Raw genomic sequence first — 57,671 nt, forward strand, 5'->3', positions numbered from 1 at the left:
CCCAACTACTTGCATTCAAAGGGTGAGGTTTTGCTTTTGTACGCAATTCTTTGACCTCTTTTGCCACGGAAACACAGAATAAACGGAAACCAAGCTACCTTTTATTGGTCTGTCATCCTGAGCGGAGTCGAAGGAAATCGGTAAATCTATGGCTAAAAAATATTAATCAGCCTCTTCGTCGATAATCAATCTAATTGAATCATCAGAGAGCATTATTTTGCGTTCTTTATAAAGCGAGCCGATAGTCTTTTTGAAAGCACTTTTGCTAATCTGAAAACGATGGTAAATCTCTTCCGGCGTACTTTTATCACCTAATTCTATAACGCCGCCACTTTTTTTCAATTCAGCTAACATCATCTCTTTTGAATCTAAAATGTGTCCGTAACCGCTCGGCTGTAAAGTCAAATCAATTTTGCCTTCAACGCGTATTTTTTTAATCCAGCCTTTGCGTTGCTCACCAATCTGGATGTTATCAAACACCTCGTTATGGTACAATAAACCAATATTAGTATTGTTTATAATCGCATTGTAGCCTAAATCTGTTTCCTCCGTTATCAATAAGCTTACTTCATCACCTTCTTCAAAATCGAAATCTTCCTCCTCCACAAAATCATATAATTTTGATGATGCTAATAAACGGTCGTTATTTTCATCCAAATAGATGTAAACCACGTATTTATAACCCTTTTGCATTGGTCTTTTTTGCTCTCGCTGTGGAACATAAACATCTTTATCGATGCCTAAATCCATAAAAACACCATCTTCACCATCAGATACTACTTTCAAAAAAGCGAAATCTCCAACTTCGGCATAAGCCTTTTGAGTCGTTCCGGTCAAACGTCCATCTTTTTGAATAAAAACAAAAACATTTAAATTATCGCCAATTTCAGCGTTTTGCGGAACGTATTGGTATGGTAGTAAAACTAATTTATCGCCGTCTGTTAAATTTAATCCGGCCTCCGTTTTACTTAAAATCCTTAATTCGTTGTATTTACCTATTTCAATCATTTTATTTTGGGTTATACCATTTTCTTCAATGGCGCAATTGCAAAGGTAGCAATGTTTATTTGGAATTGATTTTAAAAACTTTTGCCACGGAAGCACGGAAATCGCGGAAAATATAAATAGCAGATTTACAGATTTTATTTTTGTAATTGACCAGTAAATCTGTGGCTATAAATTTTTGAAAAAGCGGAAAAAAGTAAAGCAATGAGATATGAAATAAAATTTCCGTGTAAATCCGTGTTTCCGTGGCAAAACAAAATTACAATGAGTTAAATTCTACTTTATAATTAATCTGTAAGTCTGTAGCTAACAAAACCAAAAACTCAAATTAAAAACAACCTATTCCAATAAATGAATTAAATTTGAATCATATTCAAAAATATGGACAATCCCAAAAAAGCTAAGAAACCGAGTGTTTTTAGTCTGCTGGCAAATTATAAAGGTTTAATTTTTCTGCTTATTTTTTTCGCGTTATTAAGCAACGGTATCAACCTGTTAATTCCAAAAATTATTGCAAACGGGATTGATTCTTATTCGAATAAAACATTTAATTTGGAAACGATACTAACTTACTTTGCACTAGCAATTGTACTGGTTTTCATATTTACATACTTACAAAGTATTGTACAAACTTATGCTTCAGAAAAAGTTGCAAGAGATATTCGAACCAAACTTTCAGACCAAATTTCGAGGCAAAACCATGCTTACGTTCTGCAGGCAAATCCGGCAAGGTTATTAACCAATCTTACTGCCGATGCAGATTCCATTAAAATGTTCGTGTCTCAGGCGATTGTATCTATTGCCTCATCGTTATTTTTAATAGTTGGCGCAAGCATTTTGTTACTGATGATTAATTGGAAACTTGCCCTTTGCGTAATCGTAATTGTACCAATAATTGGCGGAGCATTTTTCTTTGTACTGAGTAAGGTTAAGGTTTTGTTTATAAAAAGTCGCGAGGTTATCGATTGGCTTAACAAAGTAATTAGCGAAAGTATTTTAGGCTCGGCACTTATTCGGTTAATTAATTCGCAACAGTTAGAGTACAATAAGTTCTTAGATGCAAATGCAAAAGCCCGTGATTTAGGCCTTTCAATTTTAAGGCTCTTCGCAGGCTTAATTCCGATAATCGTTTTTACCGCTAACTTATCTGGTCTGAGTATTTTGGTGCTTGGCGGTCATTTTGTAATTACAGATTCAATGACTTTAGGCGAATTTGCCGCTTTTAGCAGTTATTTAACCATGATTATCTTCCCGATTTTAGTTATAGGTTTTATGAGTAACGTTATTGCACAAGCTACGGCATCTTACCAAAGAATTGAAAGCGTTTTGAATGCGTCTCTAATAGAGCATCAAGGTATTTTAACTAAAAAACTTGCAGGCGAAGTTGAGGCTCAAAATATCTCGCTAAATTTCGGACAGAAACCAGTTTTGAAAAACATCTCGTTTAAGGTCGAACCAGGTTCAAAAGTGGCCATTATCGGGCCAACTGCTGCTGGAAAATCTCAACTTCTGCATATTTTAACCGGATTAATTGCACCAAGTAGTGGTGAAGTTTTATTTGATGGCAAAACAATCGACACTTATAATCAACATCATTTTTATAAGCAAGTGGGGTTTGTTTTTCAGGATAGCATCATTTTTAATTTAAGCATTCGTGAGAATATTGCTTTTAGCGATACCGTTACAGATGAATCGTTAATCAAAGCCATTGAAACAGCCGAGCTGAAAGATTTTATTGAAGCCTTGCCGGAAAAGCTAAATACCATCGTTTCTGAACGTGGCAGTAGTTTATCAGGTGGTCAAAAACAGCGGATTATGCTCGCTAGAGCTTTAGCGATTAACCCTAAAATTTTATTGCTGGATGATTTTACCGCAAGGGTTGATGCCAATACCGAAGCTCGTATTTTAGCCAATATCCAAAAGAATTATCCTTCGCTAACACTAATTTCGGTAACACAAAAAATTGCCTCAGTTGCACATTACGATAAAGTTATTTTAATCATGCAGGGCGAAATTATTGCCGAAGGCACACATCGGGATTTGTTGAAAACAAGTCCAGAATACGTACAGATTTTTAATTCACAACAGAGCACCAGCAATTATGAACTACAATCTTAACCAGCTTAGCCAAAAGCAGGAAAAGCAATCTACATATAAAGCTCTAAAGCGCCTTTTGAATTTAATTTCTGCCGAAAAGAAAAATCTTTGGCTGGCTTTAATTATCATTTTAGCTAATTCTGGGTTACTGTTACTTGGGCCATTATTAATAGGACATACCATTGATACATACATCAGAACCAAGCAATTTCACGGCGTTTTAATATTTGCAGGCATACTCTTGGCCATTTATTTGGTGGCGATGATAACTGGTTATTGGCAAACCAAATTAATGGGTGGCGTTGGCCAAAGGATGCTTTACACACTTCGCAATGCGATATTTAATAAGCTGCAAACCTTACCCGTTTCTTTTTTCAACCAGAATAAAGCTGGCGATTTAATTTCGAGGGTAAATAATGATACCGATAAATTAAATCAGTTTTTCTCACAGTCGCTGGTTCAGTTTATTGGCAGCATCGTAACTATGATAGGTGCTGGCATTTTCTTGCTTTCTATTCATATTGAATTGGGAGCTGCTGCATTATTACCCGCAGTTTTAATTGTGGCTTTTACTATGATTTTTTCACCATGGGTGAAGAAAAAAAATGCCATTAACTTGAAAAGTGTTGGTGCCATGAGTGCCGAGATACAGGAAAGTTTAAATAATTTTAAAGTAATTGTAGCCTTCAATAGGAGAGATTACTTTAGAGAGAAATTCAACAAGGCTAACAAAGAAAACTATAAAACCGCAATTGGTGCAGGTTTGGCCAATAATATTTTTGTTCCGGTTTACGGTTTGTTTGCGAGTGCTGCACAACTTATTGTGTTGCTTTTTGGAATCTATTTAATTTCTAAAGGTAATTTTACACTGGGTTTGCTTGTGAGTTATATTGCCTACACAACAAGTTTTTATAATCCGCTTCGCCAATTGGCTGCATTGTGGACAAGTTTTCAGGTGGCTATGGCAAGTTGGGACAGGATTTCGCAAATTCTATTATTGGAGAATGATTTGAAGCAAATTGAAAATAAGGAAGCTTCACAGTCTGATGCTTTAGTAGAATTTAGAAATGTTCACTTCTCTTATGATGACAGTAAAGAAATTCTGCACAACATCAATTTGCGTTTTGATAAAGGTAAAACCTATGCTTTAATTGGTCCTACAGGTGGCGGAAAAACGACAACTGCTTCTCTAATTTCTCGTTTGTACGATGCCACCAAAGGAACAGTTTTGCTAGATGGTAAAGATATCAGAAGCTTTTCTGACGAAGAACGCAGTAAAAAAATAGGTTTTATCCTTCAAGAACCATTTCTGTTTAGTGGAACAGTTAAAGAGAATATCTTGTATGGAAATAGTAAGCTTAGAGATTTGAGTGATGATGAACTAAAACAAATAATCCAAGAAGCTAATTTGAATGAAATTCTTGCAGTTTTTGATGAAGGATTGAATACTGTAATCACATCAGCATCAGATGGAATAAGTTTAGGGCAAAAACAGTTAATTGCTTTTATGAGGGCTGTTTTGCGTAACCCAGAATTGCTAATTTTAGATGAGGCAACTGCAAATATTGATACCATAACCGAACAACTTTTAGGTAATATTTTGAACAAATTATCAAAAGAAACAACTTTGGTTATTATTGCGCACAGGCTCAATACTATTGAAAATGCTAATGAAATCTATTTCGTAAATGACGGCGAAGTGCAAAAAGCGGGCACTTTGAATGATGCGTTAGATATGCTTTTAAATGAGAAAAGGGCTAGTTAAAACTCTAAAATTAATTACAACCGATTATCCGGAATATTGCCAAATAAAACCCAATGAAAAAATATTCTCTGCTACTATGTGTAATTTCCTTTTACACAACTTTATCTTATGCTCAGTCTGCGTCTCCAATTTTTGTTCAAGATAGTTTAAAACTTATTTCATCTCAATTTGAATTCACGGAAGGCGCATCAGTTGATAAGGCAGGCAATATTTTCTTTACCGACCAGCCAAATGATAAGATTTGGAAATATGATACTGATGGAAAGCTCAGTCTCTACATGGATAAAAGTGGTCGTGCAAATGGAACTTACTTTGATCAGCAAGGGAATTTAATTGTATGCGCCGATGAAAATAATCAAATCTGGTCAATTGATAAAAAGAAACAATTAAGGATTCTTTTTACAGATATAGATGGAAAGAATGCGAATGGCCCTAATGATATTTGGTTAGATTTGAAAGGCGGAATTTATTTCACCGACCCTTATTATCAACGCGATTACTGGACAAGAAAAGCGACTGAACTTGATGGAGAAAAGGTTTATTACATCCCAAAGGGAAGAAAAAAAGCAATACTTGTTGCCGATGGTTTTGCCAGACCAAACGGAATTGTTGGAACACCAGATGGAAAGTATTTATACATTGCAGATAGAGTTGCTGATGTTACTTACCGATACGAAATTAGTGATGATGGCTCGCTCAATAATCGGAAATTGATGTTTAAGCAAGGTTCTGACGGAATGACTTTAGATAGCAATGGAAACATCTACATTACGGGTAAAGGTGTTGATGTCTATAATCCATTGGGTGAAAAAATCGGGCACCTGAATGTCCCGGAAAATTGGTGTGGAAACATTTGCTTTGGCGGGAAAAATCGAAATATTTTGTTCATAACGGCATCAAAATCGCTTTACTCAATAGTAACAAAAGCTAAAGGGGTAGAGTAGTTGTTTAAAGGGAATCAGCCTATTGGATTATACAAATCCTCTGGCTAATAATTATTTACGTACTAAGTATAGCTGAATATATCCGGGTTTGCGTAAAGCTAGCCTGGCAATTGCATGGCTAGCTTTATGCGCATGAGTGATTTTTCGGTTAACTGATTTTGACTGTTTTTAATATTTGTATGTCAGCAAGCAATTCTTCTGATGATTTTACGAAATCAATAATGTAAGGCTGTTCATTGTGCCAATCCAAACCAGATTGGCTAGCCCAAATTTCGTTAAATACAAAGCTGTTTTCATCTTCAGTTGACTGAAATAAATCATATTGTAAGCAGGCTTCTTCTTTTCTAGAATGTTGTACCATATTTTGAAGAATAGGCTTTAATCGCTCTGATCTGCCGTCTTTAGATTGCACAATGGCTGTTAAGTATACTTTCATTTTCAATTTTATTATCTATAAATAATTTAACTAAATGTTTATTGTAGTTATCTAAATCCCGGAGGATATATTCATTTTTCATCACATCATGAAAGTGAATACTTTCTAAAGGTTTCATACCCGTAAATGCATTCATTCTGTGAAAGCCAAACATAACCCCCTCATCCACACTGTGCTGGTTAAAAAATTCTCCGGGTAAAGTGAAAGCCTCTTGTGGCGCATTCCAGGAAGTGGTAAGCATGTAATTTTTACCATGAAGCATACCACCAGTTCCATAATTTATTGATGGGTTGGCAGCGGTTCGCCCATCGCTATTGTAAATTCCAGTCTTATGTCCTTCAGTAAAAACAGTATCAATATATTCTTTAAAGCCATGCGGGAGTTGAAACCACCAAATCGGTGTATGGTAAATTACAACATCTGCCCATTTATATTTCTCAACCTCTTCTTTTAAATTGTAAGGTTGATTAATATCTGTTGATTTAACTTGGAAATCAGGATTGCTTTGGAAAAACGATAGTGTTGCTTCTAATAACGATTTATTGAATTGACCACCAGAGTGACCGAAAACTTGCCCTCCGTTTATAACAAATATATTTTTCATCTTTTTATGTTTTCTTTTATTGAGACAAAATTACAGCGCATTATTTCATTAATAAAATAATATAAATTATACATTTGTATCATAATTATAATAGAATTATGATAAACTTAGAATGGTTCAGAACATTTAAGGCTATTTATGAGACCGGTTCGTTAACCGCTGCTGCCGAAAATTTATTTATATCGCAACCCGGAGTCAGCTTACATTTGAGTTCTTTAGAGAGTTATGTTGGCTACAAACTTTTCGATAGGGCATCGAGAAAAATGGTATCTACAGAACGAGGTAAAGTGATGTATAACTATGTTCAAGAGGCATTATGCAAATTGGAGGAAGCAGAAAAACATTTTCATAAATCAACAGAAAAAGACGTTCCCACTATTAGTATTGGAATGTGTTTTGAAACTTTTCAGTTTACGTTAGAATCTTATTTGCCAAGTTTACCATTCAATGTAATCATCAAATTTGGAGATTATCCGCAAATGCTTGCTGATTTGGATAGTGGTATACTTGATTTAATTATTACTCCGCAAAAAGGAGATTACAAAAATCTACTTTACAAGCCCTTTTTCAAAGAGAAACTCGTTGTTGTAGCAGGAACAGAAACAGACACCGGTGCAGTTGATGATTTCTTTAAAACCAATAATCTTTTGGAGATACAAAGCTGGCTGAAGAAGCAAATCTGGTACGGTACAGCTGGAGATATGGAACACTTAAGAAGATTTTGGCATATTAATTTTGGTGCGAGGCCCGATTTTAAACCAAATTACATTGTTCCGAATATATGTTCTATTCTACGCTGTTTAAGCGTTGGAAAAGGAGTAGCCGTAGTTCCTGATTTTCTTTCAAAGAAGGAATTAGAATCTGGTCGTGTTAAAATTCTGTGGGATGGTTATAATCAAATAGAAAATACCTTGTATTTCGGAACACGTAAGAAATCGATTTACGAGGAACAGATAAAAGTCGTGCAGGGAATATTTGAGAAGGAGATGGTTTAAAATACTCAGCCGCAGATTTTTCTGCAGCTGAGTATTAATTTTAACCTAATCTTCTGCCGGTATTAATTACGTTAACACCATTAAAACGAGTAGTTGGACTGCCATGAGATACAGCACTTGCTTGTCCGGGCTGACCCTTTCCATCAGAAAAAGTTCCACCTAAACGGTAATCATTTTTATCGCAACGCTGAACACATGAATTCCAGAATTCTTGTGTATTGGCCTGATAAGCTGCATCTTTAAACATGCCTACGATTTTACCCTCTTTAATTTCGTAAGCCAATTGCGCACTGAACTGGAAGTTGTAACGTTGCTGGTCAATAGAATAAGAATTTCTACCAAACATATAAATGCCTTTCTCTACATTTTTAACCATATCTGCGGCACTCAATGCTGCATTTCCCGGCGCTAATGAAACGTTTGGCATTCTTTGAAACTGGATGCTATCCCAGCTATCAGCATAACAACAGCCTTGAGATTCTTTAAGTCCGAGGATATGCGCCTGGTCTCTAATGGTTTGGTAGTTCACCAAAATACCATCTTTAATAATATCCCAGTTGCCGCATTTAACGCCTTCATCATCGTAACCAACTGCGCCTAATGAACCTGTTTCGGTTTTATCGGCTAGAATATTTACTTCCTTGCTGCCAAAATTGAATTTTTTGGATTCCCATTTATCCAGGGTAAGGAAACTTGTTCCGGCGTAATTGGCTTCATAACCTAAAACTCTATCTAACTCTGTTGGGTGACCAACAGATTCATGAATGGTTAGGAATAGGTGAGAAGGGTCTAAAACCAAATCGTATTTGCCTGGAGGTATTGGCTTGGCTTTTAACTTTTCATCAACATGAACTGCTGCTTCGCGAACATCTTCAAGAATGTCGTAACGTTTTTTGTACATGGTAACAGGGCCGCCTTTTATTTTTTCTTCATCTTTTGGTTTTAAGTATTCAAAACCCATTCCCATTGGTGCACTTAAAGCATTTCTGGTTTCGAATTTACCGCTTGCAGCATCGGTTTTAGTTAAAGTAAAAGTTGGCCAAATGCGGTGTATATCCTGGTCGATGTAAGAACCATCGGTTGAAGCGAAATACTTTTGCTCGTTAATCATAAACAGATTGGAGTTGATGTATTTGGCTCCGCCCTTCATGGCTTCGTTATTAACATTCAAAAGCAAATCAACTTTGTCTTTTATTGGTACTTCAAATGCGTTAATTTCGATTGGGGTTTTCCAGCTAACTTCTCCAAAACCTTTCTGTGCCGCAAGTTGAACAGGTTCTTCCATTAGTTTTGAATTCCCTTTGGCAATTGCAACGGCCGCTTCGGCAGCTTTGGCAATACTTGCATTATCAAGATTGTTGGTTGCGGCGAAACCCCATGCTCCATTAGCAATAACACGCACACCTAAACCATATGATTCTGCATTGGAAATGTTTTCTACGCGGCTTTCGCGAGTGGCTACAACCTGATTTAGGTATCTTCCGATTCTTACATCAGCATAGGTTGCACCCTTACTTTTTGCAGCGTTTAGCGCCACATCGGCCATTTTTTTCTTTAGTGCAACATCAACAGGTGTTAATGCCTCTTCCACAGAAATAATTTTACCAAAGGCAGATAGGTTTGGAAGCATGGTTGTACCAACGCCAACGCCAGTCATGTATAGAAAATCTCTTCTTCTCAATTTTAATTTTTTTTATGGATTGTTGTCATTTGCTAATACGGCCGTCATTGCAGGTAGAGAGCAATCCTAATGCGTTCGTAATAGTCGTCATCTCGACTGAAGCGCAGCGGAATGGAGAGATCTTTAAAGCAATTCTATTGTTTTCAACAGAAAAGATTTCTCGGCTTCGCTCGAAATGACGGTTTTGCTGTTTAATTTATCCAGGATGCTTTTTACGACCCGTCATTGCGAGGCACGAAGCAATCCTAATGCGTTCGTAATAGTCGTCATCTCAACTGAAGCGCAGCGGAACGGAGAGATCTTTTAAATAGCTAAATTATTCTAACAGAAAAGATTTCTCGGCTTCGCTCGAAATGACGGTTTATTGTTTAATTTATCCAGGATGCTTTTTACTATCGTCATTGCGAGGTACGAAGCAATCTCTTTATAACGAATAGATTGCTTCGGCTTGCTTAAACCCAGTCTCGCAATGACGACCAATTTAATATTGTATATTATTGCGAAACTGATTTGCTTTTTAATGACTGGTTAAATACTATTGTTAAATCGCATCAGACAATGATGTGAACGTAAAATCACGGATTTTCATCGGTGGGATTAAACCACTTCCGGTTCTAACCGGTTTGCCTAAAGCCTCAACATTGTTTAGCATAATCACTGGACTTTCATTAAATCTGAAGTTTTTAATCGGAAATTTAATTTCACCATTTTCGATGTAGAAAGTACCGTCACGTGTTAAACCTGTTAATAGTAAGGTTTGTGGATCAACCGAACGGATGTACCAAAATCTGGTAACTAAAATTCCTTTTTCGGTGCTTTTGATTAAATCTTCAAGCGATTGTGTACCACCTTCCATCACAATACTACGACTGAAGGGTAGAGGTTGCGCATTTTTCTGAGCTGCCCAGTATCTTGAATATGAAAGGTTTTTAACCACACCTTTTTCTACCCATTGTGTTCTTTTCAATGGTAAACCATCACCGCTCCAGGTAGAAGATGGAACTTCAGGATTAAGCGGATCAGAATAAATGTTTACGTTTTCAGAAAATAGCTGTTCGCCTAAACGTGTACCGCCTCCTTTTTTACTCATGAAACTTCTACCTTCATCAGCACTGCGGGCATCAAATCCCCTGAACATATTGCCAAGCATATCACTTGCCGCAAGCGGCTCCAGAATTACAGTATATTTTCCTGGTTCAATTGCTTTTGCACCAGCTGAGCCATTGGCTTTACTTGCTGCAATTTTACTAAGGGCAAGCGTGTCCATTTTGGATAAATCATTAAAATCTTGCTCTACATAGCCAGAACCTGTTCCTTGTTTATTTCTAACGGTTACTGAGAAAGAAACGCCTGTGCCTTTATTGTATGCAAATAAACCTTTTGAGTTCATTATAGCGGTAAAGTTGGTCGAGTTTTCTAAAAACCCTGCAGCATCTAAGCCAGCAGCTTTTGAAACACTTAAACTTTTGGCAACCATTTCAGCCCTTGTGTCTGGTGTCATGGCCGCAGTATTTGCATTATAGGTTTTAGATTCTGCAAAAGTTTGGGGACCTAATAATGGCATAAATTCAGGGTTTTCAGGCGCCAGCATTGCGAGCTCTTCAGCACGTTTTACAACCTTTTGTAGAGATGCATCATCAAATTCGTTAATCGTTGCCGAACCTGTTTTTTTACCATAGGTTGAGCTTACACCTAAACTCATGGTGCTGATTTGTCCTGCAGTAGATACCGCATTACGGGCATAACGAATATTTCCGCCGTCAGAACCTCGTAAACTTACTTCGCAGAAATCGGCTTTAGAGAAACCAATTACCTTTTTTAATATCGCCTGGGCTTCTTCTTTACTTAATATGGCCATAATTATATTTTTCTTGCTGTATTAATAACATTAACTCCGTTAAATCTTGTAGTCGAACTTCCGTGAGAAACCGCACTACTTTGGCTTGGTTGTCCTTTGCCATCGTTAAATGAACCACCTAAACGATAATCACTTTCATCGCAGATTGCATTGCAAGAATTCCAGAACTCTTGCGTATTTGCCTGATAAGCCACATCGTTTAACATGCCAACAATTTTTCCCTCTTTAATTTCATAGAAAATTTGCCCGCCAAACTGGAAGTTGTAGCGTTGCTGATCGATTGAGAAACTACCATCACCAATAATATAAATGCCTTTTTCAACATTTTTGATCATATCATCAACTGAAAGTTTTTCTTTACCCGGTTGAAGTGAAACATTCGGCATGCGTTGGAACTGAACATCATCCCAACCTTGAGAATAGCAACAGCCGTTCGATTCAGTTAAACCAATAATGTGCGCCTGATCGCGAATGGCCTGATAACTTACCAGTGTTCCGTCTTTTATCAAATCCCACTTTTTGCATTTAACGCCTTCATCATCGTAACCAACCGCACCTAAAGAGCCAACTTGTGTTTTATCGGCTACAATATTTACTTTTTCGCTACCAAATTTGAATTTTTTCGATTCCCATTTATCAAGCGTCAAGAAGCTTGTACCAGCGTAATTGGCTTCATAACCTAAAACCCTGTCTAATTCTGTTGGGTGGCCAACCGATTCGTGGATGGTTAACCAAAGGTGAGAAGGATCTAAAACCAAATCGTATTTGCCTGGCTCTACAGATTTTGCTTTGATTTTTTCAGAAGCAACTCGAGCCGCTTCTTTAACATCTTCGAGCATATCGTAACGGCCTTTGTAACGGGTTACAATTCCGCTCACTTTATCTTCCGGACGGGCATGCATGTATTCGTAACCTTTACCCATTGGAGAACTTAATGAGTTACGGGTTTTAAATTGCCCCGAAGCTCTATCAATTCTGGTTACGTTAAAATTAGGGTAAATTCTATGTACATCCTGGTCAATGTAAGAACCATCGGTTGATGCAAAATATTTTTGCTCGTTAACGGCAAAAATTACAGAATTTACAAAGTTTGCACCGTTTTGCATGGCGACATCGTTAACGTTTAAAAGTAAATCTACTTTTTCTTTAACCGGCACTTCAAAAGCATTAATTTCGATTGGCGTTTTCCAACTTACTTCGCCAAAACCCTTTTGCGGAGCTAATTGTACAGGTTCTCCCTGAATTTTTGAATTAGCTTTAGCTACGGCAACCGCTTGCTCTGCTGCTTTTGCAATGGCATCTTTAGTTACGTTGTTTGTTGCGGCAAACCCCCAGCATCCGTTTGCAAGTACACGAATACCAACACCGTACGATTCGGTATTTGCTACGCCTTGCACACGCTTCTCTCGGGTGGCAACAAATTGATTTAAATAACGACCTATGCGGATATCGGCATAAGTTGCGCCTTTAGATTTTGCAGCATTAAGTGCAACATCGGCCAGCTCTTTTTTAATCTTTACATCAACACCATCAAGCGCTTGCAGCGGGTCGATAGGTGTTCCAAATGCGGAAAGATTGGGCAACAACAAGGCACCCATACCCATTCCGGATAAGTAGAGGAAATCTTTTCTTTTCAATTGGTTCAGTTTAGGTGATTACGATTACAAGATAGCTATTTATGCTTTTGATAGTTGTTTTTATATATAACATTTTAGTTTCAAACATTAAATATTTTTAAGGATTCTGGATTCAACCCATAAAAATCCGGCACACAATATAAATGATGCAAAAAACCACCACTTTGAAACCTCATTTTGTGTGGTTTGCTCAGAAATGGTATTATTTGTGTCTTGATTTTTAATGTTTTGTAGAAATTCGATAGTTTGTTGAGTTTTTTGGTGATTTCTTAAAGATAGCCAATCCTGTGTTGAATAAATATAAAGTTCTTCAGTTGCCTGGTTAATTTTTAGCGTATTCCAACCTTTAGTTTTTGGCCAATCCGTAACATTCCATTCGAAAGGAAGCTCCATATTTTGAATAGGGGGAAGCTGTAAATTGTTTATTTTTATTGATGGAGTTTTACCGCCTTCAGTTAAATCAATTATAATTTTCGTTTTCTGCTCTACAATCGGAAAATCAGGCAATGTTTTAAAGGCTAAATTTTCTGTCTTTGTTCGGCCTGTTTTCGTTAATAATGCCGACCAGTAAGTGGCATAGTCTAATTCTTTTCCGCTAAGCAACCAGTTGTAACTTGAAGCTAGGGTAGAAGCAGTTAATTTTCCCAAGCCATTTATTTTACTCGCGACTAAAAGTTTTCCATTTGTTTCAGTAATAACGGCTTGATTGTTTTCAGATGGATTAAGAAAAATAGATTGCGCTATCGGTAATTTACTAAGTTTTACACCTTCACGTTTTTCAACAGGAACTAAGCCTTTATCCTTTTGAATTGGCGACTCATACCGAGGAAATCTATCACTCAAAAAAATGCTTGATTTTGAATTAGCTATTCTAATAATTACACCTAAACCATTATTAATTGCGGTTTGAATAGCTGTTTTTTCCCCGACCGAAAGCGCTGAAAGTTCATCTTCATCAATGATTAAAACATCAAACTGTTTTAAAGCTGAGGCGTTAACTGAGTTTAAATTCAGGTTGTTTAAATTTAAAAAATCAGTCGTGTATTTATCCTTACTAATTTTACTTCTATAAGCTAAAGGATAGTGATTGTCGAATAGCCATTTCTTCAGAAATTTGTATTCAAAATCAGGAAACGAGGCGAGGATTAAAACCTTCATCTCAGGTTGCTCGTTTACGGTAAATGGCACTGGCTCGCTAGAAATGGTGTTTTTTCCATTAAATGCAATTAAATTAAATACGGCTTTACCAATTTGTGTAGGTTGGTTTTTAAATGAAAAGCTAGTCTCAGCATTCGGCTTTACTGTTATTGAATCAATGGTTTTGCCTAATCCTTTAAGAAGCAGTTTGATGTCACTTTTTCCTGTATTCTTATAAATTCCCTGAATCAAAAACTTTTCGGTAACCTTTAATTTTGATGGCCAATTTGCCGAAATAATTCCGTTGATTTTGTTCGATGGATGAAATTCTACTTTACAACCTTTGATGTTTTTTAATTCGGTTGAACTTAAACCATAGCCATAAATATTAATTTTATTTACCTCCGGATGCGTTTTTAAAAAATACGCTAAATCGGGGATTTGAATGGTTTTTGTATTTTTTAACTCGGGATAACTATTGCCTGCTAAAGTATATTTATTGCCTGGTATTTTTGAAGCTGTATCAATTTCTATTCCGCCAGTTAATAGGTTAATTTCATTTAAATTCTGCTTCACCAAAGTATGGTATTGTAATGGAATTAAGAGAAAGAAGAAGGAAATAACAGAGAAGATGCTGGCTAAAATCCGCCAGATTAAATGCGATTTATCCTTTCTGCTAATTTCTTTGAACATCAGAAAAATCAGCAATAACGAACAAATTAAAATGGCTGCAAGTTTAAAATCCATATTTATCTGCCCGATTTATTTAGGTTATTGAAATAGTTTTGATAGAGTGCCGATGCAGGTAAAGTTGTTTTCGGCTGCGGCTTCAACGCTTCAGTTTTAATCATTTTCTGAATGGCATTTTGAACGGCATCAATATCTTTTAAATTTACTATACTTGCTGCAGAAACCTTTCTTAAACTGGTTAGGGCTGTTAAAAATGAAGCCGGATTATCTGCCGCTGCACCAATCATGTACTTTTCTGTTTCGCTCAAAAGTAGTTTTTCATCTGATGTGAATTTCTTGCCATTTCTTCTATTCTCTAAAATTGAAAGAGCGGTTTTCAAATAAATGGTTCGTAATTGCTTTTGCTCGAAACTCATTTTTTGAACGGGTTGAAGGATTTTATCCAACTCACCACTTAACCTTTTTTCGGGTTTTAACGAAGCTGTTTTAACCGTGGTTTTGGCTACATAAGCCCTCGATTTTTGCTGCAAATCTTTAAGCAATCTTAAGGCTTTGTATTCGTATGGCAAGGCTTCCTGCGGTTTATAAGTTCGTAAACGTAACTCTGAGTTCCACATTTCGGTTAAAACAGCTTTCAGTTGTGCTTTCATTTCGGGCTCAAAAAATGTGGCATCTTCGGCAATATCATGCTTGTGGGCATATTTATCCATTATGGCGGTTACATCACCGAACTTTTCTTCTCCGCCTTTGTGTTCTTCATGCTCATCGTGGTCTTCATGGTCGCCGCCAATTTCAGTTTCATTTTCTTCGCCTAAAAACTGTCCGTAACGCAAACGCAGTAGTTTCTGGTCAATTCCTAAATTATTGGCCCTGGTTTTAAAGGCTTCTGCCGGAATAGAAGATTGTTCCTTAAGTAGTTTTTCGGTATCGATAATAATTTGCCGCTGACTTCTGAAATATTCTGGAACAAGATTAACACCATTTGTCATTCCCGATAGGCTCATTAATTCAGTTGTATCTACTATCGAAACAAAATACACATCCGAGCGACTTGATTGCCCGTGATTATCCATCGCTTTAATGAAGAAATATAGCTCATCACCAGGTTTCATGCCGAGCGATTTTAAATCGATATTCTTGGTTAAGGATACATTTTTTTGATTGCCAAAACTGGTCTCAAATGATAATTTTTTCTCCGTAAAGCTTACACCCTCGCCTTTGCCGCTGGCCATAGTTGCAGATATAAATGCATCGCTAATGCCGTAATCATCAGATAGGTTAGCCTTTAAAGTGAATTTTTGTGGCTGGCCAATATCTATGGTTGTGTGCTGTTTCGGCTGACTGATTTTTATCGAAACAGGCAAATCGGCGATAATTTCAATTTGATATAAATCAGATTTTTTGCCATCAATTACCACTTGGTAAAAGCCGGATTTATTGATTGTTTTCGAAAAAGTCCAGGTTTTTTTGCTTGCGTCAATTGGCTTTAAACCTATACTTTCTTTATCGTTAAAGATTAAGTTTAGCTGTTTTACGGCAATATTGGTTTCAATTTGCCAGTTTGCATTAGCACCATCTTCAGCCTTTATAGTAAAATTTTTCTGTTTTCTTATTGATTTCTTTGTATAGGATGGAGGCGTAATGGTTAGTGTAAAATCAGAAATCTCTGGTAAAATGTTTTCTTTAATGGTCGGAATAGCATTATCTGTTTCAGATGATTGGGTTAAACTATTTTTTGCAGCAGGAATTTTAGTAATCCCATAACTAACAATTACTGAAATAAGTAATATTCCTGCTGAAGTATAAATTTTACTAAAAAGTTCTTTTGGTTGCACTAACGAAGGTAAAATCGCCTCAATTTTATTTAATTGAAGTTTTTGAAGAAGCGATAATTCTTCAGGATTTTGTAATAGCAAGTCAGCACTCTCTTCAACTTCAGGATATTTGTTGTTTGCAAATCTTGAAACCTCTGTAAAACTTGTTTTCCAAACCGGTTTAAAGATTAATGCAATAATTAATATCAATAAAAATAAAATAGACATTAACCAAATTTGGAAATGAAAGATATTAATACCAATTGCACCAACAACCAATGTAATTGCCAGAGAAATGGCAATAATTTTTATCAGGCGGACGGTTATCCACTTTGTTCTTAAGTTTCGAATCCAATTAAATCCTTCAGTTTTTTGCATAATCTGTGTTATTTCTGAATGATAAAATTCTTTCCACCAGGAAAATTAACAATGCCGCAATCCAAACGTAATTTAGGATTGATTCTTTAACTGCAATTTCGGTATCCTTTTGTTTAAATTCGACATTTTTAGAACTGATTTGACTGGCTTGCAATGTTCTTTGGTCGTTCAGGTTTTCTTCAAAACCAAAAGTTTCGGCTTTATCACTTTGTAAAATAATTGGCATAATAGCTTTTACAAATGTTTCATCCCAAACCAAATCATTCCACTGAGGATTGAACCTGCTGTAAAAGTTCAAAATTGTAAGGTTTTCACTTTGTTCTTTTGATAAGATTGAATTTCCGAAACCATCCACCCATATTTTAGGAAACTTGTTAACTGCGATAATGCATTTTGAAAGTGGAATACTTTTTCCATCAATTTTGATAAAAGAATGCGTTGATTTCGTTTTTCCAACAGCGTATTTGAATAAGGTGCCTTTATCCTTTATCGACGATTTAAAATCGTTTGAAACTGGTTTATCAGAAAGCCAGAAACCAATTTGGTTATTTTTTTCTGCTGAATTAATCACAATTTTCCTTTTAGTGAAATCAGCAATTGCATTTAATGCAGTAATTAGATATTTACTGTCGTTAGCATTTCCTTCATTATGGATAGAAACTGAAATAGGGGCAGGGTTTTGATTCTTTATGTATTCGTAAGTAGTCTGTTTTTTATTTGAATTTGCTTTTAATTTCTTGCCGGCAAAATCCGTAATCCATGTTTTGACAGTATCGGAGCCATTCAAAAACCTCCGTTGGATGTTAAATTTTGTATTTGGCAATTTATCTCCAAAATTATTTTGTTGTAAATTTTGATAAACAAAAATGTTTGTTCCGCTAGGTAAAATGTAGTTAAGTTGATTGAATAAGTTAGTATAATTGAGATTTGATATCGGGTATATTTTGTCCCTATCTGCGGTGTCTTTCAGTGTTAAAGGCGTAAATCCAAAGTTGAAATCGTGTATCTGGTAATTAATTTTAAGAAGAGAATCTATGGGTTTTCTGTTTGCCTGATAAATAGATTTAAAATTGGTTTTATCAAGCAAAATCCATCCACCTTTTTCTTTTGCATTTAGTTTTTTATTAAGATAAGGTTGTGCTAAGCAAAAGCTAATCAGGATAATCAGCAAACAGCGAATTATAAATAATAGCCAATCTGTTACTTTAAAACTTTTTGAACTTTCGCGAGAACTTTCTCCTAAAAGAGAAATGCTCCCGATTTTTAAGGTTTTGCCTTGCTTAATATTCCATAAATGGATAATAAGCGGGATAATTACACCTGCCAGCGCCAGTAAACCGATGGGATAAAAAAACTGCACTAAATTTTTAATTTACTTCTTTGTTTTAAAAAATCTCTCAATGCCTGGTCTAAGGGTTCTTCTGTAGATATTGTTCGGTAGGCAATTTTTCTATCGAGCATTTTTATTCTAATGTCTTCCAGATGTGCATTGAATTTAATTTTATACGCAACCCTTTCTTTTACCTGATCTATTTGTATGGTTTTTCCGGTTTCCAAATCTTCGAATGTGCTGTAACCTTTAAAATCTAAATCAATTTCATTTTTAGCTAACAAATGAAAAACCACAATCTCATGTCGAAGGGTATTCAGGGTTTCCAACAAGTTTAAAATTTCATCATCAGTTTGATACAAATCTGTAACAAAAACTAGCAATTCACGTTTTTGTGTTCCAGAAAAAAGCGCTTTGTAATGAACTGGTTTTGTAAATGTTCCGGTTGGATTGATACTTTCGAGCTGATAAAATAACCGGGCAAGGTGTTGATAATCTTGTTTCGGTGTCATCGAAAAAATGCCCGAATTTTTAAATACGTACAAACCAATGGCATCGCCTTGCAAATTTGCCAAATAGGCTAGCGACGCACCAAGATAACGGGCATATTCAATTTTAGTGAAATCGCCATCACTGTGGTTCATAGATGCACTGGCATCAATTAAAATACGTACCGAAATATTCGTTTCAACTTCCGATTCGCGGATATAATACCTATCCGAACGAGCAAACATTTTCCAATCCAGCGAGCGTAAATCATCGCCAGGCTGGTAGCTTCTATATTGGCTAAACTCCAATCCTGCACCTTTTATGGTGCTTTTATTAATGCCGCTCATAAAACCATCAATTGTCATTTTTGCTGACAAATTCAGGTCTTTAATGGCCATTAATACTTTCGGATTTAAAAGTTTACTCATTAAATATTTGATTTCGGTTTTGAGATGGCTTTAATTAATTCGTCGGTAACGCTATCTGAAGAAACATTTTCGGCCTCGGCCTTAAAATTCATTAAAACGCGATGACGTAAAACCGGATAAGCCATGGTTTGTAAATCTTCGGTAATTACGGCATAACGGCCATAAAATAAAGCCCTCGCTTTTGCGGTTAAAATTAAGGCTTGTCCAGCCCGCGGACCAGCGCCCCAACGCACCCATTCTTTAACAAAAGGTACGGTTGTGGTATCCGGCCTTGTGGCCCGAATCAGCTCACTCACATAAGTAATTAAATCATCACTGATGCTCACTTCGCGGGTTATTGCCTGTAATTCTTTTATTTCTTCAGCCCCAATAATTGGGTTAATGATTACTTTTTTAGCGCCTGTTGTGCTGCTTAAAATTCGAGATTCTTCTGCCGCGGTTGGATAACCAATTTTAATGTATAATAAAAACCTGTCAAGCTGCGCTTCCGGAAGCGGGTAGGTTCCGGCTTGCTCAATTGGGTTTTGGGTTGCAAGTATGAAAAATGGCCTGTCAAGCGGATAGGTTTGTCCACCATAAGTAACCTCAAACTCCTGCATGGCTTCTAAAAGCGCCGATTGGGTTTTAGGAGGGGTTCTGTTTACTTCATCAGCCAACACAATATTCGCAAATAATGGGCCTTTATTAAACTTGAAAAATCTTTTTCCAGTTACATGGTCTTCCTCTAAAATTTCAGTTCCAACAATATCGGTTGGCATTAAATCAGGTGTAAACTGTATCCTTCTGAAAGACAAATCCAATGCTTGAGACATGGTTCTAACCATCAATGTTTTGGCTAACCCCGGTACACCTTCCAATAAGCAATGCCCGCCAGCCATTAGGGCAATGAGCATTTCTTCGATAATTACATCCTGACCAACAATTATTTTTTGTATTTCGCTTTTTAATTGGGAGATTTTGCCAATCAATAATTTTAAGTTAGTTTCTGAACGCTCCAAAACGATTTTTTTTAGTTTGTATGAATATTGAGTGTCAATATAGCGCATTATGATACATATTTTTAATCCTCGCTAAAAGAATATCAAAAAATTTACAAGATTATCTGGTTAAAAACCTGAATTAAGGAAAATTGAAACTAATTTAGGGCGATGCAAAGAACCAAATTCACATTTGCGAGATTAAAATATACTTCCGGCGATTGGGATACCGACCAACGCATGCCTTCAAATATTTTAAATTCATTATTAGAATATACTACGATACCGCTTGAAGAGGAAGAAAAAATTGTAGAGCTAGGTAGCATGGATTTATTCAAATATCCATTTTGCTACATGAGCGGACATAAATTGGTTCAGTTTAATCAGCAAGAAGCCTCAAATTTTAAAGCTTACGTAAAAAATGGTGGTTTTGTTTTTGTTGATGATTGCAACCACGATATTGACGGTTTGTTTGCCCGTTCTTTTGAAACTCAAATGAGCAATTTATTTGGTCCATCAGCATTAAAGAAAATTCCAAATAATCATCCTATTTACAATTCTTTTTTTAAGTTCGAAAAGGGTCCGCCAACTACCTCATTCGAATTAAATGGTTGGGGCGATGATTTAGTGCATGATTATCTGAAGGCCATTACAGTGAATAACCGGATTGGCGTTTTGTATAGCAATAAAGATTACGGTTGCGAATGGGATTACGATTTTAGAAATAAACGTTTTTTAGCCGAGGATAATACTAAATTTGGTGTCAATATTATTTTATACGCAATGGGCGTAAACAGTTAATCAATCTAAATCAAATATATTGTGAAATCTACCCTAACCAGATTATTTTTATTGGCAATAACCTTTATTGCATTTTCGGCGACTGCTTCTGCGGCTAAGCAGTCTTATTATCAGATTAAAATCTATCATTTAAAAACAAAGGCACAAGAAGCTGTAATTGATACCTATCTAAAAGAGGCTTTTATTCCCGCTTCTCATAGAGCAGGGGTAAAAGATATCGGCGTTTTTAAACCTGTTGCTCAGGATACTGCAGAGCGGTTGATTTATGTATTTACTCCAATTAAAAAGCTCTCTGATTTGGATAAGATTAATGAACTTATAGCAAAGGATAAGCAATACATTCAAGCTGGAAATGGTTATTTAAATGCGACTTACGATGATGCTCCATATACCAGAGTCGAATCGATTATTTTAAAAGCTTTTTCGGCTATGCCTGAATATGCTTTGCCTAAATTAAATTCGGCAAAAAGCGAACGTATTTATGAATTAAGAAGTTACGAGGCTGCAACTGAAAGCCTTTCGCTAAATAAAATTGGAATGTTTAATGATGCGGAAGTTGATATTTTTACAAAGCTAAATTTTAATGCAGTATTTTATGGTCAGGTAATTTCGGGTAGTAAAATGCCGAATTTGATGTATTTAACTACGTTTAATAATAAGGCAGATAGAGATAATCATTGGTCAGCTTTCGGACCAGAATATAAGAAGATTAGTGGCTTACCTCAGTACCAGCACAATGTTTCTAAAAATGTAACCCTGTTTTTGTATCCTGCCGATTATTCAGATTTTTAAATCATTAAATTCTACTCTGAAAAGTTTTAATACGCTAACTTTCAAAACATTATCTATGTTGATTAGTTAATTATCTAAATAACTAAAAGATATGGGAAAGCGAATTTGCGTTTTAGAAGATAACGAAGATATCAGGGATATCATTGGATATATACTTAATGAAGAGGAATATGAGGTTAAATACTTCTCTAATATAGCCGATTTTAAAAACGGTGCTAATAAATTTGATGCTAATTTATATTTGCTGGATGTGATGCTGCCAGATGGTAATGGTATCGATTTATGTTGTGAACTTAAGGCGGATAAAAAAACACAAAATATGCCTATTGTGATGATGTCGGCTAATTATTCACCAGCAGAAATGAAAAATAAATGCATGGCTGATGATTTTATTCCGAAACCCTTTGATATAGATGATTTTGTGCATCGCCTGGATGCCCAAATCCATTAATGTTTAGTAATCATCATTAAACAAACCAATATTATTCTTATATTTGTTGTCCTGTTTTGCAGCAGACATCTGTAAAACGAAAAAGGGGCCGTTCTTGGATTTGACAGGGTGGCGAAGGTTATGTTAGCATGCAGTGCGTTGTACGGAGAGCACTTTAAAGAGAACGTTCAAAACAATAATTGGCGAAAATAACTACGCCTTAGCTGCCTAATTTAGAATTAGCATAGCTTTTGTTCCTCTAACTGCTGCATTGTTAGGTTAGAATCTGGAGCATCGAAATAACAGCGCTGGCCTTAAGAAGGTATGGCTTAAGGTGAGATAAAGTATCTAAGGATTTAAACAAGGTCGGTTTTCAGCCCGTTTATTTCTCGAAAATTAATTGAAAAATAAGCATGTAGAAGGTATAAGTTATCTCACAACTGGACAAGGGTTCGACTCCCTTCGGCTCCACAAAAATAAACCCTCGTAGTTATCTGCGAGGGTTTTGTTTTTTGAAGCTTTTATTTGTAACCTGATGTAAATATTCTGCTGTTCATTTTTTTAATGATTGATAAAAGCTCATTTGAATTATATAGCTTTATAGACTAATGGTTTGAATTAATTTCGACCCAATTGATTGGCAAAAACCACATCAACTTTGTTTTAAATTAAGACAGATTTTCATGAGCTATCATCATCCCATTGATATTATTCCGGAAAACGACCAAGAGCGTTTAAAAGCGCTTGAAAGATACAGGATATTTAATACGCCTGATGAACCAGGTTTTAAACAGATTTGTAACCTCGCTGCAAAAATATTTAATGTGCCCATTGTGCATATCTCTTTTTTAGGCAAAAATGAAGAATTTGTAAAAGAAGATGTTGGAATTGGTAGAGAAATAAAACTAGTACCCAGAGGAATTAGTTTGTGTGCTCTGGCAATTTTAGACAGCAAATTAACTGTTATCGAAGATGCATCTCTTGATCCCAGGCTGAAAGGTCATCCATATGTTGATGGTGAATTTCATTTAAGATTTTACGCTGGTGCACCCATTATCAGTCCGGATAAGTATGTTATTGGCACCATGTGTTTGGTTGATAGAAAACCAGGTAAACTTTCGATGTACGAACAAAATATTTTACAAGGTTTGGCAAATGTAGTAATGGAGCAAATTGAACTTCGCCTAAGCAACCTCGAACAGCGTGAACGTATTGAAGAAATTAATATAAAGCTTCGCCATAACGAAGATTACCTAAAAGGCATTATCGATACAATGGCTGAAGGTGTTGCAATTGTTGATGTAAACGGAAAGCCTGTATATACTAATCCGATGGCACAGAAAATCTTTGGCGTTTCTGAAACTGCAATGCGGGAACGAGCTTACAATGATAATAAATGGGTTAATGTTAAATTGGATGGTTCTATACTTCCAAGCAGCGAACACCCTACAATGATGATGCTTAAAAACAAACAGGCGATTTATGATCAGGAAATTGGTGTAAAAAGATCTGATGGCGAGATATTTTACATCACCATAAATGCAGCACCACTGTTTGACTTTAAGGGTAAGCTGAGTGGAGGCGTATGCACTTTTACAGATGCAACATCACGTAGAAGGATTCTTAAGGAAAAAGATGATTTCATCAGCATTGCAAGTCATGAATTAAAAACGCCACTTACAACCTTACAAGCCACTATACAGGTACTTAATAAACTAAAAAATTCTCTTGATTCTCCAATAGTTCCAGCCCTTATCAGCCATGCGGATAAAAGTTTATTGAAGTTAAATCGATTGGTAGATGATCTGCTAAACATCAGTAGGATAGACTCTGGAATGTTAATGCTGCAAAAAACGAGATTCTTACTTAGTGATTTAATAAGTGATTGCGCTACACACATTAGTCTTGAAGGAAACTATGAGATTCTTATTAGCGGTGATGTTTCCGTAGAAGTTGAAGCAGATTGGGAACGTATTGAGCAAGTGGTTATTAACATGGTTAATAACGCAATTAAATATGCTCCAGATTCTAAAATTATTAACGTGGAAATAAAAAAGTTAGATGCTTCTGTTCGTGTTGTGGTTAAGGATGAAGGGCCGGGAATTGAACCTGAAACATTACCCCACATATTTGATAAATATTACCGCGCCGACCACAACAGTTTAAAGTTTTCGGGATTGGGACTTGGCCTTTACATCAGTGCAGACATTATACGCAAGCACAACGGTGAGATAGGCGCAGAAAGTGCAACAGGGAAAGGTAGCGAATTTTGGTTCACGCTACCTATTTAAAAATAACTAAGTTGGTTGCTTCAAAAGCCCTGTTATTATATCTATAAGTGCATAAACATCAAAAGGTTTTGCAATAAAGCTATCCGCTCCGGAGCTTTCCTTCCTTTTTGCCAAATCAATGTGGGCACTCATTAAAATAACCGGAATATCGCCTGTTTCAGCACCTTGTTTGAGCGATTCACAAACTGCCATGCCATTCCCATCAGGCAACATAATATCCAGAAGATATAGGTCTGGTAAAGTTTTTTCCTGATTAAAATCAGCTACGGTAGAAAATCCGGTAACTTCAAAGCCTTCGCTTTCGAGAATAAGTTTTGTAACTTCTAAAATTGCATCATCATCTTCTAATACAAATATTTTACTGTTCATAGGGAGAGATATTAATTAATGTTTGCTTTGTTTTTTAGATTTTTAGCGTGAAATGATATTTTATACTGATACTAAGATAAGAAATATAGCTAAGCGAACATTTACGCTGATTGATAAAACTTTCGCTTTTGTTAACTTAATCGTTTTATTTAAAGGTAGATGGAATGTTTTTATCAAAAATGATACTTATTTGTAACTCAATTGTGGAAAAAGCTAAAACATTTCATCATCTTGGTATATTTATACTAACAACCTAATCCATAAAAGAAGAATCATGACAAAAAACATTTTATACCTTGCATTTGCAGCAATTCCATTTGTTTTCGCCTGTAATCAATCAGGGCAAAAGGCAGAAACCGTTAAGGCCGATCCTGTTGTTAGCGAAACTTGTTATCTATCTGGATTTGAGAAGGATAGTGCAAGTTTGAATTTAAAAACTTTAGAATCAGGTAAAGTAACCGGAACGCTTTCAGTTATTTATGGCGAGAAGCCAAAAAATGAAGGTGTTATAAATGGAAAATTCAGCGGAGATACTTTGCTTGTCGATTATAAATTCAATACAGGAGGCGATACAACCCGTGCTTTTACAAATCCATTAGCATTTCTAAAGAAAGATGGTAAGTTGATTATGGGAGTAGGGCAGATTGAAACAACTTTAGGCCGCTCATATTTTGTAAAAGGGAAACCGATTAATTACGAAGCTGGTAAGTTTACTTTTGAGGAAAAGCCTTGTAAATAATAACACATTTAGAAAGTCGTCATTTCGAGCGCAGTCGAGAAATCTTTGAAGCTCGTAATTCAGATGGAAATACTCTTCCAATAAATAATCATTAGTCCATGGTCTGTGTCCTCACAGACCATTTCTATTACAATTGAATTTATTTTAAAATAAATTACTACAATTTCTATAGACTTTATATATTTGTATAATTAATAAGAATTATCACGAGCTAATATTTTATGTCATGATTTTAAGTAAAGTAGAAAAAGCGAACATTGAACCAAAAATTACACTAATAGGCGCTGGTCCTGGCGACCCGGATTTATTTAGTTTGAAAGGTGTAAAAGCATTAAAAACTGCAGATGTTGTTTTGTACGATGCAAATGTGAACGAAGCTTTACTATGTTATGCGCCAGAAGGTATTCCAAAGGTTTATGTTGGCAAACGTAGTGATGACGAAGATTTTTCGCAGGATGCAGTAAATAAGTTGATTATTGATTACGCTTTAAACTACGGCCATGTTGTTCGTTTAAAAAGCGGCGACCCGTTTTTCTTTGCTAAAGGTTACGAAGAAATTGATGCTGCAGAATCTTACAGCATTCCAACTGAAATTATTCCTGGTATTTCAAGTGCTACAGGTGCGCCAAGTTTGCAAAAAATCCCAATGATTTATAAAGATTTAAGCGAAAGCTTTTGGGCGGTAACCGGAACAAATTCAAAAGGAGAAATTTCAGAAGATTTATATATAGCTGCAAAAACTAAAGCGACAATTGTTGTTTTGAATGGAATTGCAAAAGTGAAAGAAATTGCTGCTATTTTTCAGGCAGAAAATAAAAATTTACTGCCTGTTGCAGTCATTCAAAATGGCTCTACGCCACAGGAAAAAATTGCTGTAGGCATCGTAGATACAATTGCAGAAGTTGTTGAAGACAAAAAAATAGCTGCACCAGCATTGTTGGTTTTTGGAGACGTAGTTTCTCTGCATCCACAATTTCAACCCATTAGAGATTTCTACGAAATTATTGCTGAAGAATATTAGTAAATAACCTAAACCAATTATTTATTTTGTTGTTAAAGTCGCCGGCATTGCCCGCGACTTTTTTTATGGTTCTTCAGTAAACCTAAAGTTCTTTTTCATCGATTCGATGTGGTGTACATTCACCTCGTCTTTTAGCTGCTCAAAATCGAAATCTTGGTTTGTTCCGGCATCCATCAGGTTTAAATAAACCCTCGGTTTCAATCCTTCAAAAAACTCAATAAAATTAGAGCTCCAGATTAATTGGCAATTTGTTTTAACCTTTGGGATAATAGAAGTTATGCCATCTTTAAACTTAATGTATCTGATAAACATCGATTCTAAATTTCCCTGCGGAAAAATAATCAGAATATTTCCTGGCTCATTCAAAATATCCACTGCATAATCTAAACTTTCTTTTGCCCTTATACTTTTGGGAGCGATGGAAAAACAACCGATATATTTCAGCCATTTATTCATTTCCATTTGTTTTTCCAAAACCATTATTTTCATGCTTTTTAAGTGTTGTTTTTTGTCGATGGCGTTTACAACGATAAAACAAGCCAATAATCCATCCCAAAAGCTGAAATGATTACACATCAAAAGGTAGGAGTGGTTCGGTTTAATTTCAATCTCATCCAGAACTATTTTTTTGAATTTTCTCCTGATAAACCACGAAAGTACTTTACCACCAAATCTTAAAACCGAATCTGGAAGTGTTTTGTCCTTAATCATAGTAATCTTTTAGTTAATTCATCAACAAAAGCTTGGTTAAGCATTTCGTGATTTTCGTTTAAAACTATCAATTGTGCATTTGGTAAATCTTTACAAAACTGTTGCGCAATTGAGGGTGGATACATTTTATCTCTACTACCCGATATAAATAAAGCTTTTATTGGGTTCGATTTTAAAATCTGCAATAATTGATTTTTATCGGTATCTAAAAACCTTAAATAGGTAAAACAAGCATATAAACTTAACCTTAATTCTGCTGTATTGATTTCTTTAAGCAGAATATTATATCCAACATCATCAACAAAATTAAAGCGTTTGCTGAATTTTAAAAGGTTAATTAATGCCTTTTCAGATAATACTAATTTTTCTAAAATCTTGTTTCCAATTTTATTTTTAGAGAAAAACTCAACCAGTTTACCGGGTTTAAGTGCTGCAGGCGCAATGATTATAAGGTTTTCTATTCGCTCATAAAGAATTTCTGTAAGCGCAACAGCATAATGCGTACCCATTGAATAACCAATTACCGAAAATTTCTCTATTTGCAGGCTGTCACAAAAATTGGATATAAATTTTGCCAGCGTTTCTTTACTTATTCCTTGTTTGATAGATGCTAAATCTGCGTTTTTTAACTTAGTTTCTTTATGGAAAAATAAATCAAAACCGTAAAAAGTATACGCATTTCCCAGCTTTTCTTCAAGCATTTTAAACTGCTTGCCGTGCATCCCATATCCGTGAAAACAAAGCATTGTTTTTCTGCCTTCGCCAAACTTGTAATAGTTTAAATGGGCTAGTTGATGGTCGAACTGGTGCTGCGTTATCATAATTTAATATTGATGATTGCAACCGCCCACACATAATCTCCATCATGGCTAATACTTAAGCTGATACTTGGTTGATTCGACCATTTTAAAAGATGAACACTCGGTTTACCCGCAATTTTATTTCTGATGATTTCGATGGTATTAAAAGGTAAAGCTGCAGCATCATTTTGCTTCACCGCTTTATAAACTGCCTCTTTTGCCGCCCAGGTTGATGCATATCTGAGCAAAGCATTATCGAATTGACTGCAATAATCTATTTCATTTTGAGTGTAAATCTTTTGCTTAAAAAGTTCCGAAAATGTTGCTTTGAAATCGGGTAGAAAAACAATATCATTTCCAACGTAAAATTGCTGGTTAGTTTCAATTTCAATATTTCCGATATTATTCTTCATCAACAGAAACACCCATAATATTGAAGCCACCATCCACATAATGAATATTTCCGGTCACTTTTTTTGATAAATCAGAGAAATAATATAGGGCAGCATCGCCAACATCATTTGAAGTAATGTTACCAAGTGGTGCAGTAATTTTGCCCATCTTGCGCAATTTTCTAACGCCATTTATTCCTCCTGCTGATGTTGTCATAACCAATCCGGCAGAAATTGCATTTACCCTGATTTGCTTATCACGTAAAACATTGGCCAGGTAAATCATAATATTTTCAAGCGCAGCTTTATTAATGCCCATACCTGCATAACCCGGGAAAACCCTTTGCGATGCATTATAGGTAAGTGTCAATACAGATGCGTTTTTTGCCAGAAATGGTTCAGCAACACGACAAATTCTAAGTAACGAATAGGCACTGATGTTAAACGCATCCATTAATTCATCAAACGGAATATCTAAATAACTTGGTGCGGGTTCGTTGCTATTTGGTAAACTGTAGCACATAACCTGCTGACTACCATAGGCTACGCCATGTAATATGTAATGGATTTCACCGAATTTTTCAGCGATTTTTTTAGTAAATGCAGAAACCTGTGCTTCCTCGCGAACATCAACAAACATAGATAAAGAATTATCCATGCCAGCTTTTTCCATTAAGTAAAGCACCTCATCTTTTGTATCGTCTACATAACTTAATGCAACTTTACAGCCCGATTGGTGCAATTTTAAAGCGATGCTCCAGGCAATCGAACTTTCGTTACGAACACCATAAATCAAGGCAACTTTATTTTCGTTGTTTAGCATTTAGTTGTCTTTTGAAATCATTATGGCACTGTTTGTACCTCCAAAACCATAATTGAGGCAGGTAACCGTGTTTATTTCCTTTTTAAAACTCTGCTGCGGAATTAAATCTCTGAAGGCGGCTAATGGCTGTTTTGGTCCATTCCAGTTTTCGGCAAGCTGGAAACCTTCAGGATTTTGATTTAGTTCTTCAGAATTTAAGCAAGGTAGTACAGTTTGGTTTTCTAACATCAACACAGAAGCAATAAACTCTACTGCACCGGCAGCGCCAAGCATATGCCCGAATTGTGATTTTGGAGCCGAAATGTGATAACCGCTTTCTCCCAAAGCATCTACAACACTTAAAAGTTCAATTGCATCTCCGGCAGGGGTAGAGGTTCCATGAACTTTTACAACATCAGGTCGTTTTTCGGTATTTTTTAATAATCCTTTCCATAAACGTTGCTGACCAGAAAATGAAGGTGCAAACATATCGCCATCGCCATCAGAATTGTTGAAATACTCATCAATTACAGCTAAAATTTTTGCACCACGAGCTTTTGCTAAATCGTAATCTTCTAAAGCGACTACACCACCACCAAATGCACAAACAAAACCATTTCGGTTAATGTCAAATGGTCTGGAGCTTTTATCAGGACTAAAACCTTTACTTAAAACCTGCATGGAATCGAATCCTAAAAAGGTTTCTATCGATGTACCTTCTACACCACCCGCAATCACTCTGTCTTGCAGACCAAATCTTATCAATCGGTAAGCGTATCCAATATTGCCCAACCCTGTAGCGCAGGCCGAGCCGATGGATTCGCAAACACCTTTATTTTTTATTAAACAAGAAACATTTGCCGCATCGCGATAAACCATCGCTCTATCTACATTGTGTGAGCCGGCTAACCTCGATTTCTTTTTAAGCTCGAAGAAATTATGCCAGGCCGAACGTAAAATTTCATGTCCGCCACCACCTGAGCCAATAACCACACCAGTTTCTTCTGATTGCGTTTCGGCATCTGTCCAGCCTGCCATTTGTATAGCATCAAGCGAGCTAAGCATTGCCCAAATACTGCCAATATCGGCTGTCGCTAAATTATTAGCAGAGATTCTGTTAAGCTTATCAATATAAGTTTCCGGATAGTTTTCCATTATGGAAGATGAAACGATTTCAAGATTCATTTCCGCTTCTGTTACAAAACCTGCAACTGTAGAACGAATATTTTTGCCGTGAGCAGTGGCTTTATCCCACTCCCTGATTAAACTTTTATTGGCAAACAGTTTATCTCTAAAATCATTTAAATCGGTACAAGTTGGAAAAACTCCAGCCATACCAACCACCGCAACTCTTCTCAAGGCGTTTTGCATTAGGCTTTTTCCTGAGTGGCAATAATTAAATTCACAATATCTTTCACTTTCGAACCTAAATCATCAATATCATCATCTTCAAATTCGATGTCGAATTTCTGTTCAACCTTCGCCGCAATGTTTATCATTTCGGTTGATGGTGTGTTTAAATCTGCAATAAAATCAGTTTCTTCTGTTAAATCTTTTAGTTTTTCGGGGTCAATTGTTCTAACCGTTTTTAAAATTTCAACTAAATCAGCAATTATCTCTTGTCTATTCATTTTTAATTTCTTGATTAATTTTTTCTCGTTTTATTGCTCTGCCCGTTACATCAAATAATTCGGCAACAAGTTTAAAGTCGTCACTAAGTTCGTATTTTAATAATTTATCTTCATTAAAATCAGTAAAATATTCGTCTAAATTTAGGTTTTTAGTTACCAGCTTATAAATCCTTCCATCGCAAACCATTTGCCTGAATTTGTTAAATTTAATGATACCTAAACTGATAAAGGTTTCGCCTTCTTCTATATAATGATGAAAATTAACATTGCCTATGCTGATAAATACGGGTAAGAACTTATTTTTCACAGCTTCAAAATTGTCGTTTTGCTTTTTATATTCTAAAAATCCTGCGCAAGATACAATTGATGCTTGCGCAAAGGCTTCTATTTGATCTACACCTCTAAACAAGCCAAAATGATCTTTAACATCGTGTTCGTTTGGCGTATAACTTGCAACAATCCCAATAGTTGGTTCATGCCAATGATATTTGTTTAAAAGCTGTTTGCTCGGCCCGTGAAGCAGCACATTTTCTGGCGATACGCCAATTAAATTTTCCATTATAAAATTCCGCCGTTAATTTGAATATTTGAACCGTTGATGTATGAAGCCTCATCAGATATTAAAAATGAAACTGTAGAAGCAATTTCTTCGGTTTTGCCAAAACGACCAGATGGAAGCATTTTTAAATAATTTGCCTTTTCAGCATCCGGAATTTTATCTGTCATGTCTGATTCAATAAAGCCTGGAGAAACACTTAGTACGCGAATGTTATGTGCTGGGTTTAATACTCCAATTTCTTTTGCTATCGATTTAGAAAATGCAATTAAACCCGCTTTAGTGGCCGCATAAACGGATTGAAAAGCATTTCCACTTTCGCCAACGCAAGAACTGATGTTGATAATTACCCCAAATTTGTTTAAGCTAAAAATCTTCATTGCAGTTTTACAAATCAATATTGGCGTTTTCAAATTCACTTGCAACATTTTGTCAATTTCATTTTCCGGTTGGAAAATTAAAGATTTATCGAAAGTAACACCAGCGTTATTGATAACTGCATATAAATCTTTGCCGTGGAGCTTTTTTAGTGTTTTGCAGAAATTGTTTACCTCATCAGGATTTGAAAAATCAGCACAGAGTAGGGTGCTGTTAGGTAAGGTTTCAGTAAAACTCTGCTCGGTTGTGGCATGTAAGATTAATTCATAATTGCTGCTCAATTTTTTTGCTATTGCCAGGCCAATTCCTCTGCTTGCTCCGGTTATTAAAACCTTACGTTTTTCCATATGTATACCTTTTCCGCTCGAAAATATAAAAAATAGATGAATGATTAATTGATACAATTATTTGAGCCATTTTTAATTGCTAAATTTTCATATTAAAAACTTTTCTTTATTTCTAAATAAGAAAACAATTACTAACTTAACGGAGTTATCTACACCAAATATTTGATGGAAATTATACACATAAGTGCCGAGTGTTACCCTGCTGCTAAAGTTGGCGGTTTAGCAGATGTTGTTGGGGCTTTACCGAAATACCAAAATAAAATAGGCCACATTGCCAAGGTGGTTGTGCCTGCTTACGATACAAAATTTATCCGCGAAAGCGAGTTTGAAGTGGCTTATGATGCATGGTCTAACTATGGCAACCACCATTTTCAATATAGAGTTTTAAGAGAGAAAACCAACAAGCTTGGTTTCGATTTATATATTGTTCATATACAAGGTTTAACGGATAGGCCAAACGTTTACGGTTACCATGATGATACCGAACGTTTCGTTGCATTCCAGATTGCCACTTTAGATTGGATTGCGCAGTGGGAGCATCGTCCGGATGTAATTCATTGTCACGATCACCATACGGGTTTAATTCCTTTCATGGTTGCCAATTGCTTGAAATATCAAAGCATAAGCAAAGTCCCTACCGTTTTAACCATTCATAACGCACAATATCAGGGTCAGTTTGGCTGGAATAAATTGTATTATTTACCTGCTTTCGATTTATGGAAAGGCGGTTTGTTAGGTTGGGATGATGCCATAAATCCTTTAGCATCAGCGATAAAATGCGCATGGAGAGTGACAACGGTTTCACCAAGTTATCTTGATGAAATGATGGGTAATGCCCGTGGATTGGAAAGTCTATTAAGGCAGGAACGTTGGAAATCGTCAGGGATTTTAAATGGAATTGATAGTGAAGTCTGGAATCCGGAAACCGACCCGATGTTAGGCAAAAGTTACAATTTAAAAACAGTTGAAGCTGGAAAAGCGGCAAACAAAAAGGCACTCTGCGATGTTTTTCAATTAGATTCTTCTAAACCACTTTTCACTTTTATAGGCAGATTGGTTGATGAAAAAGGAGCTGATTTGCTACCAGATATCTTTTATACAGCTTTACAGCAGCATGGTGATAATATCAATGTGTTGGTTTTAGGTTCAGGCGATAATTGGGTTGAAGGCAGATTAAATCAACTTAAAGATATTTTTGGAGGAAAATACAACGCTTATATTGGTTACAATGAACAGGTTTCGCATGAGATTTATGCGGGCGCAGATTTCCTGCTGATGCCCTCGAGAGTTGAACCATGTGGTTTGAACCAACTTTACGCATTGAGGTACGGAACTGTACCAATTGTACGCCGGGTTGGCGGCTTAAGAGATACCGTTACAGATATCGGTGATGGTGGTTTCGGCCTGTGTCATGATCAAACCAGCATATGGGATGTTACCCATGCCATTAATCGTGCGGTAGATTTATACAACGATAAAAAAGCTTTTAAAGCTGTTAGAAAAACAATGATGAAAATTGACCATTCCTGGGATAGGGCAGCAACGAATTACATAGATTTATACCAATTACTAAAATAAGCTTAAACATGACTGACAAAGTTTTAGGCGTTATCCTTGGCGGTGGCCAGGGCTCTAGATTATCGCCACTCACACAAACACGTTCAAAACCAGCAGTTCCAATTGCAGGTAAGTATCGGTTGGTAGACATCCCAATTTCTAATTGCCTAAATTCTGGCATCCACCGTATGTTTGTGTTGACACAGTTTAATTCGGCATCCCTAAATAAACACATTAAAAACACGTATCACTTTAGCCATTTCAGTACGGCTTTTGTTGATATTTTAGCGGCAGAGCAAACGGTTCAAAACGCAGGCTGGTTCCAGGGAACGGCCGATGCCGTGCGCCAATGTATGCACCACATCGTTTCTCACGAATTTGATTACATCTTAATTCTATCTGGCGACCAATTGTACCAAATGGATTTTAAAGATATGATTGAAAAACACATCGAAGCCAATGCAGAAATTACCATTGCAACTATCCCGGTTACAGCAAAAGATGCAACTGATTTCGGTATTTTGAAAGCCGATGAAGAGAACATGATTACTTCTTTCATCGAAAAGCCTAAAACTGGTTTAGAGGATTGGGTTTCAGATACTGGTGCAGAAATGCAAAGCGAAGGCCGTAATTTTTTAGCCTCAATGGGTATTTATGTTTTCAACAGAGAGTATTTAATTAATATTTTAAATGAAAACGAAGAGGAGAAAGATTTTGGTAAAGAAATTTTGCCAAGAGCAATTACCGAAAGTCGTGTTCTAAGTTTTCAATACGAAGGTTACTGGACAGATATTGGTAATATTTCATCATTCTTTGAAGCCAATTTAGGTTTAACAGATGAGATTCCGAAGTTCAATATGTTTGATAGTAACCATACTATTTTTACCAGAGCAAGGATGTTACCGCCGTCGAAAATATCGGGCACAACACTAGAAAAGGCAATTATTGCCGAAGGTTGTATTGTACAGGCAAGTAGGGTAGAACATGCGGTTTTGGGTATTCGTGCACGTATTGGTAAGCACACCGTAGTAACAAATGCTTACATTATGGGTAGCGATCGTTACCAAACCCTCGAGGAAATTCAATCGGAAACCAGTAAAGGAAATTCTTTAATCGGAATCGGCGATAGATGTTACATCAATAATGCCATTATCGATAAAAATTGCAGAATCGGAAACGATGTGAAGATTAATGGCGGTCCGCATTTAGAAGATGGCGACCATGAACTTTACGCTGTTAAAGATGGTATCGTTGTCATTAAAAAAGGTGCTGTTTTACCAAGTGGAACGGTAATTTAAGATAATCATTATCATTAACTGGCCAGTTTCGATTTTTCGGAACTGGCTTTTTTGTTTTATCGTCACCCTGAATTCATTTCAGGGTCTCAATCAGGAGATGCTGAAATAAATTCAGCATGACGAATATCACTTTAATAGGATTTGATGTGAGCATTCCTCATTTCATTGCCGATTGCAGTCCTGCTTTCCGTTGCAATTTTTTTACTTCTGTCATTCCGAGGCACGAGGAATCTCTTTCATCGGTTGCAGATGCTTCGTGCCTCAGCATGACAGAATATTCAAGGTTGCTGCGAATAAAAAATATTTCCACTTCAATCAGGCTTAATAACAATGTTTGTTTTAATAGAAAACGGTCAAATCTACCTCACCAATTAACCTTTTTTACATTCCCGCCAACATTTTAAAGCCAGGCTTGTTAATTCATAAACACATTAATTTGCTTATGGCTGAACAACACCTCTATCAAACCGGAATAATTGGAAACTGTGCCTTTATGGCACACATACACAAAAACACAGATGTATCTTGGCTTTGCTGGCCGCGTTTCGATAGCCCCTTCGTTTTCGGAAGTTTATTAGATAAGAAAAAAGGTGGTGAATTCTCGATTTTACCGCAGGGTGATTTTACTTCACACCAATATTATATTGAAAATACAAATGTTTTAAGAACTGAAATTACTGCTGAAGACGGAACTTATCGCATCACGGATTTTGCCCCACGTTTCCATCTTTACGAAAGATATTTTAAACCCCTAATGTTCATTCGAAAAATTGAACCATTGGAAGGTAATCCAAGAATCACTATAAAATGCGAACCCGTTTGCGATTATGGTAAAGGTAAAATGAGGGCTAGTCGTGGGAGTAATCACATCGATTATTTGGGCTGCGATGAAAATATCAGGTTAAGCACGAACGTTTCTACAACATATATTATTGATGAAAAAGCGTTCGTTTTAAACGATACAAAATACTTGATCATGACCTATGGTCAGAATTTAGAAGCTCCGATAGTGAGTACAGCTGAAAATTTTCTTCGTGAAACGATTAGTTACTGGCGTTTATGGATTAAGCATTCCTCAATAGCCGGTTTTTATCAACCTTTTGTAATTCGCTCGGCTCTGGTTTTAAAAATTCATCAGTATGAAGATACAGGCGCAATAATTGCCGCGAGTACAACCAGTTTGCCCGAATCTCCAGGCAGTACCAGAAATTGGGATTACCGTTATTGCTGGCTGCGGGATTCTCACTATGTGCTTACATCCTTAAATCACATTGGTCACTTTGAAGAAATGGAGAAGTATTTTAATTACCTATCCGATATTTCCCAGGCTGAAGATACTCGTTATCAGCCCTTATATGGCATAGCAGGCGAACGCGATATCGTAGAAACCACTTTAGACCATCTAGAAGGTTACAAGGGTGAGCAACCAATAAGAATTGGTAATCAAGCTTATGAACATGTACAAAACGATATTTATGGACAGGTTTTAACTTCAATGTTACCACTTTATACTGACCACCGTTTTGTGTTTTCAGAGCGTAGCGATTCTGTGCGGTGGATTGAAGGTGTTTTATCTAAAATCGAAAGAACAATAGATGAAAAAGATGCCGGAATTTGGGAATTCAGGAATATTGCAAATATGCATTGTTACAGTAATTTATTTCAATGGGCTGGCGCACATGCGGCACTTAAAATGGCTAAAACCATTGGTAACACAGATTTCGAAAAAAGGGCTCAGGTTTTAATTGATAAAGCTTCGGCACATATAGAGGCATGTTACGACCCTGAAAGAAAGGTTTACACAAACGCGGTTGGTAGTAATCACCTTGATGCCAGTACACTGCAACTGATTATGATGGGGTATTTAGACCCGGCATCGCAGAAGGCAAAAGACCATTTAATTGCGTTGGAAAATGAACTTAAGACGGAAGATGGATTGTTTTACCGCTATTTACATGCCGATGATTTCGGAAAACCCAAAACAACTTTCTTAATTTGTGCTTTTTGGTACGTAGAAGCTTTAGCTTGTGTTGGCCGAACAGATGAAGCGATAACTGAGTTTGAGAACATCATCAAATACTGTAATCATTTAATGCTTTTTAGCGAGGATGTTGATGCTAAAACCGGCAGTCAGTGGGGGAATTTTCCGCAGGCTTATAGTCATGTAGGTTTAATGAATGCAGCTTATCGCATTGCGATTAAATTGGATAGACCAGTGTTTTTGTAGGTTTCTCCCGCAGATTAAGATGATTGATGCAGATTAGAATGCGGGGACATTTTTGAAGATACAATACACCTTCGCTAACTTAAAATAAAAAGTCCGTTCATTTGAATATTTCAAACAGAACGGACTTTTTTTATTAATGAATTAGTTTTCAGCTTTTGCCTTTCAGCAAAAATTAAAACTCAGCGTTTTTCGGGAAACGAGGGAAGGCAATTACATCACGGATGTTTGTCATTCCGGTTACGAACAATACCAGACGCTCAAAACCTAAACCAAATCCAGCATGTGGCGCAGAACCAAAACGGCGGGTATCCAAATACCACCACAGCTCTTCTTGTGAAATGTTTAATGCATCCATACGCTTGGTTAAACGGTCTAAACGCTCTTCACGTTGCGATCCACCAATCATTTCACCAATGCCTGGGAATAAAATATCCATAGCCGCAACAGTTTGTCTGCCTTCAGCATCTGGTTCGTTTTGGCGCATGTAAAATGATTTAATATCTGCCGGATAATCGGTTAAAATAACGGGTTTTTTAAAGTGTTTTTCTACTAAGTAACGTTCGTGCTCGCTTTGTAAATCTGCACCCCATTCATCAATTAAATATTTAAATTGCTTTTTCTGATTTGGTTTTGAAGATTTTAAAATCTTAATGGCTTCTGTGTAAGTTAAGCGCTCAAAATCGTTGGCTAAACAGAAATCTAACTTTTCTAATAAAGTAAATTCACTGCGTTCGCTTTGCGGTTTTTGTTTGTCTTCTTCAGCTAAACGAGTATTTAAAAACTCAAGTTCTTCCTTGCAGTTGTCTAAAGCATATTTAATAACATACTTCATCATATCCTCTGCAAGCTGCATATTGTCTTCTAAATCGGCAAAAGCAACTTCAGGTTCAATCATCCAAAACTCAGCCAGATGGCGGGTTGTATTTGAATTTTCAGCTCTGAATGTTGGTCCGAAAGTGTAAATCTGTCCGAAAGCCATCGCTGCCAATTCACCTTCCAGCTGTCCGGAAACAGTTAAATTAGTCGCTCTGCCAAAGAAATCCTGAGAAAAATCTACTTTACCATCTTCAGTACGAGGTGTGTTATCGAAATCAAGTGCCGTTACTTTAAACATTTCTCCTGCACCTTCTGCATCACTTGCCGTAATTACAGGCGTATGCATATAAACAAAACCACGCTCATTATAAAACTGGTGAATGGCAAATGCCAGGGCATGGCGAACTTTAAAAACTGCGTTAAATGTGTTAGTACGGAAACGCAAGTGTGCAATTTCACGTAAAAATTCTAAACTGTGCTTTTTTGGTTGCAAAGGGAATTTTTCAGGGTCGCTATCGCCTAAAATTTTTACTGATGTAGCTTTAATCTCTACCGACTGACCTTTACCTAAAGATTCTACCAATTTACCGGTAGCAGAAATTGCAGCACCAGTGGTTATTCTTTTCAACAGCTCCTCAGGTAAATTATTAAAATCTACAACTACCTGGATATTGCTCATGCAACTTCCATCATTTAAAGCGATAAACTGATTATTACGGAAAGTTCTAACCCACCCCATAACCGTTACTTCTGTGCCAAATGCAGTCGATTTTAATAAATCTTTAATTTGCTGTCTCTTAATCATATTGATATTTATAAAAGCGGCAAATTTAGAGAAAAAAAATGAGGTAATTGTTGAATTGGTTAATTGTTTGAGTTGTTAAATTGGTTAATGGTTTGAATTGTTAAATTGGCAACTATTTGATACTTGAGCTGACAACTGTAAACTGATAACTATTGTTGCTGCTGCTGTTGAATAGCTTCCATGTATTGTTGGTAGCTATTTTGCTTTCTTGCCGTTGTAATGGTTCCCGATGGTTTGCTGTAATTAATTTCGGTTGGTTTAAAATAGGTTTCATTGTCATTCAAATCTTCGTCGTTATAGCCTACTGATACATTCACCTCCATAATATGTTCAAAATCGCCTTTGTAAACGCCTTTAACTGGAGAGCAATCTGTAAAATTTCTACCTACAGCTAAACGAACATGGTTTTCGTTGGCAATACAATTGTTTGTTGGGTCTAAACCAAGCCAGCCGTACTCAGGCAAATAAGCTTCGGCCCAAGCGTGTGTTGCACCCTCGCCACGCATGCCATCGCGGTTTGGGCAAATATAACCACTTACATATCTTGATGGAATGCCGGTTAAACGGAGCATGGCCGTTAAAACGTGTGCAAAATCCTGACAAACACCTGCTTTTAGTTTTAAAATTTCATCTATTGTAGTATCTACTGCTGTTACGCCCTTAATGTATTCGAAATTGTTAAATACATGTGCACAATATTTGATTGCCGTTTGATAGGGTGTGTCTTCTTCTTGCTTTATTGCTAAAGCTGTTTCTTTGAGAATAGAAATTCCATCAAAAATCTCTTGTCGAAGATAGTCGATATAAGGAACTTCATATTTTATAGCATCAAGACTATTCCATTGTTCACTGCTAAACATATCATCTTGCGGTAGCGGCTTCGCAAATGTTTCAACACTTACCTTTGAAAAGATTTTAAGCTGCGTATGTGGTTCGTTCTGGGTGAATGTGCCAACCTCATTTCCATAGTAATCAATAAAAATTTCAATCTCCGGACTGCCGGATATGTTTAAATCATGTTTTATAACTTTTTGAAAATCATCTTTTATCGGGAAAAGAATAACCTGGTTTGCGCTATCCCGAACAGGCGTTTCATATTTATAATTAGTGATGTGTTTGATTTTAAAAATTGGCATTTTAATTTGTATTACGATTTTAAACTTATTTTACCAGGATGATAAGTGATTTATGAATTTGCGAAATAATATTCATTTAGCATATTTCCAATGCCGAAAAGTTCTGAACGTATTTCTATTAGGTAATTATGTAAACTTTCCTCTTCCATGCTACTTACCGAGCTGTAGGTGATCATACTTTTTAGCCTGCCAATTTTAAACGACAGACTATTGTAATGCTCGATGTTGCTTTCGCTCTTTAATCTGTTAAAATAACGTTCTATATTATTCATCGAATAGAGTGCAGAGCGAGGGAAATCGTTATTGAGCATCACCAGTTCTATGATATTTTTGGCGTCGAAACCTTGACGGTAGGTTTTTAGGTATAACTCGTAACCACCTAATGAAAGCAGTAAATGTTTCCAATAGGCAATGTCGGTAAGTAAATCAGGGTTTGTGCTTATAGAGCTGAACTTTATATCCAGAATATCTACAGATTGTATGCTGCGTTCGAGGTGTTTACCAATCTTCATAAAACTACGGCTTTCACCGCGTTCCATTGTACTGTCAGCAGTACCATGATATAGCATTACCTGTTTAATAAGCATGTCAAGTGCGGTAATAGGATCGTCTTTTTGTACATACCACAACAGTTTTTCATCTTTTACCGTGTGGTAATATTCATTCAAACATTGCCATAAATCTTTAGGAATATGTTCTTGAACACTTCTTGCATTTTCGCGAGCAAGCGTAATAATGTTTAATATCGAGTTTGGATTCTCACGATTTAACAATAAATATTCAATAACTGCCCGGCTGTCGTGTTGTATGTTCAATAATTCATTTTCATCATCAGCAGAAAAAATTCTGATAATCGGTTTCCAGGTAAATTCCTGAATGGTATCCTGAGATGAAGCGTAATTTATTTTTAACATGCGTAACATACCATCGCTACGCTCAATGTACCTGCTTAACCAGTATAAGCTTGATGCAACTCTACTTAACATATTAGTATTCTAAGAGGTTAAAACCCATGTATCTTTACTACCGCCACCTTGCGAACTATTCACGACTAAGGAGCCTTCTTTCAGGGCGACCCTGGTTAGTCCGCCTGGAACGATAGAAATCCCATCTGGTCCATTCAGTGCAAATGGTCGTAAATCAATTCTGCGTGGAGCTAGTTTCCCATTAATAAAACATGGTGCTGAAGAAAGGCTTATGGTAGGCTGAGCAATAAAATTTCGTGGGTCTTTTAATACTTCTACCTTATATTCTTCTGTTTCCTGCTCACTGGCTTCATGCCCCATCAGCATACCATAACCACCGCTTCCATTAGTTTTCTTAATTACCATTTTATTGATGTTTTCGAAAACATATTTTAGTTCGTCAGGGTTGCTTAGCTGGTAAGTCGGAACATTTTTTAAGATAGGTTCTTCATTCAAGTAGTATTTTATCATATCCGGAACGTAAGTATAGACCGCCTTATCATCGGCAACGCCATTTCCAACGGCATTTACAATAGCCACATTACCCTTTCTGTAAGCGCCCATTAAACCAGCAACACCCAAAACGCTATTTGGATTAAATACTAAGGGGTCAATATAATCATCATCAACCCTACGGTAAATTACGTCAACCTGTTGTAAGCCTGTGGTGGTTTTCATAAAAACTTTCTGGTTTTTAACCACTAAATCCCTGCCTTCTACCAGTTCTACACCCATTAAGCGGGCTAATGTTGTATGTTCGTAGTATGCTGAATTGTACATTCCGGGGCTTAATAAAACGATAGTTGGATTTGAAACTGCCCGCGGCGACAAGGCCATTAAGTTTTTATATAAAATTGCAGGGTATTCGGTTACGCTTCTTACGCCGCATTGCGGAATTAAATCAGGGAAAAGTCTTTTAGTGATTTCTCGGTTTTCGAGCATATAACTTACGCCTGATGGCGTTCTAAGGTTATCTTCCAAAACATAAAATGTTCCATCGTGGTCGCGGATTAAATCAATGCCGGCGATATGTATATAAATATCATGCAGCACATTAACATTGTACATTTCTCTTAAAAAGTGAGGGCAGGAGTAGATAACGTTAATCGGCACAATCTTATCCTTTAAAATAAATTGATTGCTGTAAACATCTTTAAGAAAAAGGTTGAGCGCCTTCAAACGTTGCTTGATGCCTTTTTCAATAAAGAGCCATTCGCTTGAGGTAATGATACGTGGAATGATATCGAAAGGAAAAATCTTTTCTATGCCTTCGCCACTATCATAAACAGTAAAGGTAATGCCTTGACTCATGAAGAGTTTTTTGGCAAGCTCTTCCTTTTTGTTTAAGTTCTCCAGCGATTCCTTTGAAAAGTTTTTAATGAAATTTGTGTAGTGATTTCGAAAATTATCACCATCAAGAAACATTTCATCATAAATTTTTGGATGATTTGAATAGTTTTGTGTAAAATTTTCTATCATTTGCCTTTAATTTTCTATTAAAGTATGATTTTGAATGATTAAAATGAATGTTTTGGCAATAAAAATTAAATATTTATTATTTTTTTTTGTAAAATTTAAATTATTTGTGCTGAATTGTAGTGCTTTATGGATTTTTAAGTCATTTATTTTGAAATAAATTACATTTTTACTTGTGAATATCTAAAAAGTTTGTACTTTTGTAATGCTCGTTAATTATTATTATATATTTGGTTTAAAAAAAGCGCTGGTAACGGCGCTTTTTTTATAAAAACAACAGAGAATTATTCATAATCAACATAAACCAAACAACCTAAACTAAAAGAAGCTTCCGTAGAAATACAGGAAGCTTTCTTTTTATATACCGAATGTTGTTTCTTATTCACGGTATGGAAGGGTTTATTGTTCTTCCCTCTGTTATTGTCCTCCTGAGCGTAGTCGAAGGATAAGCATCCTTTAAACATGCCATCAACTGTACTCTTGGCGATATAGGATAGGTGTAAACAAAAAAAGCCACCCGAGGGTAGCTTTTTTATTTGTTTTGTTAGTTGTTCAATTCTTAATCTTCAGAATACGTAATTTTATTAACGTGCTTGTCAATTTCCCATCTTCCTGTACCTTCTTCGCCAATCACTTCAAATAATTCTAGCGCACGACGAGCTTTGTATTCTTCTTCACGTTGTTCTTTCAAGAACCAGTTTAAAAATTCCATAGTTACAAAATCTTGCTCTTTATGGCATTTTGCAGCTAAATTTTTAAAACTTTGTGTAATTGAAATCTCAGCTTCCAAAGCATCTTCAAATACTTCTCTGAAACCAGCGAAATCAGTTTTGATTCCTGAAACTTCTGGAGAAATTGCATTACCGCCCATGTCTAAAACATATTTAAATAGTTTTAATTGGTGTACTCTTTCTTCTTCAGATTGTTTTAAGAAATAATCTGCTGAAAAGTCGAATCCATTTTGGTCACACCAAGACGACATTGCTAAATATAATGATGAAGAGTGAGCTTCTTTTTTTATCTGCTGATTTAAAAGTGTTTCGATATCCTGAGATATTAAACATTTAATACGCATTAAATCTTTCATAATTTCTGTGCTTTAATAACAATACAAATGTACCATCAATTTGTTTACTTGTATAAATTATTTGCTATATGAAATTAGTCTAAATTGCTGATAATAAGTTATTTATAATGAGTTTAAATAATGACAAAAAGAGGATGTAAGGTGGTGAATGGAAGACGGATGATGTGCGTAATAACGCCAAACGGATACTCGTTGTAAGTTAAGGAGATAGCATGAGGTTTATGCTTGAAATAGAAGATAATTTCATTTAATTTGCCTAACAAACTAAATAACCAATCACCTAAATAACCAAAAAACTAATTAATAAACCAAACGGTAAAGGCAATCGCTAATCAGGTGATTTAGCTTAAACATGGTGAAAGTTCCCTGCAATAAATCTTTTAATGCAATAATTTCTAAGGCGCTTAAAAGGTAAATATGCTCGCAACCATTAAAAGTAACAAGCTCGAAATCCGCTTTCTTAGTGTTTAGTAAAAGTGATTCAATATCAATATCTTCAACTACTTTCTTTAATTTTTGAAGAGATAAGCAATTATAACGAGCAAACTTTCCGCCAAAATCAACATAAAAACAGTTCAATTTATCTGATTGATAAACAGAACCCTGATTATTTGAGAATACGTTAACCAGTTCGTTGATATCAATACACGCTTTTTCCATTGATACAAAAGTTGCTATTATTTAGATTAAATACAAATAAAATCAGAAATAAATTGTCAAGAGAAAGTATTTATCGTTTTATGGGAGATTGATTGCTGTTTTGTTAGATTGTTGAATTGTTTAAACTGATAAATTGCTGTTTGGTTATATTGTTAAATTGTTTGAATCGTTTAAACTGGTAAACTGTTAGGTTGCTAATTGAATATATTGTGATTTGGAAATTTGAATTTTGCTGATTGAACATTGAGGTTTGGAAATTTCCTATTGGATATTGCTGATTGCTATTTGAATATTGAATATTGAAAATTGAATATTGAGATTTGAGAATTTTTACTTGAAAATTGAGCATTCACCACTTAAATTTCACTCAACTTAAATGTTTCTTTAACCCGAATTCCTTTTTCTGTTCTCTGTAAGGTGCAGCATTCATTTAAGGGGTCGTGTTCTAAAAATAGGATGTAATCATTATTTACAGCTTCCTCTAAAAAGGCTTGTTTCTCTGTTAAGGTTTTTAACGGAAACATATCATAAGCCATTACATAGGGCAGGGGTAAATGGCCAACCGACGGAAGTAAATCAGCCATGTAAACAATTGTTCTGCCTTTGTAATTAATTTTTGGAAGCATCATGGCATCCGTATGGCCATATGCAAAACTGATGTTAATATTCGGTTGGAATGCTATATTTTCCTGCTCCTGTAAAAATTTCAGCTGGCCACTTTCGTGTATTGGTAGTATGTTTTCCTTCAAAAAAGACGCTTTCTCACGCTGATTTGGCTCAACAGCCCATTGCCAATGCTTTTCGTTGCTCCAATAATTCGCATTTTTAAAAGCAGGACTAAGCTTTTCTCCCTCACGCACAATTGCTCCGCCAACATGGTCGAAATGTAGGTGTGTTAAAAATACATCGGTAATATCTGCACTGCTGAAACCTAAAGAAGACAAAGATTTTTCCATCGAATCATCACCATGCAGGTAATAGTGACTGAAAAACTTTTCATCTTGCTTATTGCCGATGCCTGTATCAATTAAAGTAAGCTTATTATCGTTTTCAATTAAAAGGCAGCGCATCGCCCAGGTGCAAAGGTTGTTTGCATCGGCCGGATTGGTTTTTTGCCAAATTGCCTTCGGCACAACACCAAACATCGCGCCACCATCTAATTTAAAAAAACCGGTTTCTATCGTATGTAATTTCATCGCTGTAAAAAATATGAACGCTAAATTTAAAATGTTTTAGGCGATGAGCAAAATTGTTTTACTATGATGATTTATCTGGGGTTACCATTTTTAAGCCCACAATTGATAGAATCAGTAAGCCAATGAAGAAAATTCTCCAGAAATTGGCATCTTCCTTAAAGTAAAAAATTCCGACTAATACCGTTCCAACAGCGCCAATGCCCGACCATATTGCGTAAGCTGTTCCTAATGGTATTTGCTCGATGGCTTTTGTAAGAAAAACAAAACTGATAATTACGCAAACCACAAAACCTGCAGCCCATTTCCAATTTGTAAAACCTTCTGATAATTTTAATGATGTGGTAAATCCAACCTCGAAAAGTCCGGCAATGACTAGTAAAATCCAATGCATAACGTGCTCCTTATTTTTTAATGAAAATTTTGTTAGTTAATTATCGAACAGCCGGCAGCGCTAAATGTTTTAGGAATAGGGTAGAAAGCCCATCAATGCCATTAAATTAAACTTATTCGTGTCAGTCTGAGCTTGTCGAAGACAGCTAATAATCAAAATCAATTTTCTTTCCACAAGCAAAAGATTTCAATTGTAAAGGTGTATTAATGATTTGGAAATGAAGGGTTCGGTTTCAATGGCGGTGTTTCGTCCCGCCAAACACTTTATTTCGCTACGCTTCATGCTCGTTTATGTCGGGTTTAGGTACAAAGTTTATGCTTTGAAAGCCATGCTCGTCATCTCGACTGAAGCGCAGCGAAATGGAGAGAACTTTGAACAATCCCTCACATATTTAAAATTTAAGGCACGGAGCACTTGTTGGTTCTCTACTGCAGTCGAAATGTTGTATTATCGATAATCATAATTTCTGCCATTAACAAAACACTTGAAAAATAGCCCCTACAAAGCGGAAAGCCCGGAATGCAGCGCAGCGAAATGAGGACTTGAAGCGGTGGCGGGAGTGTTGTAAACCAAGAGCCACAGGTTTTGCGCTTCATATTATGCTCAGCTTTTTTAGAATGGAATTTTTCTTTCCTCCTCAGAAACTATACAAGAAAAGCCCCGAAATTTTCGAGGCTTTTGAAATATTTGTTGAATATGAATTACAAGTGTATCACTTCTCCGTAAGCATCAGCGGCAGCTTCCATAATGGCTTCGCTCATGGTTGGGTGAGGGTGAACAGACTTAATCATTTCGTGTCCGGTAGTTTCTAATTTACGGGCAACCACAATTTCAGCAATCATTTCTGTAACGTTTGCGCCAATCATATGTGCACCTAATAATTCTCCGTATTTAGCGTCAAAAATTAATTTGATAAAACCATCTTTTGCGCCAGCTGCACTTGCTTTGCCTGATGCTGAGAATGGGAATTTACCGATTTTTAATTCGTAACCAGCCGCTTTAGCAGCTTTCTCAGTATAACCAACTGATGCAATTTCTGGTGTACAGTAGGTACAACCTGGTATGTTATTATAATCTAACGGTTCTGCATGTTGACCAGCAATTTTCTCTACACAGATAATACCTTCTGCAGATGCAACGTGTGCTAACGCTTGTCCGCCAACTACATCACCAATTGCATAATAACCTTTTACTGATGTATTGTAAAACTCATCAGTAACGATTTTACCTTTTTCGGTTTTAATGCCGGTTTCTTCTAAACCAATGTTTTCGATGTTGGCAACAATACCAGCCGCAGAAAGTACGATATCCGCTTCAATGGTTTGCATACCAGAAGCTGTTTTTACTGAAACTTTGCAACCTGAACCACTTGTATCCACAGATTCTACAGATGCAGAGGTCATCACATCAATGCCTACTTTTTTCAAGCTGCGTAATAATTGTTTTGATACATCTTCATCTTCAACCGGAACTACGTTTTCCATAAACTCAACAATAGTAACCTTAGTACCCATTGTTGCATAGAAATAAGCAAATTCAACGCCAATAGCACCAGAACCTACAACTACCATGCTTTTAGGTAATTCAGGAAGTACCATTGCCTGGCGGTAACCAATGATTTTTTTACCGTCTTGTTTTAAATTAGGTAACTCTCTAGAACGAGCACCTGTTGCAATGATGATATTTTTAGCTGTTAATTCTTTTTGAGAACCATCAGCACCTTTAACTTCTAATTTATTGCCTGGCTTAACTTTACCAGTACCCATGATTACGTCAATCTTATTCTTTTTCATTAAGAATTGAACGCCTTTGCTCATGCCATCGGCCACACCACGGCTACGTTTTACAACAGCAGCAAAATCAGCAGTCGCTTCAGCAGTAGTGATTCCATAATCTGCAGCATGATTAATATATTCGAAAACCTGTGCGCTTTTTAAAAGTGCTTTTGTAGGGATACAGCCCCAGTTTAAACAAATACCACCTAAAGATTCACGCTCAACAATTGCAACTTTCATTCCTAATTGTGAAGCTCTGATTGCAGCTACGTAGCCACCTGGGCCGCTGCCTAAAACAATAACGTCGTAATTCATCTATTAGCTTTTTTATTTTTTATCTGTAAGATGTAGCCGGTCAATATTATGCCTTTTATTTATCAGTACCTTAATTATTGATGGCTCTTATCTTTTTTAAAGAGATTTGATTTTCGTTATACTGTGTTTTAAGGTAATCTTCTAAGGAAGAAGTCTCTGTCGGGGACAGATTAATCTCGTACAATTATTAACAACCATACATTACCGATAAGGTTGTTTAAACCTTATTATTTGCCAAAACTAAAAAAATGTTTCTTAATAAACGACAATTGAAAAATTCGTTACAATAAGTTTATAATGGCCTAGCAAAGGCAATTTACTGGCAAGCTATTCGTTGGCAGAAACCGGGTTTAATCAAGTTGCTGATAAAGTGCAGGTTAAATATTAAAAAAAGATGTTAATTGTTGAAAAGTTTTGGGATAATTAATAATAATTTAACATTGGATGTTAAAATGTGTTAAAAATTAATATTTACATTTGCGGCATAAAATCTTTTGTGATTTATTATTCAACAAAAAACAAATTTAAAAAACAAAGTATGAACAAATCTTTACTTTTAAGATTAGTACTCGTTGTTGTGGCTTTTGTGGGTATTACTTTTGGTGCAAGCGCACAGGTAACTACATCGTCAATGACAGGAACAATTAAGGACAACCAGGGCGCTCTGCCTGGTGCTAGTGTAAAAGCTACGCATACGCCTACAGGAACAGTTTACAGTGTATCAACAAATAACGACGGTCGTTTCACGATTGGCGGTATGCGTGTTGGTGGACCGTACACTATCGAAATTAGTTTTGTTGGTTACAACCCTGCAAAACAAACTGAGGTTTATTTGAAATTAGGAGAACCTTATGTAGTTAATACTACTATGGTGGATAACAGCTCTACTTTATCTGAGGTTAAAATTGTTGGTACTGGTACCAGTTCAATTTTAAATTCAAATAAAAACGGAACTTCAACTGTTATTAACAAGGCGCAAATTCAAAGCTTACCAACCATTACACGTAGTGTAAACGATTTAACCCGTTTAACGCCACAGGCTAACGGTACTTCAATTGGTGGTGGTAACTACCGTTCGAACAACTTTACAGTTGATGGTGCTAACTTTAATAACCAGTTTGGTATTGGAGGTAACATCCCGGCTGGTGGTTCTCCAATCTCAATCGATGCCTTAGAGCAAATCTCTATTAACGTAACGCCTTATGATGCTCGTCAGACTGGTTTTACAGGTGGTTCGGTAAGTGCGGTTACTCGTTCTGGTACGAATACTTTTTCTGGTAATGCTTTCTACACGATGCGTGGCGAAGAAAATCAAGGTAAAAGAATTGGTGAAACTTACCGTATCCCAACATTACAAAAATTAGATGAGAAAAATTTTGGTTTTAGTTTAGGTGGACCAATCATTAAAGATAAATTATTCTTCTTTGTTAACTACGAAAAGAAGCACACTATTGCACCAGGTACAACAAAAATTGCTGCTACTCCAACACAACCTTTTGGAAGTGTCAGTACTGTAGCTAAACCAACAGCAGATTTCTTGAACTCAGTTTCTTCTTATTTGAGAAATACATATGGTTATGAAACAGGGCCATACCAAGGCTATTCGAACGTAAGTGATAATGAAAAAATGTTTGCTCGTTTAGACTGGAACATTAATAAAAATCATCGCTTTAGCATTCGTTATAATCAGGTAGAAAGTCAATCTCCATCAAATTTAAGTACATCTACAACTGGTTCTGGAATTACATTTGGAAGTGCTGCTAACAGAGCATCTAATAATGCATTATCATTCTTCAATAGTAATTACTATCAAGCAGCCAATCTTTATTCAGGTGTTGCAGAGTTAACTTCGAACTTTGGTAGTAAAGTTACCAATGTTGCTCGCGCCACTTATTCTCACCAAAATGACCCAAGAACGTCTGATAGCTCGCCATTTCCATTAGTTGATATTTTAGATGCTGGAAACGTTGCAACTACTTTCGGTTACGAGCCGTTCACTTATGGAAATTTAAGAGATGTTAAAGGTTATACTTATAGTGATGATTTAAGTTTAGCTTTAGGTAAACACAACTTAACTGTCGGTGTTCAGGCTGAATTTAGTACTACAAAAAATGGTTTCCAACGCTTTGGAACTGGATATTATGTATTCAATTCATGGAATGATTTCATTACTAATCAGAAACCAGCTAACTACGCTATAACATATCCATTGACAGCAGACGGTTCTCAAGCTTATCCTAGCTTTAAGTTCAATCAGTATTCAGCTTATTTACAGGATGAATTCACAGTTAGTGATCGTTTAAAATTAACTGCTGGTTTACGTGTTGAACAGGCTTCTTATCCTGATGTTTCTGAGATTAGAACACACCCATTGGTTGCTGGTTTAACCTTTGCAAACGGACAAAAAGTAAATACTGGTGCTTTACCAGAAAATAGAATTTCTTACTCACCACGTTTCGGATTTAATTGGAATGTATTTGGTGATCGTTCATTCCAGGTTCGTGGTGGAACAGGTATCTTCACAGGCCGTATTCCATTCGTTTGGATTGTTTCTCAGTCGGGTGATGCTGGTTTATTACAATATACTCAAACTTATTCAGGTCAGGCCAATACGCCTTTCTTTAATCCAAGCATTGCGCCTAACTTGTTAAGTGCTGCTCCAGCTGCAGGTTCGTCAATTCCAAGTAGTATCAGTGTGATGTCTCAAAACTTGAAATTCCCTCAAACGTGGAAATCTAGTTTAGCTTTTGATATAAAATTACCTTGGGGTATTGTTGGAACTTTAGAAGGAATATACGGTAGAGACCTTAATGTTGCAGTTGCGCAAAATATTAACTTAGTAAATCCAACTAATTTAAATATTAGTGGTTATGGTGATACTCGTCCTATCTTCCCTTCAGGAAATGCTTTATCAAATACATCTGCGGGTGCATTTGGTAGACAAATTGTTTCGTTAACAAGTGCTGGTGCGGTTGCAACAACTGCTGCATCTACAAGTTCATCAGGCTTTAACGTTATTCAGATGACAAATGCTAAAGGTGGATATAACTGGTTAGCAACTGCTCAGTTAACTAAGCAGTTTAACAGTGGTTTATCAGCTATGGTTGCGTACACAAGAACAGATCAACGTAATTATGGTGATGGTGGTGGTGATCAATTATTAAACCTTTGGTCAATTCCAGCAACATCAGCTAATCCAAATACGCCAACTTTAAGTTATTCTCAGAATTTAAATCCAGATCGTATTATCGCAAACATTTCTTACAGAAAAGCATACTTCGGTAACTTGGCTACATCATTCTCATTATTCTATGAAGGCAGTCAGCAAGGAAGATTCTCATATGTGTATAGTACAGATTTCAACAGAGATGGTATATCAGGAAATGATTTAATCTATGTACCAAACGCAGGTGAATTCTCTGCTGCTTCATTTGTCGCTATTCCAGCAGGTACAAATGGTTATGCTAGAGCATATAGTGCACAAGAACAAGCAGATATTTTTGAAAATTATATTTCGCAAGATAACTACTTAAGCAAACATAGAGGTCAGTTTGCAGAGCGTAACGGTGCAACTTCACCTTGGAGAAATCAATTTGATTTCAGATTAACTCAGGAAGTTTTCAAAGATTTTGGTAAATCTAAAAACTCTTTCCAATTTACTGTAGATATCTTTAACGTAGGTAACTTATTAAACCGTAACTGGGGTAATGTAAACTTTGTTAATAATACTAATATATTAGTTCCTCAAAATGTTGCGGCTCTTGGTAATGCTACCACAAAACCAACATTTAGAGTTAATGCTAATGGCGGCGATATCGTAAGAGAAACGTTTGGTACTTCTCAGACTATTTCTTCTACTTATTACATGCAGTTTGGTGTACGTTATAACTTTAACTAATACCTAATTTAGTATAAATGAAAAGTCCCGATGCAAATCGGGACTTTTTTTGTTTATAGGCTATTTTGATATTGCGATCAGTTTGTTTTTGTTCTTATTAAAGTTGAACATACGAATTAGTACTATTACTGTGCTTTATCCATACTTGACCCCTACTTAAGCTATGCTTTATCTATTGATGGAATTAACTGTTCTTTAGCTATTTTAGCTATTCTTGATGTTAGCAAAGCGCATCAAGAATTCAGAATGAGTTAGGATTTCAAATCCTATTTATTACAAATCGAAATTACTATCAGAAGATATCGAAGGACTGGTAGGTTTTAAATTGCATAAAAAAAGCCTTGCAGATTCAATATCTGCAAGGCTTTTGTATTTTGATTTTAATTATAAACAAACGTTCCTTTTTCGCTTTCGATCGTAACCTGCTTTTTATCGCTCTTCTCAACGCGACCAATAATTTGTGCATCAATATTAAAGCTTTTTGAGATTGCGATGATATCATTGGCAATTTCCTGAGGTACATAAAGTTCCATTCTATGGCCCATATTAAATACCTTATACATTTCTTTCCAGTCGGTACCAGATTCTTCCTGAATCAATTTAAATAATGGCGGTACGGGGAATAAATTATCTTTAATTACATGTACATCATCATTAACGAAGTGAAGCACCTTAGTTTGTGCGCCACCGCTGCAATGTACGATGCCATTTATTTTACTTCTATGTTGTTCTAAAATTTTCTTGATAACAGGCGCATAAGTACGGGTAGGCGATAGCACCAGTTTTCCGGCGGTAATTTTGCCAAAGCCATCAACTTCAATTTCATCTGTTAACTTTTGGTTTCCGGAAAAAACCAAATCAAAAGGAACTGCAGGGTCAAAACTTTCTGGGTAGCTGTTAGCGATAGATTTATCAAAAACATCGTGACGGGCAGATGTTAATCCGTTTGAACCCATACCGCCATTGTATTCTGTTTCAAAAGTGGCTTGTCCGTATGAAGCCAAACCCACTACAACATCACCAGGTTTAATATTATCATTACTGATGATATCTGCTCGCTTTAAGCGGCAAGTTACGGTAGAATCAACGATTATGGTTCTAACCAAGTCACCTACATCGGCAGTTTCGCCGCCTGTAGAATATATTGAAATGCCTTGTTCGCGTAAATCGGCTAAAATTTCTTCCGTACCATTTATGATTTCGGCTAAAACCTCACCTGGAATAAGGTTTTTATTACGGCCAATAGTTGAAGATAATAAAATGTTATCGGTTGCGCCAACGCAGATTAAATCATCAATATTCATGATAATGGCATCCTGAGCAATACCTTTCCAAACCGATAAATCATTGGTTTCTTTCCAATACACATAAGCGAGTGATGATTTCGTACCCGCACCATCAGCATGCATGATATTACAGTATTCCTCGTCGGCTCCTAAAATATCAGGAATGATTTTGCAAAAAGCTTTCGGGAAAATTCCTTTATCAATGTTTTTGATGGCATTATGCACATCTTCTTTAGAGGCAGAAACACCTCTTTGATTGTACCTGTTATCACTCATGTTGGGTGCAAAGATAGGGTTTTAAGCTGAAAGACTAAAGCTGAAAGGTCAAAGGTTTTTGGAAAGTAGGGAGTTAGGAGTCCGCAGTCAGAAGACGGAAGTCATAAGTTTTGGAATGAATGGAGCTTGAAGGAAAGAGTAAGGAGCAATGAATAAAGAACAGGGTAGATTAGTCTAAGAAATTGAGGAGGTTTATTAAGTAAACCTTTATCTTAAAACCTTAAATCCAATTAGGCAGCAGGGAGTTTGGAGCAAGGAGCAAAGAGTTGGAGTAAGGAGCAAAGAGTAAAGAACAAGGTAAATTAGTTTAAAACAATTAATGAAATTTATTTTTTGTACTCCTGAATCTTAAAATCCTTAAATCCAAAAAATCCTGTTCAAAAAAAGAGGGCGTAAAGTTTTACCTTACGCCCTATACCTTACGCCTTACAGCTTAAGATTTATTTCATGAACAATAATTCTCTGAATTTTGGTAAAGGCCAAACGCTGTCGTCAACAATTTGCTCCAATTTATCTGCATGATAACGGATGGTATCGAAGTAAGATTTTACTTTCTCATCGTAAGCAATTGCTTTCTCACGAGTGTCTTCGATTTTGTTTGTTACTTTACGTTCTTCTAACATCGCATCGATATTCGTTTTAACGATATCTAAGTGCTCAGATAGTTTTTTAACAATTTCTAGTGATGATTTGCTATCTACACCAAGTTCTTTTAATCCCTTAACGTTTGCGATTAATGAATTTTGGTAAGCAATAGCCGCAGGGATAATTGCTGTATTTGCAACTTCACCCATTACACGGGCTTCAATCTGAAGTTTTTTGTAGAAGTTTTCTAACATGATTTCATGGCGTGCATGAATTTCACGTTTGCTGTAAATTCCAGTTGTTTCAAATAAACCAGCAGATTTTTCAGTTAAATAAGCATCTAGAGCTTTTGGTGTAGTTTTAATGTTCGATAAACCGCGTGTTGCCGCTTCATCTTCCCACTCCTGGCTATAACCATTACCTTCAAAACGAATCGCTTTAGATTCTTTGATGTATTTTTTGATTACCGTTAATAAAGCGATGTCTTTTTTATCACCTTTCTTGATTAATTTATCAACTTCAGCTTTAAACTTAACCAATTGCTCTGCCATGATAGCATTTAAGATGGTCATTGGCGCTGAAGAGTTTGCTGATGAACCAACTGCTCTTAACTCAAATTTATTACCTGTAAATGCGAATGGAGAAGTACGGTTACGGTCGGTATTATCTAATAAAATTTGTGGAATTTTAGGGATACCTAACCAAAGTGCGTTATCTTCTTTAATTTTTTTGCTGATGCGTGAGTGCTCAATTTCATCTAATACATCGTTCAATTGAGAACCTAAGAAGATTGAAATAATTGCAGGTGGCGCTTCGTTAGCACCTAAACGGTGGTCGTTGCTTACCGATGCAATACTTGCACGTAATAAATCTGCATGTTCGCTAACAGCTTTAATTGTGTTTACAAAGAAAGCCAGGAACATTAAGTTGTTTTTAGGCGTTTTACCTGGCGCTAATAAATTTTTACCAGTATCGGTAATTAAGCTCCAGTTGTTGTGTTTACCAGAACCGTTAATGCCAGCGTATGGTTTTTCGTGCAATAAAACACGGAAATGGTGACGACGAGCAACTTTTTCCATCAAATCCATCAATAATTGATTGTGATCGATAGCTAAGTTGATTTCTTCGTAAATAGGCGCACACTCAAACTGAGAAGGTGCAACCTCGTTATGACGGGTTTTTAAAGGAATACCTAACTTTAAAGCCTCGTTTTCGAAATCTACCATGTAAGTGAAAACACGCTCAGGAATAGAACCGAAATAGTGATCTTCTAATTGCTGACCTTTAGCAGACATGTGTCCGAATAAAGCACGGCCAGTTAATAATAAATCCGGACGAGCATTAAACAAAGATTCATCAACCAGGAAATATTCTTGTTCGATACCTAACGATGCATTTACTTTAGTAATGCTTTTATCGAAATATTGGCAAACATCAACAGCAGCTTTATCTAATGCAGCTAATGCTTTTAATAATGGTGCTTTATAATCTAATGCTTCGCCAGTGTAAGAAACAAATACAGTTGGAATACAAAGTGTTTTACCAGCTTTGCTTTCCATAATGAATGCCGGAGAAGATGGGTCCCAAGCTGTGTAACCACGAGCTTCGAAAGTATTACGAATACCGCCGTTAGGGAAAGAAGATGCATCTGGTTCTTGTTGAACTAATGCACTACCCGCAAATTTCTCGATAGCACCTTCGCCACTTGGCTCAAAAAATGAATCGTGCTTTTCAGCTGTAGTGCCTGTTAAAGGCTGGAACCAGTGTGTATAGTGAGTTGCACCAGCACTCATTGCCCAAGCTTTCATAGCTGTAGCAATCTGGTTTGCGTCCTCTGTATTGATTAATTCACCTTGGTTGATAGATGAAATTAATTTTTCATACACGTCTTTAGATAAGAAATCTCTCATTTTTTTCTTATCAAATACATTAGCGCCAAAAAAGTCAGAAATTTTTGTTGATGGTGATTTAACTTCTGGTGAAATTCTGTTTTGAGCCTCTTTTAATGCGATGGTTCTTAAGCTTTTCATTAATTTGTTATGTTTTTTGTCAAAAATAGTATATTTTATTAATTTTTATGAAACAATTGTAAGAAATATATGAATTTTACCGAAAATGAAATATAAAAATGATTTTGTGATTGAAAATTTCATTTTTTGCAAATAATATAGATTTTTTAAAGTTTTATGGAATTGATGAATTTCTTACATCATGCTACTAAAACTCAAAAACTATGTTCAACTCATCATTTAACATTTACAAAACCGAGTGGCTCGATCTTGTATTTTCTGGAAGAAACAAAAATTATGGCGCTTATGCATTAAGGGCACAATCGTCATCAATTCTAACTAAATCTCTATTCGCAGCTGGAGGTGTATTTATACTGCTAAGTGTGTCACCGCTAATTTATAATAAGCTAAAACCTGCTGAGGTAGTAGAAACTGGTACTGTGGTGAATTTACCTGATGATAAGATTTTTAAAATCGAGCAACCAAAGCCCGAGAAAAAGGAGGAACTGAAAAAAGAAGAACCTGCAAAAGTGAAAAGCATTAATATGCCATCAAAAATTGAGGTGGTGAACGATGCAATTGCAAAACCAGCACCTACAATAGATGATACCAAGGATGCAGTAATTAGCAACATTACTCAGGATGGCGATATTAATCCAAATATTGTTTTGCCTGCTAAAGTTGATGAAGGGAATGGTAATGGAAATAAAGCAGAGGGTGAGACTCCAGATGGTAATGCAATCACAGATGTTTCAGGCGTTGATGAATATCCTGAATTTGAAGGTGGGATGAAAGCCTGGGCAAAATACATTCAGCGTAATTTAAGATATCCGTATCAGGCACAAGAAGCTGGAACACAAGGAAAAGTATTCATCAGTTTCGTAGTCGAGAAAGATGGTTCGATAAGCAATGTTAATTTAATCAGGGGTATTGGATTCGGTTGTGATGAAGAGGCTTTAAAAGTTATCAAAAAATCACCAGCATGGAAACCTGGTAAAAATAGGGGGAATGCCGTTCGTGTTCGCTACAATTTGCCAATAACCTTCACGATAAATAATTAAATTGCTACCTATGAAAACGACCATAATCATATTACTAAGCTTCTTTTTTACAAACCATTTAAAAGCAGCCGATATTTTAACATCCGATACAAGCAAAAGCAACAGCATTAAACTTGCTCAAGCTGACATCAAAAAAGGAAATGTAAAGTTTTTAATTATGAGTGGTTTTGCATCAAAGCATTATGAAGGGGATAAGCCCTTCGAAAAGAAGTATAAGATTAAATATTATCAGTTTGGATGTGTATTGCCTTCAAATATAAGTATAGCTGATTATAACAAAGTGGTCGCTAATTATATGGATGGTAAATATGGCAAAGCCTGGCGCAAAGAAGTGAGGAAGGATGTGGTGATGGAAGATGTTTGATGGAAGATGGGGAGATAAATAAAAAGGCTTGAGTATTAACTCAAGCCTTTTTATGTAGTAATTATTTATGAAGTATGCTTATTATAAGATGAAGAAGAGGCTTTAAAAAATAAAAGGTAATGAATTCCTTTTCCGCCCCATATTTCCCATCATACATTTTCCA

General features: G+C 36.2%; 47 protein-coding genes and 1 other RNA gene. 17 read left to right on the forward strand and 31 right to left on the reverse strand.

Annotation, left to right across the window (positions count from 1 at the left end; all coding sequences use genetic code 11):
- Positions 1 to 162: 162 nt before the first annotated feature.
- Positions 163 to 1,008 (reverse strand): S1 RNA-binding domain-containing protein, encoded by an 846-nt coding sequence (locus tag R2Q16_RS09405; protein ID WP_316736643.1) that lies wholly within the window; start codon positions 1,006 to 1,008, stop codon positions 163 to 165.
- A 378-nt stretch (positions 1,009 to 1,386) separates the two neighbouring features.
- On the opposite strand from R2Q16_RS09405, the gene R2Q16_RS09410 reads away from it, so the two are divergent.
- The 3 genes from R2Q16_RS09410 to R2Q16_RS09420 are packed head-to-tail and all read left to right on the forward strand — an operon-like array spanning position 1,387 to position 5,811.
- Positions 1,387 to 3,123, forward strand: coding sequence for an ABC transporter ATP-binding protein (locus R2Q16_RS09410; protein WP_316736644.1), 1,737 nt, complete (start codon positions 1,387 to 1,389; stop codon positions 3,121 to 3,123).
- Positions 3,107 to 4,867 carry an ABC transporter ATP-binding protein gene (locus R2Q16_RS09415; RefSeq protein WP_316736645.1) on the forward strand — a complete coding sequence of 587 codons (1,761 nt, stop codon included), beginning with the start codon at positions 3,107 to 3,109 and terminating at the stop codon, positions 4,865 to 4,867. Before R2Q16_RS09410 ends, R2Q16_RS09415 begins: the two co-directional genes overlap by 17 nt.
- A 53-nt stretch (positions 4,868 to 4,920) precedes the next feature.
- A complete protein-coding gene (locus R2Q16_RS09420; protein ID WP_316736646.1) occupies positions 4,921 to 5,811 on the forward strand; it encodes an SMP-30/gluconolactonase/LRE family protein in 891 nt (296 codons plus the stop codon).
- A gap of 148 nt (positions 5,812 to 5,959) precedes the next feature.
- Here R2Q16_RS09420 and R2Q16_RS09425 read toward each other — a convergent pair whose 3' ends face one another.
- A complete protein-coding gene (locus R2Q16_RS09425; RefSeq protein WP_316736647.1) occupies positions 5,960 to 6,247 on the reverse strand; it encodes a putative quinol monooxygenase in 288 nt (95 codons plus the stop codon).
- Positions 6,213 to 6,851 carry an NAD(P)H-dependent oxidoreductase gene (locus R2Q16_RS09430; protein ID WP_316736648.1) on the reverse strand — a complete coding sequence of 213 codons (639 nt, stop codon included), beginning with the start codon at positions 6,849 to 6,851 and terminating at the stop codon, positions 6,213 to 6,215. The genes R2Q16_RS09425 and R2Q16_RS09430 overlap by 35 nt, the downstream gene beginning before the upstream one ends.
- Positions 6,852 to 6,949: 98 nt before the next feature.
- On the opposite strand from R2Q16_RS09430, the gene R2Q16_RS09435 reads away from it, so the two are divergent.
- On the forward strand, positions 6,950 to 7,846 hold the full coding sequence (locus R2Q16_RS09435) for a LysR family transcriptional regulator (RefSeq protein WP_316736649.1): 897 nt from the start codon (positions 6,950 to 6,952) through the stop codon (positions 7,844 to 7,846).
- A 40-nt stretch (positions 7,847 to 7,886) separates the two neighbouring features.
- Here the strand turns inward: R2Q16_RS09435 and R2Q16_RS09440 are convergent, their stop codons facing one another.
- The 8 genes from R2Q16_RS09440 to R2Q16_RS09475 all read right to left on the reverse strand — a co-directional run bounded on the left by R2Q16_RS09440 (position 7,887) and on the right by R2Q16_RS09475 (position 20,334).
- Positions 7,887 to 9,527, reverse strand: a complete 1,641-nt coding sequence (locus R2Q16_RS09440; RefSeq protein WP_316736650.1) for a TldD/PmbA family protein — start codon at positions 9,525 to 9,527, stop codon at positions 7,887 to 7,889.
- A gap of 541 nt (positions 9,528 to 10,068) precedes the next feature.
- A complete protein-coding gene (locus R2Q16_RS09445; RefSeq protein WP_316736651.1) occupies positions 10,069 to 11,385 on the reverse strand; it encodes a TldD/PmbA family protein in 1,317 nt (438 codons plus the stop codon).
- 2 nt (positions 11,386 to 11,387) lie between these two features.
- Entirely contained in the window at positions 11,388 to 13,022 is a 1,635-nt protein-coding gene (locus R2Q16_RS09450; protein WP_316736652.1) for a TldD/PmbA family protein, read from the reverse strand.
- Between the two features lie 87 nt (positions 13,023 to 13,109).
- Positions 13,110 to 14,906, reverse strand: coding sequence for a hypothetical protein (locus tag R2Q16_RS09455; protein WP_316736653.1), 1,797 nt, complete (start codon positions 14,904 to 14,906; stop codon positions 13,110 to 13,112).
- A gap of 2 nt (positions 14,907 to 14,908) precedes the next feature.
- Entirely contained in the window at positions 14,909 to 17,041 is a 2,133-nt protein-coding gene (locus R2Q16_RS09460) for a DUF4175 family protein (protein WP_316736654.1), read from the reverse strand.
- Entirely contained in the window at positions 17,028 to 18,401 is a 1,374-nt protein-coding gene (locus tag R2Q16_RS09465; RefSeq protein ID WP_316736655.1) for a BatA domain-containing protein, read from the reverse strand. The genes R2Q16_RS09460 and R2Q16_RS09465 overlap by 14 nt, the downstream gene beginning before the upstream one ends.
- Positions 18,401 to 19,288 (reverse strand): DUF58 domain-containing protein, encoded by an 888-nt coding sequence (locus R2Q16_RS09470; RefSeq protein WP_316736656.1) that lies wholly within the window; start codon positions 19,286 to 19,288, stop codon positions 18,401 to 18,403. Before R2Q16_RS09470 ends, R2Q16_RS09465 begins: the two co-directional genes overlap by 1 nt.
- Positions 19,288 to 20,334, reverse strand: a complete 1,047-nt coding sequence (locus R2Q16_RS09475) for a MoxR family ATPase (protein ID WP_316736657.1) — start codon at positions 20,332 to 20,334, stop codon at positions 19,288 to 19,290. The genes R2Q16_RS09470 and R2Q16_RS09475 overlap by 1 nt, the downstream gene beginning before the upstream one ends.
- Positions 20,335 to 20,436: 102 nt before the next feature.
- On the opposite strand from R2Q16_RS09475, the gene R2Q16_RS09480 reads away from it, so the two are divergent.
- The 5 genes from R2Q16_RS09480 to R2Q16_RS09500 all read left to right on the forward strand — a co-directional run bounded on the left by R2Q16_RS09480 (position 20,437) and on the right by R2Q16_RS09500 (position 24,579).
- Entirely contained in the window at positions 20,437 to 21,066 is a 630-nt protein-coding gene (locus tag R2Q16_RS09480) for a DUF4159 domain-containing protein (protein ID WP_316736658.1), read from the forward strand.
- Between the two features lie 21 nt (positions 21,067 to 21,087).
- Positions 21,088 to 21,858: an NIPSNAP family protein gene (locus R2Q16_RS09485; RefSeq protein WP_316736659.1), complete on the forward strand. Its 771-nt coding sequence runs from the start codon at positions 21,088 to 21,090 to the stop codon at positions 21,856 to 21,858.
- A gap of 91 nt (positions 21,859 to 21,949) precedes the next feature.
- Positions 21,950 to 22,309, forward strand: coding sequence for a response regulator transcription factor (locus R2Q16_RS09490; RefSeq protein WP_316736660.1), 360 nt, complete (start codon positions 21,950 to 21,952; stop codon positions 22,307 to 22,309).
- An 84-nt stretch (positions 22,310 to 22,393) separates the two neighbouring features.
- Positions 22,394 to 22,762: a transfer-messenger RNA gene (gene ssrA / locus R2Q16_RS09495) on the forward strand.
- A 209-nt stretch (positions 22,763 to 22,971) separates the two neighbouring features.
- A complete protein-coding gene (locus R2Q16_RS09500; RefSeq protein ID WP_316736662.1) occupies positions 22,972 to 24,579 on the forward strand; it encodes an ATP-binding protein in 1,608 nt (535 codons plus the stop codon).
- Positions 24,580 to 24,585: 6 nt separating this feature from the next.
- On the opposite strand, the gene R2Q16_RS09505 is transcribed toward R2Q16_RS09500, so the two are convergent.
- The gene (locus tag R2Q16_RS09505; protein ID WP_316736663.1) at positions 24,586 to 24,948 is read right to left on the reverse strand and encodes a response regulator transcription factor; all 363 of its coding nucleotides are present in this window, start codon (positions 24,946 to 24,948) and stop codon (positions 24,586 to 24,588) included.
- Positions 24,949 to 25,222: 274 nt separating this feature from the next.
- Here R2Q16_RS09505 and R2Q16_RS09510 point away from each other — a divergent pair, with 274 nt between their 5' ends.
- On the forward strand, positions 25,223 to 25,687 hold the full coding sequence (locus R2Q16_RS09510; RefSeq protein WP_316736664.1) for a hypothetical protein: 465 nt from the start codon (positions 25,223 to 25,225) through the stop codon (positions 25,685 to 25,687).
- Positions 25,688 to 25,913: 226 nt separating this feature from the next.
- Entirely contained in the window at positions 25,914 to 26,708 is a 795-nt protein-coding gene (cobA, locus tag R2Q16_RS09515) for a uroporphyrinogen-III C-methyltransferase (RefSeq protein WP_316736665.1), read from the forward strand.
- 63 nt (positions 26,709 to 26,771) lie between these two features.
- Here cobA and R2Q16_RS09520 read toward each other — a convergent pair whose 3' ends face one another.
- From R2Q16_RS09520 to R2Q16_RS09555, 8 genes are read right to left on the reverse strand one after another with little or no spacing between them, the layout of a single operon-like run.
- On the reverse strand, positions 26,772 to 27,419 hold the full coding sequence (locus R2Q16_RS09520; RefSeq protein WP_316736666.1) for a 1-acyl-sn-glycerol-3-phosphate acyltransferase: 648 nt from the start codon (positions 27,417 to 27,419) through the stop codon (positions 26,772 to 26,774).
- Positions 27,416 to 28,240, reverse strand: a complete 825-nt coding sequence (locus tag R2Q16_RS09525) for an alpha/beta hydrolase (RefSeq protein ID WP_316736667.1) — start codon at positions 28,238 to 28,240, stop codon at positions 27,416 to 27,418. Before R2Q16_RS09525 ends, R2Q16_RS09520 begins: the two co-directional genes overlap by 4 nt.
- Positions 28,237 to 28,632, reverse strand: a complete 396-nt coding sequence (locus R2Q16_RS09530) for a holo-ACP synthase (RefSeq protein ID WP_316736668.1) — start codon at positions 28,630 to 28,632, stop codon at positions 28,237 to 28,239. Before R2Q16_RS09530 ends, R2Q16_RS09525 begins: the two co-directional genes overlap by 4 nt.
- Positions 28,622 to 29,434 (reverse strand): enoyl-ACP reductase, encoded by an 813-nt coding sequence (locus tag R2Q16_RS09535; protein ID WP_316736669.1) that lies wholly within the window; start codon positions 29,432 to 29,434, stop codon positions 28,622 to 28,624. The genes R2Q16_RS09530 and R2Q16_RS09535 overlap by 11 nt, the downstream gene beginning before the upstream one ends.
- Positions 29,435 to 30,784 carry a beta-ketoacyl-[acyl-carrier-protein] synthase family protein gene (locus R2Q16_RS09540; protein WP_316736670.1) on the reverse strand — a complete coding sequence of 450 codons (1,350 nt, stop codon included), beginning with the start codon at positions 30,782 to 30,784 and terminating at the stop codon, positions 29,435 to 29,437.
- Positions 30,784 to 31,044, reverse strand: coding sequence for an acyl carrier protein (locus R2Q16_RS09545; RefSeq protein ID WP_316736672.1), 261 nt, complete (start codon positions 31,042 to 31,044; stop codon positions 30,784 to 30,786). The genes R2Q16_RS09540 and R2Q16_RS09545 overlap by 1 nt, the downstream gene beginning before the upstream one ends.
- Positions 31,037 to 31,603: a hypothetical protein gene (locus tag R2Q16_RS09550; RefSeq protein ID WP_316736674.1), complete on the reverse strand. Its 567-nt coding sequence runs from the start codon at positions 31,601 to 31,603 to the stop codon at positions 31,037 to 31,039. Before R2Q16_RS09550 ends, R2Q16_RS09545 begins: the two co-directional genes overlap by 8 nt.
- Positions 31,603 to 32,325, reverse strand: a complete 723-nt coding sequence (locus R2Q16_RS09555) for an SDR family oxidoreductase (protein ID WP_316736675.1) — start codon at positions 32,323 to 32,325, stop codon at positions 31,603 to 31,605. The genes R2Q16_RS09550 and R2Q16_RS09555 overlap by 1 nt, the downstream gene beginning before the upstream one ends.
- 165 nt (positions 32,326 to 32,490) lie before the next feature.
- On the opposite strand from R2Q16_RS09555, the gene R2Q16_RS09560 reads away from it, so the two are divergent.
- The 3 genes from R2Q16_RS09560 (at position 32,491) to R2Q16_RS09570 (ending at position 37,407) form a co-directional block, all read left to right on the forward strand.
- On the forward strand, positions 32,491 to 33,903 hold the full coding sequence (locus R2Q16_RS09560) for a glycogen synthase (RefSeq protein ID WP_316736676.1): 1,413 nt from the start codon (positions 32,491 to 32,493) through the stop codon (positions 33,901 to 33,903).
- Positions 33,904 to 33,911: 8 nt separating this feature from the next.
- Positions 33,912 to 35,180 (forward strand): glucose-1-phosphate adenylyltransferase, encoded by a 1,269-nt coding sequence (locus R2Q16_RS09565; protein ID WP_316736677.1) that lies wholly within the window; start codon positions 33,912 to 33,914, stop codon positions 35,178 to 35,180.
- Between the two features lie 442 nt (positions 35,181 to 35,622).
- Positions 35,623 to 37,407 carry a glycoside hydrolase family 15 protein gene (locus tag R2Q16_RS09570; RefSeq protein ID WP_316736678.1) on the forward strand — a complete coding sequence of 595 codons (1,785 nt, stop codon included), beginning with the start codon at positions 35,623 to 35,625 and terminating at the stop codon, positions 37,405 to 37,407.
- 172 nt (positions 37,408 to 37,579) lie between these two features.
- Here R2Q16_RS09570 and asnS read toward each other — a convergent pair whose 3' ends face one another.
- The 9 genes from asnS to lpdA all read right to left on the reverse strand — a co-directional run bounded on the left by asnS (position 37,580) and on the right by lpdA (position 48,029).
- On the reverse strand, positions 37,580 to 39,028 hold the full coding sequence (gene asnS / locus R2Q16_RS09575; protein WP_316736679.1) for an asparagine--tRNA ligase: 1,449 nt from the start codon (positions 39,026 to 39,028) through the stop codon (positions 37,580 to 37,582).
- A gap of 149 nt (positions 39,029 to 39,177) precedes the next feature.
- Positions 39,178 to 40,164: a transglutaminase family protein gene (locus R2Q16_RS09580; protein ID WP_316736680.1), complete on the reverse strand. Its 987-nt coding sequence runs from the start codon at positions 40,162 to 40,164 to the stop codon at positions 39,178 to 39,180.
- 50 nt (positions 40,165 to 40,214) lie between these two features.
- Positions 40,215 to 41,150, reverse strand: a complete 936-nt coding sequence (locus R2Q16_RS09585; protein ID WP_316736681.1) for an alpha-E domain-containing protein — start codon at positions 41,148 to 41,150, stop codon at positions 40,215 to 40,217.
- A 9-nt stretch (positions 41,151 to 41,159) separates the two neighbouring features.
- A complete protein-coding gene (locus R2Q16_RS09590; protein WP_316736682.1) occupies positions 41,160 to 42,608 on the reverse strand; it encodes a circularly permuted type 2 ATP-grasp protein in 1,449 nt (482 codons plus the stop codon).
- Positions 42,609 to 43,164: 556 nt separating this feature from the next.
- On the reverse strand, positions 43,165 to 43,692 hold the full coding sequence (locus R2Q16_RS09595) for a ferritin (protein ID WP_316736683.1): 528 nt from the start codon (positions 43,690 to 43,692) through the stop codon (positions 43,165 to 43,167).
- Positions 43,693 to 43,992: 300 nt separating this feature from the next.
- A complete protein-coding gene (locus R2Q16_RS09600) occupies positions 43,993 to 44,352 on the reverse strand; it encodes a hypothetical protein (RefSeq protein ID WP_316736684.1) in 360 nt (119 codons plus the stop codon).
- A gap of 356 nt (positions 44,353 to 44,708) precedes the next feature.
- Complete coding sequence (locus tag R2Q16_RS09605) at positions 44,709 to 45,548, reverse strand: MBL fold metallo-hydrolase (RefSeq protein ID WP_316736685.1); 840 nt, start codon at positions 45,546 to 45,548, stop codon at positions 44,709 to 44,711.
- 61 nt (positions 45,549 to 45,609) lie between these two features.
- Positions 45,610 to 45,939 carry a multidrug efflux SMR transporter gene (locus R2Q16_RS09610; RefSeq protein WP_316736686.1) on the reverse strand — a complete coding sequence of 110 codons (330 nt, stop codon included), beginning with the start codon at positions 45,937 to 45,939 and terminating at the stop codon, positions 45,610 to 45,612.
- Positions 45,940 to 46,640: 701 nt separating this feature from the next.
- Entirely contained in the window at positions 46,641 to 48,029 is a 1,389-nt protein-coding gene (gene lpdA, locus R2Q16_RS09615; protein ID WP_316736687.1) for a dihydrolipoyl dehydrogenase, read from the reverse strand.
- Positions 48,030 to 48,567: 538 nt separating this feature from the next.
- Between lpdA and R2Q16_RS09620 the strand changes: the two genes are divergently transcribed.
- Positions 48,568 to 51,927: a carboxypeptidase regulatory-like domain-containing protein gene (locus R2Q16_RS09620; protein WP_316736688.1), complete on the forward strand. Its 3,360-nt coding sequence runs from the start codon at positions 48,568 to 48,570 to the stop codon at positions 51,925 to 51,927.
- A 380-nt stretch (positions 51,928 to 52,307) separates the two neighbouring features.
- Here the strand turns inward: R2Q16_RS09620 and R2Q16_RS09625 are convergent, their stop codons facing one another.
- Together R2Q16_RS09625 and R2Q16_RS09630 are read right to left on the reverse strand one after the other, a co-directional pair.
- Complete coding sequence (locus R2Q16_RS09625) at positions 52,308 to 53,489, reverse strand: AIR synthase related protein (protein WP_316736690.1); 1,182 nt, start codon at positions 53,487 to 53,489, stop codon at positions 52,308 to 52,310.
- Between the two features lie 440 nt (positions 53,490 to 53,929).
- On the reverse strand, positions 53,930 to 56,104 hold the full coding sequence (locus R2Q16_RS09630; protein ID WP_316736692.1) for a glutamine synthetase III: 2,175 nt from the start codon (positions 56,102 to 56,104) through the stop codon (positions 53,930 to 53,932).
- A 203-nt stretch (positions 56,105 to 56,307) separates the two neighbouring features.
- Here R2Q16_RS09630 and R2Q16_RS09635 point away from each other — a divergent pair, with 203 nt between their 5' ends.
- Positions 56,308 to 57,144: an energy transducer TonB gene (locus R2Q16_RS09635; RefSeq protein WP_316736694.1), complete on the forward strand. Its 837-nt coding sequence runs from the start codon at positions 56,308 to 56,310 to the stop codon at positions 57,142 to 57,144.
- Between the two features lie 10 nt (positions 57,145 to 57,154).
- On the forward strand, positions 57,155 to 57,508 hold the full coding sequence (locus R2Q16_RS09640) for a hypothetical protein (RefSeq protein ID WP_316736695.1): 354 nt from the start codon (positions 57,155 to 57,157) through the stop codon (positions 57,506 to 57,508).
- The last annotated feature ends 163 nt before the right edge of the window (positions 57,509 to 57,671 follow it).

Source organism: Pedobacter aquatilis, from assembly GCF_032678425.1.
Classification (GTDB): Bacteria; Bacteroidota; Bacteroidia; order Sphingobacteriales; family Sphingobacteriaceae; genus Pedobacter; species Pedobacter aquatilis_B.

Bases quoted from the DNA above. Each gene is read 5' to 3' on its own strand.
- R2Q16_RS09490 (WP_316736660.1), top strand. From the start codon at position 21,950: ATGGGAAAGCGAATTTGCGTTTTAGAAGATAACGAAGATATCAGGGAT.
- asnS (WP_316736679.1), bottom strand. From the start codon at position 39,028: ATGATTAAGAGACAGCAAATTAAAGATTTATTAAAATCGACTGCATTT.
- R2Q16_RS09415 (WP_316736645.1), top strand. From the start codon at position 3,107: ATGAACTACAATCTTAACCAGCTTAGCCAAAAGCAGGAAAAGCAATCT.
- R2Q16_RS09420 (WP_316736646.1), top strand. From the start codon at position 4,921: ATGAAAAAATATTCTCTGCTACTATGTGTAATTTCCTTTTACACAACT.
- R2Q16_RS09585 (WP_316736681.1), bottom strand. From the start codon at position 41,150: ATGTTAAGTAGAGTTGCATCAAGCTTATACTGGTTAAGCAGGTACATT.
- R2Q16_RS09405 (WP_316736643.1), bottom strand. From the start codon at position 1,008: ATGATTGAAATAGGTAAATACAACGAATTAAGGATTTTAAGTAAAACG.
- cobA (WP_316736665.1), top strand. From the start codon at position 25,914: ATGATTTTAAGTAAAGTAGAAAAAGCGAACATTGAACCAAAAATTACA.
- R2Q16_RS09425 (WP_316736647.1), bottom strand. From the start codon at position 6,247: ATGAAAGTATACTTAACAGCCATTGTGCAATCTAAAGACGGCAGATCA.
- R2Q16_RS09525 (WP_316736667.1), bottom strand. From the start codon at position 28,240: ATGATAACGCAGCACCAGTTCGACCATCAACTAGCCCATTTAAACTAT.
- R2Q16_RS09625 (WP_316736690.1), bottom strand. From the start codon at position 53,489: ATGAGTGATAACAGGTACAATCAAAGAGGTGTTTCTGCCTCTAAAGAA.
- R2Q16_RS09530 (WP_316736668.1), bottom strand. From the start codon at position 28,632: ATGAAGAATAATATCGGAAATATTGAAATTGAAACTAACCAGCAATTT.
- R2Q16_RS09570 (WP_316736678.1), top strand. From the start codon at position 35,623: ATGGCTGAACAACACCTCTATCAAACCGGAATAATTGGAAACTGTGCC.
- R2Q16_RS09445 (WP_316736651.1), bottom strand. From the start codon at position 11,385: ATGGCCATATTAAGTAAAGAAGAAGCCCAGGCGATATTAAAAAAGGTA.
- R2Q16_RS09640 (WP_316736695.1), top strand. From the start codon at position 57,155: ATGAAAACGACCATAATCATATTACTAAGCTTCTTTTTTACAAACCAT.
- R2Q16_RS09480 (WP_316736658.1), top strand. From the start codon at position 20,437: ATGCAAAGAACCAAATTCACATTTGCGAGATTAAAATATACTTCCGGC.
- R2Q16_RS09590 (WP_316736682.1), bottom strand. From the start codon at position 42,608: ATGATAGAAAATTTTACACAAAACTATTCAAATCATCCAAAAATTTAT.
- R2Q16_RS09500 (WP_316736662.1), top strand. From the start codon at position 22,972: ATGAGCTATCATCATCCCATTGATATTATTCCGGAAAACGACCAAGAG.
- R2Q16_RS09630 (WP_316736692.1), bottom strand. From the start codon at position 56,104: ATGAAAAGCTTAAGAACCATCGCATTAAAAGAGGCTCAAAACAGAATT.
- R2Q16_RS09560 (WP_316736676.1), top strand. From the start codon at position 32,491: ATGGAAATTATACACATAAGTGCCGAGTGTTACCCTGCTGCTAAAGTT.
- R2Q16_RS09520 (WP_316736666.1), bottom strand. From the start codon at position 27,419: ATGATTAAGGACAAAACACTTCCAGATTCGGTTTTAAGATTTGGTGGT.
- R2Q16_RS09505 (WP_316736663.1), bottom strand. From the start codon at position 24,948: ATGAACAGTAAAATATTTGTATTAGAAGATGATGATGCAATTTTAGAA.
- R2Q16_RS09635 (WP_316736694.1), top strand. From the start codon at position 56,308: ATGTTCAACTCATCATTTAACATTTACAAAACCGAGTGGCTCGATCTT.
- R2Q16_RS09610 (WP_316736686.1), bottom strand. From the start codon at position 45,939: ATGCATTGGATTTTACTAGTCATTGCCGGACTTTTCGAGGTTGGATTT.
- R2Q16_RS09600 (WP_316736684.1), bottom strand. From the start codon at position 44,352: ATGGAAAAAGCGTGTATTGATATCAACGAACTGGTTAACGTATTCTCA.
- R2Q16_RS09410 (WP_316736644.1), top strand. From the start codon at position 1,387: ATGGACAATCCCAAAAAAGCTAAGAAACCGAGTGTTTTTAGTCTGCTG.
- R2Q16_RS09620 (WP_316736688.1), top strand. From the start codon at position 48,568: ATGAACAAATCTTTACTTTTAAGATTAGTACTCGTTGTTGTGGCTTTT.
- R2Q16_RS09595 (WP_316736683.1), bottom strand. From the start codon at position 43,692: ATGAAAGATTTAATGCGTATTAAATGTTTAATATCTCAGGATATCGAA.
- R2Q16_RS09475 (WP_316736657.1), bottom strand. From the start codon at position 20,334: ATGCGCTATATTGACACTCAATATTCATACAAACTAAAAAAAATCGTT.
- R2Q16_RS09605 (WP_316736685.1), bottom strand. From the start codon at position 45,548: ATGAAATTACATACGATAGAAACCGGTTTTTTTAAATTAGATGGTGGC.
- R2Q16_RS09510 (WP_316736664.1), top strand. From the start codon at position 25,223: ATGACAAAAAACATTTTATACCTTGCATTTGCAGCAATTCCATTTGTT.
- lpdA (WP_316736687.1), bottom strand. From the start codon at position 48,029: ATGAATTACGACGTTATTGTTTTAGGCAGCGGCCCAGGTGGCTACGTA.
- R2Q16_RS09470 (WP_316736656.1), bottom strand. From the start codon at position 19,288: ATGAGTAAACTTTTAAATCCGAAAGTATTAATGGCCATTAAAGACCTG.
- R2Q16_RS09455 (WP_316736653.1), bottom strand. From the start codon at position 14,906: ATGGATTTTAAACTTGCAGCCATTTTAATTTGTTCGTTATTGCTGATT.
- R2Q16_RS09545 (WP_316736672.1), bottom strand. From the start codon at position 31,044: ATGAATAGACAAGAGATAATTGCTGATTTAGTTGAAATTTTAAAAACG.
- R2Q16_RS09550 (WP_316736674.1), bottom strand. From the start codon at position 31,603: ATGGAAAATTTAATTGGCGTATCGCCAGAAAATGTGCTGCTTCACGGG.
- R2Q16_RS09435 (WP_316736649.1), top strand. From the start codon at position 6,950: ATGATAAACTTAGAATGGTTCAGAACATTTAAGGCTATTTATGAGACC.
- R2Q16_RS09580 (WP_316736680.1), bottom strand. From the start codon at position 40,164: ATGCCAATTTTTAAAATCAAACACATCACTAATTATAAATATGAAACG.
- R2Q16_RS09540 (WP_316736670.1), bottom strand. From the start codon at position 30,784: ATGCAAAACGCCTTGAGAAGAGTTGCGGTGGTTGGTATGGCTGGAGTT.
- R2Q16_RS09555 (WP_316736675.1), bottom strand. From the start codon at position 32,325: ATGGAAAAACGTAAGGTTTTAATAACCGGAGCAAGCAGAGGAATTGGC.
- R2Q16_RS09430 (WP_316736648.1), bottom strand. From the start codon at position 6,851: ATGAAAAATATATTTGTTATAAACGGAGGGCAAGTTTTCGGTCACTCT.
- R2Q16_RS09460 (WP_316736654.1), bottom strand. From the start codon at position 17,041: ATGCAAAAAACTGAAGGATTTAATTGGATTCGAAACTTAAGAACAAAG.
- R2Q16_RS09535 (WP_316736669.1), bottom strand. From the start codon at position 29,434: ATGCTAAACAACGAAAATAAAGTTGCCTTGATTTATGGTGTTCGTAAC.
- R2Q16_RS09565 (WP_316736677.1), top strand. From the start codon at position 33,912: ATGACTGACAAAGTTTTAGGCGTTATCCTTGGCGGTGGCCAGGGCTCT.